Origin of the sequence: Daejeonella rubra (assembly GCF_900103545.1) — a bacterium.
GTDB classification, from domain to species: Bacteria; Bacteroidota; Bacteroidia; order Sphingobacteriales; family Sphingobacteriaceae; genus Daejeonella; species Daejeonella rubra.
Window position 1 is genome coordinate 57,672 of sequence record NZ_FNHH01000014.1, and the last position, 45,078, is coordinate 102,749.

Annotated in this window: 37 protein-coding genes (1 of these 37 cut by a window edge); 28 read left to right on the forward strand and 9 right to left on the reverse strand. The window is 39.5% G+C overall.

Annotation, left to right across the window (positions count from 1 at the left end):
* From BLR27_RS10935 to BLR27_RS10960, 6 genes are all read right to left on the reverse strand, one after another.
* Nucleotides 1-211, reverse strand: the start of a protein-coding gene (locus tag BLR27_RS10935; RefSeq protein WP_176767676.1) for a SusC/RagA family TonB-linked outer membrane protein. It extends 3,074 nt beyond the left edge of the window; the window shows 211 of its 3,285 coding nt (coding positions 1-211); its start codon is at nt 209-211; the stop codon falls past the left edge of the window.
* 208 nt (nt 212-419) lie between these two features.
* Nucleotides 420-1,565, reverse strand: coding sequence for a FecR family protein (locus tag BLR27_RS10940; RefSeq protein WP_176767677.1), 1,146 nt, complete (start codon nt 1,563-1,565; stop codon nt 420-422).
* A 125-nt stretch (nt 1,566-1,690) separates the two neighbouring features.
* A complete protein-coding gene (locus tag BLR27_RS10945; protein ID WP_090704818.1) occupies nt 1,691-2,275 on the reverse strand; it encodes an RNA polymerase sigma factor in 585 nt (194 codons plus the stop codon).
* Between the two features lie 253 nt (nt 2,276-2,528).
* On the reverse strand, nt 2,529-4,196 hold the full coding sequence (pafA, locus tag BLR27_RS10950; protein WP_090704820.1) for an alkaline phosphatase PafA: 1,668 nt from the start codon (nt 4,194-4,196) through the stop codon (nt 2,529-2,531).
* Nucleotides 4,197-4,388: 192 nt separating this feature from the next.
* Entirely contained in the window at nt 4,389-4,751 is a 363-nt protein-coding gene (locus tag BLR27_RS10955) for a bactofilin family protein (protein ID WP_090704822.1), read from the reverse strand.
* A 4-nt stretch (nt 4,752-4,755) separates the two neighbouring features.
* Nucleotides 4,756-5,604 (reverse strand): M23 family metallopeptidase, encoded by an 849-nt coding sequence (locus BLR27_RS10960; protein WP_090704825.1) that lies wholly within the window; start codon nt 5,602-5,604, stop codon nt 4,756-4,758.
* A 279-nt stretch (nt 5,605-5,883) separates the two neighbouring features.
* On the opposite strand from BLR27_RS10960, the gene BLR27_RS10965 reads away from it, so the two are divergent.
* From BLR27_RS10965 to BLR27_RS10980, 4 genes are all read left to right on the forward strand, one after another.
* A complete protein-coding gene (locus BLR27_RS10965) occupies nt 5,884-6,900 on the forward strand; it encodes a ParM/StbA family protein (RefSeq protein WP_090704827.1) in 1,017 nt (338 codons plus the stop codon).
* Nucleotides 6,897-7,541 (forward strand): bactofilin family protein, encoded by a 645-nt coding sequence (locus tag BLR27_RS10970; RefSeq protein ID WP_090704830.1) that lies wholly within the window; start codon nt 6,897-6,899, stop codon nt 7,539-7,541. The genes BLR27_RS10965 and BLR27_RS10970 overlap by 4 nt, the downstream gene beginning before the upstream one ends.
* 79 nt (nt 7,542-7,620) lie before the next feature.
* Nucleotides 7,621-8,694 carry an LLM class flavin-dependent oxidoreductase gene (locus BLR27_RS10975; RefSeq protein WP_245704494.1) on the forward strand — a complete coding sequence of 358 codons (1,074 nt, stop codon included), beginning with the start codon at nt 7,621-7,623 and terminating at the stop codon, nt 8,692-8,694.
* 37 nt (nt 8,695-8,731) lie between these two features.
* Nucleotides 8,732-9,871, forward strand: coding sequence for a putative sensor domain DACNV-containing protein (locus tag BLR27_RS10980; protein ID WP_090704835.1), 1,140 nt, complete (start codon nt 8,732-8,734; stop codon nt 9,869-9,871).
* A gap of 859 nt (nt 9,872-10,730) precedes the next feature.
* Here the strand turns inward: BLR27_RS10980 and BLR27_RS10985 are convergent.
* From BLR27_RS10985 to BLR27_RS10995, 3 genes are all read right to left on the reverse strand, one after another.
* Nucleotides 10,731-11,849, reverse strand: a complete 1,119-nt coding sequence (locus BLR27_RS10985; protein ID WP_221406327.1) for an agmatine deiminase family protein — start codon at nt 11,847-11,849, stop codon at nt 10,731-10,733.
* Complete coding sequence (locus BLR27_RS10990) at nt 11,770-12,657, reverse strand: carbon-nitrogen hydrolase (protein WP_090704839.1); 888 nt, start codon at nt 12,655-12,657, stop codon at nt 11,770-11,772. Before BLR27_RS10990 ends, BLR27_RS10985 begins: the two co-directional genes overlap by 80 nt.
* 107 nt (nt 12,658-12,764) lie before the next feature.
* Nucleotides 12,765-13,307: a porin family protein gene (locus BLR27_RS10995; protein ID WP_090704842.1), complete on the reverse strand. Its 543-nt coding sequence runs from the start codon at nt 13,305-13,307 to the stop codon at nt 12,765-12,767.
* 123 nt (nt 13,308-13,430) lie between these two features.
* On the opposite strand from BLR27_RS10995, the gene BLR27_RS11000 reads away from it, so the two are divergent.
* The 24 genes from BLR27_RS11000 (at nt 13,431) to BLR27_RS11115 (ending at nt 44,861) form a co-directional block, all read left to right on the forward strand.
* Nucleotides 13,431-14,258, forward strand: a complete 828-nt coding sequence (locus BLR27_RS11000; protein ID WP_090704845.1) for an MBL fold metallo-hydrolase — start codon at nt 13,431-13,433, stop codon at nt 14,256-14,258.
* A 401-nt stretch (nt 14,259-14,659) separates the two neighbouring features.
* Nucleotides 14,660-15,175 carry a YciE/YciF ferroxidase family protein gene (locus tag BLR27_RS11005; RefSeq protein WP_090704901.1) on the forward strand — a complete coding sequence of 172 codons (516 nt, stop codon included), beginning with the start codon at nt 14,660-14,662 and terminating at the stop codon, nt 15,173-15,175.
* Between the two features lie 179 nt (nt 15,176-15,354).
* A complete protein-coding gene (locus tag BLR27_RS11010; protein WP_090704848.1) occupies nt 15,355-15,729 on the forward strand; it encodes a transmembrane 220 family protein in 375 nt (124 codons plus the stop codon).
* A 90-nt stretch (nt 15,730-15,819) separates the two neighbouring features.
* Complete coding sequence (locus BLR27_RS11015; RefSeq protein WP_090704850.1) at nt 15,820-16,689, forward strand: EboA domain-containing protein; 870 nt, start codon at nt 15,820-15,822, stop codon at nt 16,687-16,689.
* Between the two features lie 18 nt (nt 16,690-16,707).
* Nucleotides 16,708-17,691, forward strand: a complete 984-nt coding sequence (locus BLR27_RS11020) for a TatD family hydrolase (RefSeq protein ID WP_221406328.1) — start codon at nt 16,708-16,710, stop codon at nt 17,689-17,691.
* 6 nt (nt 17,692-17,697) lie between these two features.
* On the forward strand, nt 17,698-18,579 hold the full coding sequence (eboC, locus tag BLR27_RS11025) for a UbiA-like protein EboC (RefSeq protein WP_245704495.1): 882 nt from the start codon (nt 17,698-17,700) through the stop codon (nt 18,577-18,579).
* A gap of 72 nt (nt 18,580-18,651) precedes the next feature.
* The gene (locus tag BLR27_RS11030) at nt 18,652-19,782 is read left to right on the forward strand and encodes a 3-dehydroquinate synthase (protein WP_090704855.1); all 1,131 of its coding nucleotides are present in this window, start codon (nt 18,652-18,654) and stop codon (nt 19,780-19,782) included.
* Nucleotides 19,779-20,987: a metabolite traffic protein EboE gene (gene eboE / locus BLR27_RS11035; RefSeq protein WP_090704857.1), complete on the forward strand. Its 1,209-nt coding sequence runs from the start codon at nt 19,779-19,781 to the stop codon at nt 20,985-20,987. Before BLR27_RS11030 ends, eboE begins: the two co-directional genes overlap by 4 nt.
* Before the next feature lie 10 nt (nt 20,988-20,997).
* Nucleotides 20,998-22,359 carry an alkaline phosphatase family protein gene (locus BLR27_RS11040; RefSeq protein ID WP_090704860.1) on the forward strand — a complete coding sequence of 454 codons (1,362 nt, stop codon included), beginning with the start codon at nt 20,998-21,000 and terminating at the stop codon, nt 22,357-22,359.
* A gap of 70 nt (nt 22,360-22,429) precedes the next feature.
* A complete protein-coding gene (locus tag BLR27_RS11045) occupies nt 22,430-22,996 on the forward strand; it encodes a sigma-70 family RNA polymerase sigma factor (RefSeq protein ID WP_176767678.1) in 567 nt (188 codons plus the stop codon).
* An 87-nt stretch (nt 22,997-23,083) separates the two neighbouring features.
* Entirely contained in the window at nt 23,084-24,130 is a 1,047-nt protein-coding gene (locus tag BLR27_RS11050) for a FecR family protein (RefSeq protein ID WP_090704864.1), read from the forward strand.
* A 99-nt stretch (nt 24,131-24,229) separates the two neighbouring features.
* Entirely contained in the window at nt 24,230-27,943 is a 3,714-nt protein-coding gene (locus BLR27_RS11055; protein ID WP_090704866.1) for a SusC/RagA family TonB-linked outer membrane protein, read from the forward strand.
* Between the two features lie 41 nt (nt 27,944-27,984).
* Nucleotides 27,985-29,667 (forward strand): SusD/RagB family nutrient-binding outer membrane lipoprotein, encoded by a 1,683-nt coding sequence (locus BLR27_RS11060; RefSeq protein WP_090704868.1) that lies wholly within the window; start codon nt 27,985-27,987, stop codon nt 29,665-29,667.
* 148 nt (nt 29,668-29,815) lie between these two features.
* The gene (locus BLR27_RS11065; protein WP_090704870.1) at nt 29,816-31,108 is read left to right on the forward strand and encodes an aminotransferase class V-fold PLP-dependent enzyme; all 1,293 of its coding nucleotides are present in this window, start codon (nt 29,816-29,818) and stop codon (nt 31,106-31,108) included.
* 250 nt (nt 31,109-31,358) lie between these two features.
* A complete protein-coding gene (locus BLR27_RS11070; RefSeq protein WP_090704873.1) occupies nt 31,359-32,624 on the forward strand; it encodes an MFS transporter in 1,266 nt (421 codons plus the stop codon).
* A 334-nt stretch (nt 32,625-32,958) separates the two neighbouring features.
* Complete coding sequence (locus BLR27_RS11075) at nt 32,959-33,798, forward strand: sugar phosphate isomerase/epimerase family protein (protein ID WP_090704876.1); 840 nt, start codon at nt 32,959-32,961, stop codon at nt 33,796-33,798.
* Nucleotides 33,799-33,932: 134 nt separating this feature from the next.
* Nucleotides 33,933-35,228, forward strand: coding sequence for a Gfo/Idh/MocA family protein (locus BLR27_RS11080; protein WP_090704878.1), 1,296 nt, complete (start codon nt 33,933-33,935; stop codon nt 35,226-35,228).
* Nucleotides 35,229-35,587: 359 nt separating this feature from the next.
* On the forward strand, nt 35,588-35,965 hold the full coding sequence (locus BLR27_RS11085) for a GxxExxY protein (protein WP_090704880.1): 378 nt from the start codon (nt 35,588-35,590) through the stop codon (nt 35,963-35,965).
* Nucleotides 35,966-36,086: 121 nt separating this feature from the next.
* Nucleotides 36,087-36,848 carry a 3-keto-disaccharide hydrolase gene (locus BLR27_RS11090; RefSeq protein WP_090704882.1) on the forward strand — a complete coding sequence of 254 codons (762 nt, stop codon included), beginning with the start codon at nt 36,087-36,089 and terminating at the stop codon, nt 36,846-36,848.
* A gap of 146 nt (nt 36,849-36,994) precedes the next feature.
* On the forward strand, nt 36,995-40,087 hold the full coding sequence (locus BLR27_RS11095; protein ID WP_090704884.1) for a PQQ-dependent sugar dehydrogenase: 3,093 nt from the start codon (nt 36,995-36,997) through the stop codon (nt 40,085-40,087).
* A 202-nt stretch (nt 40,088-40,289) separates the two neighbouring features.
* Nucleotides 40,290-41,564, forward strand: a complete 1,275-nt coding sequence (locus BLR27_RS11100; RefSeq protein WP_090704886.1) for an amidohydrolase/deacetylase family metallohydrolase — start codon at nt 40,290-40,292, stop codon at nt 41,562-41,564.
* Between the two features lie 11 nt (nt 41,565-41,575).
* Nucleotides 41,576-43,177 (forward strand): aminotransferase class V-fold PLP-dependent enzyme, encoded by a 1,602-nt coding sequence (locus BLR27_RS11105; RefSeq protein ID WP_090704888.1) that lies wholly within the window; start codon nt 41,576-41,578, stop codon nt 43,175-43,177.
* Nucleotides 43,178-43,233: 56 nt separating this feature from the next.
* Complete coding sequence (locus tag BLR27_RS11110; RefSeq protein ID WP_090704890.1) at nt 43,234-43,671, forward strand: c-type cytochrome; 438 nt, start codon at nt 43,234-43,236, stop codon at nt 43,669-43,671.
* A gap of 50 nt (nt 43,672-43,721) precedes the next feature.
* Nucleotides 43,722-44,861, forward strand: coding sequence for a lactonase family protein (locus BLR27_RS11115; protein WP_090704892.1), 1,140 nt, complete (start codon nt 43,722-43,724; stop codon nt 44,859-44,861).
* Nucleotides 44,862-45,078: the final 217 nt, after the last annotated feature.

A 45,078-nucleotide genomic window follows, 5' to 3' on the forward strand; every position in this document is an offset into this window, starting at 1 on the left:
CAACCGTTGAGTTTTTGAATTTTACATCCACAGGTTTTGCTTCTTTCAGCATCGCTGCGTCATACACAAATTCATATTTACTTTGGCTGCTTATTGACCAGAATATCTGTTCAAGAGTAGCGTCTTTCTGAGATAAAGTAATCTTTTGGGCATACCCTGCAGCACTGGCCTGGAGTATGGTAAAGATCATTAAAACAATAGAAAGTTTCATAATCAGAAGTAGTTTATAGGCGGTGGAATATTGCACACTGCATATCCTATGAGAAGGAATTTTCATACATTTGTATCGTTTAGGTTTATAAGTTTGTCGATATCACGTTATTTATAAGCGGGTAGGCCTGAAACTGTCCCAAAGACAGATTTGAACCGGTGCGTTCGTAGCGCTCCGGTTTTTTCAATTACCCCTTTTTAAGTATGGATCAGGGCATAACTATTATCCTCCTTTCTCTCCCAAGAGAATCTCCGGGGATAATTTTAAAATGTATTGAACCAGTTGATTCCAGGACTTCAAGTACATCAGATACATTTCTGGAACGGGATATTTTTCCACCAAAAACTTTCTCGGGAATATTGCCTTGATACTCAACTTCCAAATTGTACCATCTGGATATCTGACGCATTATGCTTTGAATTTCTTCATTTTTGAACATGAAAAAACCATCTTTCCAAGCTGTTGCTTCATTTACATCAACAGAAACCACATCTATATTCCCATTCATTACTCTTGTCTGTTGTCCCGGTGAGATGATTTTACTTTTGTTCTCTTTTATAACTCTAACAGAACCTTCAAGTAAGGTAGTATTCGTACTGGTTTCATCGGGATAGGCCATTATATTAAAATGAGTGCCTAAAACTTCTACTGTTTGACTTGCGTTCGTGACCCTAAAGGGCATTCTGTTATTGTGGGCAACCTCAAAATAGGCTTCTCCGCTTATTTCTACCCTTCTTTCATTACCAGAAAATCTAACCGGGTAACGTAATGATGAAGCAGAATTTAACCAGACTTTACTTCCATCCGGCAGGTTTACCTGATATTGTCCGCCAGGAGGTGTTTCAATAATATTGTATGAAAGCGATTGAGAAGAGTTATCTGAGTTGGAAATAGTATATACCAATTGACCATCAGCAGTTTTATGGATCTTTATTCCGGATTGCTCTGCAAGCTGACCATTTTTAGCATCAGTTAAACTGATCTTACGTCCATCAGCTAATGTTAAGGTAGCTATATTTCCGCCAGGGGATATGTCATTTTTGACCTCGGAAATTGCGTGTGTCGTATTAGATTTTTTAATATTATTCAGGTAAAACAATGTGCCGACTGAGATAATAATAATTATAGCTGCTGCAGATATGATTCGAGGCCAAAGAATAACTTCACTTGATTTTCCGGTCAGACTAGTCATTTTCTGCCGTAATTCATTTTGTGCTTTTCTCAAATCTGCATCTGTAAGCTCAGATACCTCGTCTTCGTGCAGGTGATGAAACCATTTTTGAAGCAGGAGTATTTCCTCCGGTGTACAGCTTCCCGTCTTATATTTTTCAAGCAATTCCTTTGCTTTATTCATGAGCATTAAAAGATTTTATTTCTTTATACTCCTAAGACGGCAAAGTCAGTATGTGGTAGGTACAGGGAATGAAAATAAATATTAAAAGTTGTTCATGTATTATCTATAAAAGATATAGAACAATCTTAAAATTTAGTTGAAACTAACATGATCAGGTAAATTATTAGCCCTAAACGTACACGAAGAATACGTAATGCTTTCTTAATTTGAGTTGATACGGTTTGTTCGGATATGTCCATAATACCGGCAATTTCTTTATGGCTAAGCCTGTTTTTTCTGCTTAGCAGAAATACTTCCCTCATTCTGGGGGGAAGTGCCTTTATTTCTTTTTCGATTAAGTTTTTTAAATCATTCTCACGAATCAGAAAGTCTGTATGGATTCCGGCATCTTCTATAAAATTCTGCAATGAAGCGAAATACCTGGCTTCAACTTTTTTATGGGAAAAAAGATCCAGGGCTTTGTTTCGGACAGATGTAAAAAGATATGATGTTAGAGAAATTTGCAATGAAAAATCGAATCGCTTTTTCCAGAGAGTTGTTAAAACCTCCTGGATAATATCTTGTGCTTCTTGTTTGTTATGCAGTTTTTTATGTGCATATATGAATAACAGGCTATGGTAACGCTCGTAAATTTCGGTAAATGCTTTTTCATCTCCTTCATTCAAAAGAGTTGTCAGTTCCCGATCAGATAGTGTTTTATAATAAGACATTATTACTATAGGTAAACGAATATAGCAAAAGTCTAATATAATAATAAAGTAAAAATATAACCCGTACGATTTTAGTTAAATGAAACAATTTTGTACGGACAAGAAACATCCACGCTCTTTAAAATTCTAATTATTCCTATGGAGTTTTGTAAAAATTTCATAGAAATTTTGCAAAAAAACAGGTTCCTGATTTAGGAACCTGTTTTTTTAAAATTGCCTTACGGCATAAGTCTGCCGATAAATTGATAATCTGTTATTTTAATGCCTCATTAACGGCCTTGCCAATATTTCCATTAGGCTCCTGAATACGAAGAAGTCCGGAAATTGTAGGTGCGATATCAGTCATGTTATAAGAGTTATTTGTTTTTCCCTGTTTGATGCCCCAGCCCATGAATACCATTGGAATGTGTGTATCTGCCGGATTCATAGTGCCATGTGTTGCACCGGTAGACCTTTGTGAAGAACCTGAATACCATGCCGGTTCTAAAATGATCTGAATCACACCGCTACGCTCAGGATGGTAGCCATTAATTATTTTTTCTTTGTAGACTGCAGGAATAGTTGCATTCTGGGCATTGGCAATATCCACCACGAAGGCAACTCCCTGTTGTTTCTTCAGAAATTCAATAGTGCTATTCTTAATTGCACTTTCGCTTAATTTGTTTGTCGCAATGGCTGCATTGTTTAAACTTACTGCATAATTACTGAAGCTTTTTGCAATGTCTTTTACCTTGAATTCAGTCTCTAATTCAGCATTTAGTTGTTTTAACACATTTGAACTTTCAAAAACTCCTGTAGCTATCTTGTTATCAGCCAGGAATCCTGAGTTATGTTGTACTGCATGATCTGCAGAAAGAAATACAGTGTAATTTCCTTTACCAACCTTGGTATCAAGGTGACTGAATAATTTTGCCAGATCGCGGTCAAGCCTTAAATAGGTGTCTTCTACTTCAATTGAGTTTGGTCCGAACTGATGTCCGATATAATCCGGTGAGGAAACGCTGATCGCCAGAAAATCTGTGATAGCATCGGCACCAAGTCCTTCATTATCAACAGCCGCTCTTGCAAGATCTAATGTTAGTGAACTGCCGTGTGGTGTGCTGGTTATTATTCCCATTCCGCGGCTAAGCATCTCTGAGGTTTTTACGGGTAAAGTTGAGCTTGACATGCCTGCAAACTTACCTTCATATGGAACATCGTCCTTGGTGCTTTGCAGATAGGTATTTATTGGAAACAAGGTATTCCAGTCCTGCTTTAAATATTTTTCGGGATATTTTTGATCGTTAAAATTGCTTACCCAGGTTGGGAGTGTCTTCATATAATATGTACTTGTTATCCAGTTGCCTGAACTTCCATCATACCAATATGCAGCATTTGCTGTATGTCCTCCGGGTAATATAGCACCTCTGTCTTTGGAAGCAATGGATATCACTTTCGACCTGAAATTTGTAGCCAGCCTTAGTTCATCTGTCATAGATGTAACCAGCATATTTTTTGGCGACATTTTCCCTGCCGATTCAGAGTCGCTGCCAACTGTCGATACAGTGGAGTCGGCTGCACAGTACATTGTTTTTCCGGTAGCTTGAATTATCCAGTCATTACCTGTAATACCATGAATTGCAGGAACTGAACCCGTATATACTGTGGTATGTCCTATTCCGGTAACACTAGGAATATAGTTTATGTAAGCATTTTCGCAGGAAAATCCTTCGTTAAGCATTCTTTTAAACCCACCGTTGCCGTAACGCTCATAAAAGCGATACAAATAATCCCAGCGCATCTGATCAACCATAATTCCTACAACTAATTTTGGACGAGGAACATCTGAACTTTTTGCCGGGCTTGTTGATTTTGCCTGCTGAGCATTTAAAGAAATTCCGGAAAAGAATAATAAGGTGATAAACAGGATTTTAATTTTCATTTGATTGCAATTATAAGATTGTTTCTATAAAAGTTGGACTTAGAAATTGATTGTTAATGGCTTCAACCGTATGGATGAAACTTTGGCAAATATCATATTAAAAAACAAGGTAATTTGTAAAGAAAACAATACTTAATTGTTAATATTTTAATTGCTTATTCAGTAAAATAGGGCTGATTGTGTTTATTGCAATTAAACAGATGCAATTTCTTGATTTGAGTAGTTATTTTTCATGATCACATTACCGATATATATTGCTCCTTTTTCAACCTGTAAACTATTAGTATGTAATTCCCCCAGGATTTTGCCAGAGCTTTTTATATCGATTGATTCTGCTTTCACTGTGCCATTCACTGTTCCATAGATTACGATCTCTCGGGTATGCACATTGCCTTCAATAAGGCCATTTTCTCCTACTATAAGTCCCTCGACAATAAAAACATCTCCTTTGATATTACCATCTATCCTTACAAAAACATCAGATTCTATTCTTCCCTGAACATTGCATCCTTTACTGATCAAAGTTGGTGTTGATGTGGATTTTTGAATTGCCATCAGCTTAGTTTAAATTCAGGAAGTTGCGGGGATTGACCGGCTTTCCATTTTTACGTACTTCATAATGGAGATGATTTCCTGTGGAGTGCCCGGTTGAACCAACCTGCCCAATAACCTGACCAGTGTTCACCATTTGTCCTTCCTTAACATTGATCTTTGATAAATGTCCGTATAAAGTTTCAAGATTATTTTTGTGACGGATTCGAATGCATTTTCCATAGCCCTGAAACCAGCCGGCAAGGATTACTTTTCCATCGGCAGTACTTTTTACTGCATCTCCTCTTCTGCCTTTGAAATCAAGACCAGAGTGGAACTCAACCCTTCCTCTTCTAACCGGATCACTGCGATAGCCAAAGGTTGAATTAATAATATAATTACCAGGGTAGCCTATTGGAGTAAAAGCTACCCCCATAAGTATCTCTTTTAGTCGGTCGTCATATAAAGCATAGGTCTCTTCTAAACTGAGCTCATCAACAGCCTGGTCATTTCCACCTATATTGCTAACTGCAAATCCTTTTATACCTCTTTTTTTGAGGTATTCATTGATCTTTTTAAGTTTATTTTCAATGTTCTGAATGTAGTTTCGTGCTTGCACGGTGTCGGTAGGTGCAGGAATCTGACCTTTTAAGCGTGCGATCTCTCTGCTATAGGCGAGCTTTTCTTTTTTGTTCTTACTTATCTCCAACGAAAGAAAAACGATTGTGCCTGCAAGTAATAATATGGTAATTCCAATTGAAAATGCATAGTGTCTTAATCTGTTGATATGTTTTGTTTTAACACGCAAAGATTTGGTTTCTCCTTTATTAGAACCAACAATTAAAACTGTACTGAAATCTGATTTTGAAAATATCATTGATGTTAATATTTTAAAATTATTCTTTCGGGAAGAGTCTTTGAATTAGAAGGCTATGTTACATTTTTTTATTGTTTTTTTAAAACATTTTATCATTTTAATTGTATGTTTAACTTAAATCGATGATAATAGCCTTTTTTAGAATGAATTTATTATTTTGCCAATTCTCTTGGCAGGTATAAATTTTAATATCCGGTTAATAAATTATTTTTAATTCTGCCTTGAATACAAAAAATAGAAATTTAATTAACGAATATATAAACTCTAATAAAAAATAGAATGTTTGCAATCCAGTCGTTTTCCAGCTTAATTGAAAATAGTAACGCTAACTTAAGCAACACCTCGAAAGACCTTTTAAATGGTTTGAAGATTTTCCATGAAAGCCAGTGGTATATCTGTGGGAATTTAGCTTTAAACGAAGGCCAGCTGCCTCATAAATTCATAAATTCATCACCCTCTGATCTGGATTATCAATTGCTTGTAAAAGCAGCCTTGTTGTTGGTTGCTGATTCTGTTGAGCAGCCTCTGACTGTTACCACAGGATTCCCTTATTCAACCTATAGAATTTACAAGGATATGGCAACAGATTTTCTGAAGAAGACCCATATCATTGAGTACGATGCATCCACTTTTAGCGGGAGCAGTAAGAAATCTGTAATATTAGATGTACAGAATGTTGAGGTAATTCCTGAAATCGTAGGATGTACTATTGCACTTAGAAAAGGTGAGCAGCAGGCAGAAGGAAATTTCTTCGTTCTGAGCTGTGGATTTGGAACTTTTGAATCTGTACTTAGTATGGAATCAGGTATTGTTGAGCAAACAATGGTTAGTACTCATGGTATTAAATATGCTGTGAATATGATGATGAGTGAGCTTGAAAAGAGCCATTATCTTAGTTTTAGAAATGCACATTTGATGGATGAAGCATTCCAGAAGGGACATATAATACTTAACCGTAAGAATGTTGATCTTAGAGATATCAGAAGAAATGTGCTTAGATCTTATTACAATGAAGTGCTTTCTCCAAACCTTAGAAATGTGATCACCGATGCAAATCTGATGAAAACCAATAAGGTTTATTTATGTGGGGGAGGTATGTATTACCAGGATCTGGTTGATTGCTTTAAGAATGAATTCGGTGAAATTGCACAACTGGAGTTTGTAACTGATCCAGCCAGCCTGGCAAGTAAAGGATATGCCTTAAATTCACTTCGGGTTTCAGGAGGTAAAAGACAATCTTCTGTTGGATTGGATATTGGTAATGCAGCAACTGTAGTTAGTACTTTAACAGAATGATCAGTAAGGCAGTAGATTTTATTAGGAATATTTTCGATAAAAAGGGCCGCCAAAAAGAGACTGTAGCAGATTTTCATACTACGATTATTAAGGTCGATGATAATTTTATTTCAGCAAGCTCCATCATGCTTGATGAAAAGCTATTTGGCAATATTTTCTCTTTAAAAGAAGTAAATATCGCAGCCTCTTCAGAGATCTCAGGTAATATTATATCACGATCATGTATTATTAGCGGTAATGTGACCGGTGATATTCGTGCTACTGATTATGCGGAAATAAAAAGTACAGCAAATATTGCTGGCAATATTCTGGCCAGGGCCATTATGATCGAGCCCGGAGCTATAATAAATGGTTCGATCCGTATCGATGGTGCTATTGATGAACGTGAACTGATAGAAAAGGTTGAAAGCAGGCTTAGGTATAATAAGCAAGTGGAGACCTTTACTGTCCCTTACCTTATTGCTGAACAAGCTGTTGTTGAGAAGGAAGCCGAAAATGAGTTGCTGCCAAAATCCGTTCCCCAGGCAGACAGGCCATCAGAGGCTAATAAAAGAACTATTATTCCAACTACTAAAGGTAAATTAAGTAAACCTGCAGATATGGAAGAGAATAGTAAGACTTCAACAAATAGTTGGTATTGATCGGCACAAAGAGATGGATATTGAATTTGACAATCCTATTATATCATCAGGGCTTCTGATAATTTCCTAAAGCTTAATTTTGAAGAATATCTCCGGATCTGATTTTCGGAGATGTTCTCCAAAGATCATGCAAAATTTTAAAAACATACCCTTACAGCTTTCTGTCCTCGACCTTGTACCTGTTCTGTCCGGTAAAACCGCAGCAGATTCATTCAGGAATAGTCTCAATCTTGCTCAGAATGCAGAAAAATTCGGATTTAACAGGTACTGGATGGCCGAACATCATAATATGGATGGTATTGCCAGTTCAGCAACATCTGTTCTGATAGCTCATATTGCAGCAGGAACATCTTCTATTCGGGTAGGTTCGGGTGGCATCATGCTGCCAAATCATGCCCCATTAATTATTGCAGAACAATTCGGAACACTTGAATCCTTATATCCCGGAAGGATAGATCTGGGATTAGGCCGTGCACCAGGAACAGATCAATTAACAGCCATGGCACTTCGCCGGAATCTGGATGGTTCAGGAGAGGATTTTGCAAAAAGTCTGATGGAATTAAGAACCTACCTGTCGGCGGATAACGCAGATTCAGCGGTAAGGGCAATCCCCGGAGAGGGGCTAGCTATTCCGATCTGGTTACTTGGATCAAGTACATACAGTGCGCAATTGGCAGGAATTCTGGGTTTGCCATTTGCATTCGCAAGCCATTTTGCCCCATCTTTATTATTTACTGCTTTACAGGTTTACCGGGATAGCTTCAGGCCTTCTGAATCACTGCAACAACCGTATGTAATGGCAGGAGTGAATGTTATTGCCGCGAATACTGATGATGAGGCTGAATATCTTGCAACTTCTCTTTATTCCACTTTCCTGAACGTAATTAAAGGTACCCGGAAAAAGCTTCAGCCTCCTGTGGAGGATATGAGCTTGATCTGGAATGAATCAGAGCGATATGCTGTTATGCAAATGTTGAATTATACGTTCATTGGTTCCGGGAAAAATGTTCAAAATAAACTTGTTGAATTTGCTGATGCTACTGGTGTAGATGAACTTATGGTAACTTCTCATATATTTGATCATGAAGCGAGAGTTCGTTCCTATGAAATGATCGCTGAACTTTGCCCGCAAAATGTTCCGGCAAACAGCTGATCCTGAAGGTTTTGCTGCACTCATTTAATAAATAACAATGCTAACCGAACCAACCTATAAAGCGGCATCGGCCGTTGCCTCAATTGCAGAGAAGCATTTTTCATCTCACCTGGAAGAAGCTATGCGTAGCGGTGAACATGACCTTGCAGCTTCTCCATCTGCCCGTCAGATTGAAGCCATGCTGGATACTGCATTTTGGGCCAGTTTGAGGCGTGAGGAAGGCAATTCTCCGAAAATATCCATAGCCTTTGTATCTCCTGAACAGGCAGGTTTTCCTCTGGTATTTGAAAACAGACTTCCATTTAACCCCAGAGTACTTACCAAGCTTGGCCCCGGTGTTGAGCGGCCAGGAATTCATCTTGGTGTTTGGTATGATGAGAATGGCTTATTTATTTGGGGAACAACCCACAAAATTCCTAATTATTGTTTCGTATTGGATGTTTCAGAGCCTGGCCTTCTTGTGATCAAGCATAGGCGAATGAATGGATTCGGTAAATTCACTAATATCGTGGTCCTGATAGGTGATCAGATCAAGATTGTGGATGAGAGCAGCAGGAATCTTCCTGATTGTCCGGTTCTGCTTACTTCTCTGCTCGGATTTGCTTCAGCATCTGAAGATAATTCAGTGAATGTACTGATTCAGCTAGCCACTTCTATGCGGGCACATAAACATGGAGGTTCATTACTGGTAGTGCCATCAGGAAGTGAAGCCTGGCGTGCTTCCATTTTGCAACCCGTAAAGTATTCAGTTTCTCCGACTTATAAAGGTCTGACCGATCTGATGCAGGAAGATCAAAGTAAATGGACTTCCAGTCTATGGCTTGGAGAACTTAACCGGGAAATTGAGAGTATTGCCGGACTAACAGCCATCGATGGGGCAACAATTATAAGCGATAAGCATGAAGTTCTTGCTTTTGGTGCCAAGATAGGACATATAGATGGTCAGCCTAGAGTTGAGGAGATCTTATTGACGGAGCCGGTTATCGGTGGGGATGGGCGCATTGTAAACCCGGCAATCAGTGGTGGTACGCGGCATATCTCGGCCGCACAGTTTGTACACGATCAAAAAGATGCCATTGCATTAGTGGCTTCTCAGGATGGTGGGTTTACAATCTTTACCTGGTCGCCTTGCGATAATATCGTTCATGCTCACAGAATAGATAGTTTGCTGCTTTAATTAGTAAATCACTAGTGTCCGGATAAAATTTTATATGATCAATTAAAATTAAAATCATCCCGCTCATGCCGGGAGAGGGCACTTACTTTTCCCTTCAGCTGGAAAAGGAAGCAAAAGAGCCGCGGCTTCCCGGTATTTCTTGTAAAATCACACTTTATCCTATCGGTGTAATCCAAGCCGTGTTAAGGGAAGTGAAATATATGAATGGATCTGCAACACTTCTCTGGATTACTTAAAGGCAGTGATTTATGATCATTAATGCAAGGATAAAACGCGCCTTTACTGCCAAATCCCAGGAGGCCGATATATGCAATAAGCAATACCGGTAATTTATGAACGGTTGTTACCCATTCCACTGTCCCAGCTACCATTCATATCAGATAAACGGAACCGAAGACAATCCCCAGTGCCGAAAAAATCAAAAAACAGATGCAGTTTCTTTCAAATAACACTTCCGAGCATTAGATTTTGGGATCATATCCGGACGGCTTTCATATTTTGATATCCCCCAAAGGCAGCGATCACTTTTTTTGATGTGTGGTGGTCTTGTGACAAAAGGCACCTAGGGATTGAAAAAGGCTTTTGGGCACTTTTGGCCTTCAAAAGTGCCGAGCCCACCCGGCGATAGAGGGTGGCAAGGTTACAGGGGGCTTGCTTTTCGAATTTAAAATAATGCACCATATTTAACAGCGTAAATAAAGATTTTTTAATTTAACCGGACAGCAATAATTAGCAAATTTGAAAATTAGCGAATTAGCAAATGGGATTTGGCTTATTCAGCATTGTTTATTATTAATCAGTAAATAATATTGAGTTCTCAAATTTCTTTTTTACAACCCATATATTTCGCTTTGATTTTTTACTCAGGAATTTGCTGACTTAAACAATGAAGCGTTCCAAAGCCCCAGATCAGGTCTATGGCACTGATTGGAATAATGGTTCTGTCAGGGAAACATTCCGCAATGATATTGAGTGCTTCACGATCTTTCGGGTCGTTGAACACAGGAACGAGTACAGACTTATTTAAGATCAGGAAATTAGCGTAGCTGGCCGGCAATCTCAATCCATCAAAATCAAGTCGCCCCGGCATAGGTAAGCTAACAATGTTTGGTGCCTTCCCGTTTTCTAATTTTGAATCCTGAAGGCGTTTTAAATTTTCCTGCAATGCGTTATAATTACTGTCTTTGGGATCAGATTCTACAACAGTGATGATCGTGTCATCATTAACAAACCTGCACAGATCATCAATATGTCCATGTGTATCATCTCCTGTTATTCCGTCGGCAAGCCAGATTACATTAGTAATGCCAAGAAATTCTTTGAAGATAGCTTCATAATCTGCCTTCGTAAATCCAGGATTTCTAACCTGAATATCTGGATGCATCAGGCATTCTTCAGAAGTTAGCAGAGTGCCTTTGCCATTTACATCGATGGCTCCTCCTTCAAGAATTACCGGCTTCCCTTTATACAGAACCTGAGTTAAAGGGATATTTAAAAAGGATGAAACAGCTGAGGGTACGTTTCTATCAAGTTGAAAGTTCTTGTATTTTGCCCATCCATTGAAGTTGAAATTTAAAGCCTCTCTTTTTGATCCGTTTTTAACGATTATCGGACCAGAGTCGCGCATCCAGCTCCTGTTTGTCTTTTGAATGATAAATGATACCTTATTAAGCTCTACTTGAGCTTTTTTAAGCATTTCATGAACCTTTTCCTTTGTTTTTTGATTGGCTACGACAAGGAAAACTTCCTCATAGGTCGCTATTTTTTTAATGAACTCAACAAAAGCCCATTGAACCGCCGCAAATTTTCCCGGCCAGTCATTCCCGTTATATGGGAAACACAGTAATATCCCCTGCTGTTTCTCCCATTCAGCGGGAAATCGTCTTTCTGTACTCATATTAAAGGATCGCTCTTTTTGTGATGTCGCCAAATGCATCAATCCTTCTGTCTCTGAAGAACGGCCAGTTTTGGCGTACATTCTCCTGGAGTTTAAGATCAACCTCCGCGATCAGGATCTCCTCCTGGTCAAGGGATGCCTGTGCCAGTATCTCGCCCTGAGGACCGGCAATAAAAGAAGAACCCCAGAATTGAATTCCTTCGGTACCAGGTACATATTTTTCTAATCCGATGCGGTTTGCTGCAGCTACATAAACACCATTTGCCACGGCATGCCCCTTCATCACATTCATCCAGGCACCATGTTGTTTTTCTCCATATTCATCTTTCTCTAATGGATGCCATCCAATTGCTGTAGGGTAGAATAATACCTCAGCTCCCTGTAAAGCTGTTAACCTTGCAGCCTCCGGATACCATTGGTCCCAGCAGATAAGTGTACCTATTTTCCCTTTTTTGGTAGGGAAAGTTTTGAATCCGATATCTCCTGGTGTGAAATAGAATTTTTCATAAAAATGAGGATCATCAGGAATATGCATTTTGCGGTATAATCCTGCTTCTGATCCATCTGTATCAATAATATATGCGCTGTTATGATAAATACCTGCCATTCTTCTTTCAAAGAAAGGTACAATGATCACCACTCCAAGTTCCTTCGCAAGAGCGCTGAAGGCAATAAAAGAAGTACTGTAAAGTGGTTCAGCTAATGCAAAATTGTCTGTATCCTCAGTCTGGCAGAAATAATGACTACTGTATAGTTCCGGAAGTGAGATAACTTCTGCTCCTTTTTTGGCGGCCTCACGAACCCAGGCAATGCATTTTTTTAAATTGTTTTCTGCAATATCATTCAGGTTTAGCTGTAGTACAGCTATCTTGTAGGTGCTTTTTGACATGTTGAGATGTTATAGGAGCCGTAAAAATGCAAAATTAGTGATTTTATTTAATAAGGCTGACAGGGTTTGAAACGCATCAAGCCTTAAAATCTTTTCCGCTCAATCAATTACTTAAAGGTCAATCCTATTCCAAGACGAATGCTTCCTAAATCAAAGCTGTTATCCAGCATGAAATTTGCCGGGAAGTCGATTTTCTGATAATTATAACCCGTTTGCAGACCTAAATTTAAGCCCTTATTAACAGAAAAGGAGTATGAAAGTCCTGCACCGGCAGTCAATCCTTTATTCATATTATTGAAAAGTTTTACGGCATATCCACCATAAATATCTGCTTTTAAACCACTAAGGTCCGGGTTCAGATAGTAGGATGCATTTAGCGTGATTGGAAGCGTGTTGTAATTAGCTCCGTTGGCCTTACGGTAATTATCAGTTCCTAATGCGAATCCAATTCCTACATGTTCATCCAGGAGCTTTGTAATTCCTGTCCTGGTTCTGAAACCACTAAATTTTGAATTGTCAGCCAGGGAAGTGCTGCTATGAATCAAAGCACTGACCTCAGTATAATTGATCAGGCGCCTTTGTTGTGATTGTGCAGTCAGGCTCAGCAGGCAAATTGCAGAGATGAAAACTATTTGTATTGTTATTTTCATATGATTCTTTTCTTGTTAATTGATGATAAAAGCGAATATAATCACATTATAGGAAGTCTTTAATGCTTTTTCTATAATTTTGGCTCACAGGAAGGTCGATACGGATCTTTCTTTCCAATAAGGATGGCATTATCGTTTACATCATTAAATTCTGGGAGTAATGGCAATTGTTATTACATTGAAAATCAGAATGATGCAATTCTGGTAGATGCAGGGATCACCTGTCGTGAAACAGAAAAGCGAATGGAGCGTCTTGGATTATCGATGACCAAGGTTAGGGCCATTTTTGTATCCCATGAACATTCTGATCATATCAGGGGAATTCCGGTAATTGCTAAAAAATATAAACTGCCGGTTTTTATCACGGAGGGGACTTTGAAAAAGTCCGGATTCAGTTTAGAAAGTCATCTTTTAAGAACTTTTAAAGCTCATGAGGCAGTTCAAATTGGAGATCTTGAAATCACAGCTTTTCCTAAGTTTCATGATGCCTCTGAGCCACATAGCTTTATTATTAGTTGCAATGGAATAAAGGTTGGGGTGTTTACGGATATTGGCATCCCATGTGAAAACGTTATCCGTTATTTTTCTGCCTGTCATGCGGCTTTCCTTGAAGCAAATTATGATGAGGATATGCTGGAAAACGGGCGATACCCCTATCATTTAAAAGCAAGGATCAGGGGAGGGCATGGTCATCTATCCAATAAGCAGGCGCTCGACCTATTCTGCAATAATGGGACGCATATGAGCCATCTTCTGCTTTCACATCTATCCAGAGATAATAATAATCCTGATCTGGTTCTTGAATTATTTAAGAGTAGATCGCAAGGTACCGAGATCATCGTGGCATCCAGAGAAATGGAGACTAAAGTCTATCATATTATTCATCCGTCCATTGTTCCTATCGAAAAGAAGGCAAAGATTGAATTTGTCCAATATTCTTTATTTAGTTGATCTAAATGAAAGATCCGCAGGATAAATAATTTCTGTATCCTGATTTTTTCCTGTTGATTTCTACTATCCCTTAAATCTTGTTGAAAGATCTTCGCCTGTTTCAGCTGAGTTTTTTGTTTTGGTTTTGTTGAAAAATAATCAGGAAAGACGGAGAACATTTCAAATTTCATCGTGTTATATAAGGATAATTCTAATATTCAAATGCCCTTAGAAAGGCATAGGATTTCCGGCGGACAAGGTCCGGGCCGGGAGAAATAGGAATATCTTAAAATTGTTTATTGGATCTTTCTGTCAATAAAACACCAGCCATAAAGTTGGCAACAAAGAGTAGTATTTTTTATTGGTCAGAGCATTTAGCATGTGAGATAAATTCAAATTTATTAACAATAAAACTAAAAATCATGGCAAATTTAAAGCAATTATCATCTGATATGCCTAACTCTCATCTCCACGAATTGTTTGTAGATGAACTTAGGGATATCCTGGGTGGAGAAAGGCAATTGTTGAAAGGCATTAAAAAAATGGTCTCAAAGACAACTAACAAGAATTTAAAAAGAGCATTTGATGATCATTATACTCAATCGGAGCATCAGATAGAACGTCTGGTTCAAACCTTTCAGAGCATTGGTTTGACAGTTCGTGCCAAAAAATGTAAAGCAATGGAAGGTTTGCTTGAGGAGGCAGATGAGATCATGGAAAACTTTGAGGTAGGACAGGTACTGGATGCTGCTCTGATTGCGGCAGCTCAAAAAATTGAACACTATGAAATTGCGAGCTACGGATGTTTGGTAACCTATGCCAAACTCATGGAGCATGCCCAGGCGGAAGAATTACTGGGTGAAACCCTGGCGGAGGAGAAAAGTGCGGATGTCAGGCTGACCAAGATCGCTATGGCAGAGGTTAATGTGCTTGTTTGATTTTATATTTTCTATGAAATTCCTTTATTCCGCGTGGAATAAAGGAATTTTTGTTTTTGCCTTATCGGTTTAGAAGGACGTTTTATTTGGGGTTCGTTATCCTATAGTGGAAGAATATTATTTCATTGCCCCCTAATAGCTGAATATATTATCTTAGCATAAAAATTTATTCGCTTTACATGTTATTACATATCCTGAACATTATTTTCTGCCTCTCTTTCCTTGTCTTTGCCTGGTTTAACCTGAATGACAGCGATTCCTGGCTTTGGGTACCAATTTATATGGCGGCATCCATTTTATGCGGACTTGCAGGATTTGAATTCTATTACCCGTTCACCTATCTTTTTCTTATCGCATTTTACCTGATCTATGCGCTGATCTTATTCTTCGGAAAAGACGGTGTCCGTGATTGGATAACTAAGTATAATACTCCAAGTATCACAGAAAGTATGAAGGCAACTAAGCCATACATTGAAAAGACCCGTGAATTTTTCGGTTTGCTTATCATTTCAGCAGCTCTTGCCTTAAATTATTTTGTGTCAGGTGGAATTTGATCCTGAATTCCTTTTTTAGGCTTAAGATTCTTGCTAATTTTTGTTAGATTTCGCAATATTTAATTCCTTCTGATATTCAATTTTGTGGGCATGTTTGATTACGATGCAGAAAGATTCAGGGCGCTCATTAATGAGCTGACCCGTTCCAATGTTACTGAGGAAACCTGGCAATGGTTAAGTGAAAAATTCCTGGCTCCTGAAACTTCAGCTGTTAACTCAGCTTTTGCTATGATGCCGAGGAAAACTGGAAAATTGCCTCTGAATATCAGCACGGAACTTCACGATGAACTTAAAAAGATCAAATCAGGTTTTACTTTGGAAGGCTGGACCATTGACAGGCTGGGCAGGCTTTGTTTACTCTTGCAGCTTGATCCCTCCGACAAAGACAAATATGTTAAGACCATTGAGAATTTATTCCTCGCTGCAGAAGTAAATGAGCTCGTGGCACTTTATTCCTCATTACCTTTGTTTGCCTGGGCGGAATCATGGAAATTGAGATGTGCGGAGGGAATCAGGAGCAATATCGGACTCGTACTGGAGGCCATCATGTATAATAATCCATATCCTTTTATTTACCTTGATGAAAAAGCATGGAATCAGCTGATCCTGAAAGCTTTTTTCACTGATAAGGACTTAAACAGGATAGCGGGAATCGACGAACGTGCTAACGCTGAACTTGCCGCAACACTTGTTGATTATGCCCATGAGCGATGGGCGGCACATAGAAAGATAAATCCTCATCTCTGGCGACTAACAAGCAAATTTATTGATGAAAACCTATTAAATGATCTTAAAAGATTATTTGAAGAAGGAAGTTTGAGAGACAGGCAGGCTGCAGCACTTACCGCATATCGGTCAGATTCTGTTTCGGCTAAGAAGCTCTTGAATGCATATCCTGAACTGTTAAAAGCAATAGAAAACAAGGAACTTAACTGGGGCAGTCTTGCTCCCGAAGAATAGATATTTAATTTTAATATTATGTGTTGTAGCCATTCATTTGAAGACAGAAGGCCCCGGGTTGAAGCAGAGGCTATGAACCTGGATATCATCAAGGGTATGAAGTTTTTCGACCCTCATGTTCATATGAGTTCAAGAACTACGGATGATTATCAGGCAATGGCTGATGCAGGTATTGTGGCATTGATCGAGCCTGCATTTTGGTTAGGTCAGCCCCGCACGGGTATTGACAGCTTCCGTGATTATTATAGCAGTCTCGTTGGCTGGGAACGGTTCCGTTCTTCGCAGTTTGGAATTAAACATTATTGTACCATCGGATTAAACTCCCGTGAAGCAAATAATGAAAGACTTGCTGAAGAGGTAATGGAGCTCCTGCCACTTTTTATTTATAAAGAAGGTGTAGTAGGGGTAGGTGAGATAGGTTTTGATGACCAGACCGCTGCTGAAGATAAATATTACAGGATGCAGCTGGAACTTGCCAAAGAAGCAGGCCTCCCAATTCAGATACATACGCCCCACAGGGATAAGAAAAAGGGCACCCAGCGAAGTATGGATATTGCCATTGAACATGGTATAGATCCCAAAATGGTTATTATCGACCATAATAATGAAGAAACTGTGAAGGAAGTTCTCGATCGCGGATTCTGGGCCGCCTTTACCATTTATCCCTTTACAAAAATGGGGAATGAGCGGATGGTAGAGGTCGCGAAGCTGTATGGACCAGAGCGTATTATGATCAACTCTGCAGCAGATTGGGGTATCAGCGATCCATTGGCTGTACCAAAAACTGCTGCCTTAATGAAATTGAAAGGGATTAGCGATGAGGATATCAAAATGATTACCTATTCTAACGCTATCGCAGCATTTGCACAAAGCGGGCAGATCGATGAAAATGATTTTACTAGTCCGCAAACTGTTGATCAGACAGAAAAATTCGAAGGAAACACGGTACTTCGTGGCGGGCAGCAACCCAGAACGGATAAGTCTTCTATCATAATCAGCTAGGCAGATTTGAAAAGGATCGTTAATTTCCTGCGTTTGATGCGACCGGCCAATATCGTAACTTCTGTTGCGGATGTTCTGGCGGGGATTGCCATTTCCGGGTACTTTCTGAATGTTGAAACAGACTATTTCCCCGTACTCTTGCTTTGTGTGTCTACGATCGGGTTATATGGGGGTGGAATTGTTTTCAATGATGTTTTTGATGCTGAGCTGGATAAGATTGAACGTCCTGAACGGGCAATACCCAGTGGAGCAGTAAAGTTAAATGAAGCTATATTTCTGGGCACTTTTCTTTTATTAACAGGAATTGCAGCGGCTTTTTTCCTCTCTGTCCTGTCCGGAATACTTGCAGCTTTGATTGCTTTTTTTGCACTTCTTTATAATAAATATGCAAAACACCATTCATTTCTAGGTCCCCTGAATATGGGACTCTGCCGTGGATTGAATCTTTTACTTGGGATCAGTATTATTGCTTCTTCTCTCAATGAATGGTATTTTCTCGGAATCGTACCTCTGATCTATATTTTTTCTATAACCATGATCAGTCAGGGGGAAGTTCACGGTTCAAACAGAAATAAGCTTTATTATGGGGCTTTTCTGTATCTCATGGTAATCAGTAGTATGCTTTACTTATCCTGGGCCAGAGGGCAGGTATTGATTGCGCTATTTTTCATCATTCCATTTGCCTGGATGATATTCAAGCCCCTTTTTAGAGCAATTAAGGAACCGCTTGGAAAAAATATTGGTAAGGCAGTTAAAGCAGGAGTTATTTCTCTGATCTTAATGGATGCTGCATGGGCTGCTGTTTTCGGATCACCTATTGCAGCCATCTGTATCGCAATCCTGCTTCCAGTTTCTCTATGGCTAGCAAAACGTTTTGCCGTTACTTAATTGAAAACTATCTTTATCATCAGATTAAAATAACAGGTCTGGCCTATTATTCTGCAAGAGCACATTCATACTATGAAATACCTTCAACAATCATTTACTGTAAAATTTGAATACAAAGTATATTTTACTTCCGGACTTTTTAACACATCGAATACGCTGTTCAATGATTTTTTGAAAGGCCCCGGTATCATTCGTAAAATTCTTTTTGTTGTTGATGAGGGTGTAGGTATTGAAACAGTTCAGCAGTTGAAAGAGTATTTCAGTTTTCATCATGCTGTGCAATTAGTTCCTGAAATAGTGATCGTTCCCGGAGGGGAAATTGTGAAGAATGATACCAGATATTTTGATCAGATCCTGGAGGCTGTGAATAAGCATAAGATAGACAGGCATTCGTATATTGCTGCTATTGGCGGTGGTTCTGTACTGGATCTTGTCGGATATGCTGCTGCTGTGTCCCATCGTGGCATTCGGCATATACGAATACCCACAACTGTTCTGTCTCAGAACGATTCCGGCATTGGCGTCAAGAATGGCGTTAATTATTTCGGAAAGAAAAATTTTCTTGGAACTTTCGCTCCGCCCATCGCAGTGTTTAACGATGAACTTTTTATAAATACCCTCTCTGAACGCGATTACAGGTCGGGTATATCTGAAGCAGTGAAGGTTGCACTCATTAAGGATCCTGATTTTTTTGAATGGATTGAAAACAATGCTGATGCTTTGGTTGAGCGCGACCGCGAAGCGATGAATTATCTGATCTGCAGATGTGCCGAACTCCATATGCAGCATATTGCAGGCCTTGATCCATTTGAAACAGGTTCTTCCCGACCACTGGATTTTGGTCACTGGAGTGCTCACAAACTTGAGCAACTTTCAAATTTCGAAGTACTCCATGGAGAAGCCGTAGCCATGGGAATGGCACTTGATACAGTTTATTCCAACTTGTGTGGATATTTGTCTGAAGCAGAAAGCCAAAGAATTATCGATCTTTTAAATAAGCTGGGTTTTGATCTGATACATCAAATGATGGATGTAAGTGATGACAGATCACCGATTTTGCTTGGCCTGGAAGAATTTCGTGAACACCTGGGTGGTGAGCTGACCATCATGCTGCTTGAAAAAATTGGACAGGGAATTGAAGTTCATGAAATAGATCCTGAAATTCTGAAAAAAGCTTCCCATTTACTACGAAATAAGCTATGAAACTCGCATCCGGTCATTTAAGCTATTGCACCAATATACATTCAGGTGAAAGCTGGAAGGATCATTTTGATGCAATAAAGAAAAATTTCCCCGGCATAAAAAAGCAGATTAGCCCTGAACAGATGATGGGTATAGGTTTGCGTTTGTCAAACTCAGCCAGTACCGACTTACTTGATCCGAATGAAGTACAGGTTTTTAAGACCTGGCTGAATGATAATAATGCCTATGTTTTTACGATGAATGGTTTCCCTTACGGGGATTTTCATCATGCAATTGTGAAGGATCAGGTTCATGCTCCCGACTGGACAAGCGAAGCACGATTTGAGTATACGATCAGGCTTTTTAAAATTCTGGCTGAACTCTTGCCTCAGGGTATGGAAGGCGGGATTTCTACTTCTCCGCTTAGTTACAGGCATTGGTTTCCAACAGAAGAGTTGTCTGAACAAGCAAAAAAGACGGCAACTCACAATATTATTCTTGTTGCCGAAGAACTCTATAAGTTCAAAATGGAGAGAGGGATACGGATGCACCTGGATATTGAACCGGAACCCGATGGGATGCTGGAAACCGGTGCTGAATTTATAGCCTGGTTTGAGAATATGCTGATTCCCATGGCAAAGTCAATTTTGTCGGAGCGCTTACAAATTAGTGAGTCAGATGCTGAAGAATGTATCAAAGAGCATATCTGTTTATGTTATGATGTCTGTCATTTTGCGATAGGCTATGAACAACACTCCGAAATTTTGGAACAGCTGGATAAAAAGGGAATCCGAATAGGGAAAATTCAGATCAGTGCGGCGCTAAAAGCGGATATGCCCGAGGATGCAAATTCCAGAGCAAGCATAGCTGAAGCATTTTCAAAATATAATGAACCCACATACCTGCATCAGGTAGTTGCCAGAAATGCTGATAGATCCCTGATTCGGTATAGAGATCTTCCGCAGGCACTCAATGACTCGCAAAATCATACAGTTAATGAATGGCGGGCACATTTCCATGTCCCTGTATTTGCAGAAGACCTTGGCCTGCTGCGATCCACACAGTCGGATATTGTTGATGTATTGGAGATTCAGAAGAACAGACCTTTTACAGATCATTTGGAAGTTGAAACCTATACATGGGAAGTGCTTCCTGAAACATTAAAGATGCCGATCGATCAGAGTATCATCAGGGAGTTGAACTGGGTCAAAGACATATTAGAATAAATACAATGTGATGAAGAAAACAGTTGTAATTGATGTTGTAGGACTTTCAACTTCGGTCATCGGAGAGCATATGCCATTTTTGAGCAATTATGTAAGCCGGAAACATCTCACAAGAATAGAACCTTTACTGCCGGCACTGACCACAGCTGCACAGTCGACCTATCTCACAGGTAAATGGCCATCAGAAACCGGTATTGTAGGTAATGGCTGGTATGACCGGACAGATTGCGAGGTCAAATTCTGGAAGCAGTCCAATAAGCTGGTTAGTGGTGAAAAAATATGGGAAATTGCAAAAAAAGAGGATCCATCTTTCACCTGTTCAAAAATGTTCTGGTGGTACAACATGTACTCTACCGCCGATTATGCTGTCACTCCAAGACCGAATTACCTTGCTGATGGCCGTAAGATGCCTGATTGTTATTCTCATCCGGCAAGTTTACGGGATGTGCTGCAGGAGAAATTGGGTGAGTTTCCTTTATTTCAGTTCTGGGGGCCGGGTGCCAATATTAAATCGACTCAATGGATTGCAGATGCTTCTATGCTTACAGATGATCTGTATGATCCTACTCTTAGCCTGATCTATCTCCCTCATCTCGATTATTGTCTTCAAAAATTCGGACCTGATTTTACTAAGATCCATAAGGAATTAAATGAAATAGATGATGTACTTAAAGGACTCATCACATTTTATGAAAAGAAAGGGGCAGAAATTATCCTCCTTTCTGAATATGGAATTTCCCCTGTTAATAATCCGGTACATCTGAATCGTCTTTTCAGAGAGCATGGTTTACTGGAGATCCGTATAGAACGGGGGCTGGAATTGCTGGATCCTGGGGCTTCAAAAGCATTTGTGGTTGCCGATCATCAGATTGCTCATGTGTACATCAATGACCCCTCTGTCAGGGAAAAGGTAATGGAATTGCTGAAAGGTGTTTCAGGTGTGGAGTTAATTCTTGATAAAAAGGAACAGGCAGCTTACCATATCGACCATGAGCGTTCCGGAGATTTGGTTTTGATGGCTGATGAGGATAGCTGGTTTACGTATTATTTCTGGCTGGATGATGAAAAGGCTCCTGATTATGCACGCTGTGTAGATATTCACAAAAAACCGGGCTATGATCCTGTTGAGATGTTTATGAGTTCAAAACTTAGAGCCGGATATAAACTATTAAGAAAGAAGGCTGGTTTCAGATATGTGATGGATGTGATACCGCTGGATGCAAATCTGATAAAAGGCTCCCATGGAAGAACAGGTGTGAGGCCTGAATATCAGCCAGTGCTGATCACAGATCATAAACCTGACAATGAGAGGGTTTATGCAAATGAAGTCTTTAATGTTATACTGGGCACTCTGAAAAATCAGAACAAATAATAACCTTTAATTTTATTTTTTGCATTAATAAAAATTCTGTTACCTTAGGATTTGACAAAATGTAATCTTGGTGAAACAACAATTTAATAAGCTTCCGGATATTGTTGCGCGCCTTGCCCATTTTGGTTGTGAGCAAACATACAGGGAACTTTTTGATCTTTTATTCTTGCCAGCAAAGAAATTTGCATTTTGTATTCTCCATTCCAATGAAGAAGCAGAAGAGGTAGCTGAAGACGTGATGATAACCTTATGGAAACAGCGCAAGACTTTAGTCGAAATAAATAATGTTCACGTCTATGCACTGGTTATTGCAAAAAACCTCTCACTTAATGTTCTGAAGAAAAATTCCAGGAATAAAACCACCTCACTTGACGATACTGATATAAGTTTTTTCTTTGACAGCTCAAGTCCTGAACAGATCATTATCGATAATGAGTTGAAAATGAGGCTTGAAAATGCAATTCAGTCATTGCCCCCAAAATGTCAGCTTGTATTTAAACTAGCCAAAGAAAATAACCTAAGCTATAAGGAAATTGCCGAAATCCTATCGATTTCAGTCAAAACAGTTGATGCCCACCTGGTAGCAGCCACTCAGAAATTAGCCAAAATCTTTAAGTCTGAGTTTCAAATTAAATAGCTGTTAAATAAATATTAATTCTGACTAGGGAATTTTTAGTTTTTTATTGTCCTTATAGAAAACCATAAAGGAAGAGTCTGAATTATCATGCACGAAAATCGCATAGTTGAATTATTAACCCGAAAAATTGCGGGGGAAGCTACGCCAGATGAACTGGGTGAATTGTCATATCTATTGACAAAATACCCTGATGCAGTATATTACGAGGCTTTATTGGAGCAAGTTTGGGATTTAGGTCATGATAGTGGGCAGGAAGACCTCGAAGAGGCTTTTGAAAAACATAAACTAAACAATCAGGATGATCTTGATTTTGAAACCAAAGGAAAAAGCTTCTACAGTTTTTTCAAAAGTAATGTCCTTCTTCTTACCACTGCCGTACTCATCATTTTTTCTACAAGCCTTTATTTTTCTAAATATTATCATTCAAGCAATAAAGTTGTACGTGTAGATATATATGCCGGAAAGGGTATACGTAAGGAAGTAAAACTTCCTGACGGCACTTTTGTAAGGCTAAATAGTGATAGTAAGCTTTCCTATGATCTGGATATGCAGAGGCATGATCAGCGGGATGTGTCATTGACTGGTGAGGCATTTTTCAAAGTAGCTCATGATAAAAAGCGCCCATTTATTGTAAAGACCAATAAGGTTGCTATCAAAGTTTTGGGTACTGAGTTTAATGTCAGAGATTATCCGGGCGATAAAGTGTCGGAAACTACTTTGATCAAAGGCTCTATCGAGCTGACCATTAATGATCGTTCTGATCAAAAATTTCTTCTTAAGCCATCAGAAAAATTGGCATTAGTTAAAAGCAGTAAAAAAACTTTAGAAAAGGGTATTAGTTCAGTATTGATGATCGATAATATCTCACCTATAAAATTGGGTGATCAGGAATATATTGAAGAAATCTCATGGACAGAAAACAAATTCGTTTTTGAAAACGAATCTTTTGAAGATCTGATACCAAAATTAGAACGCTGGTATAATGTGAAGATCATCCTGAATGATACTACCATTAAATCCTACCGTTTTACTGGTGTTTTTATAAAAGAGAATATTATACAGGCCTTAGAAGCCATGCAACTAATAAAATCCTTTCACTATAAACTAAACGAAAATGAAGTAAAAATTTACTAAACAAAAAAGCAGGAAATGCGCCAACATTCCCTGCCTTTAAACATCCAATCGTAGGTCTAACTACATAATCAGATTATTAACCTTGTAATTCACAAAAGTATGAAAAAAAGAGAACTATACAATAAAGTTCTGTTACCCGGATTCTCAAACAAAAAACTCTTATTAATGCTAAACTGGACAATCACTCTTACTTTCTTTTTTGTCTTGAAAGTATCAGCGAGCAGTTATTCACAGAACTTAAAGGTCGACCTGGATTTCCAAAATGTGAAATTTAAACGGGCCCTTTCTATTATTGAGCAAAAAGGTAATATTCGCTTGTTATACAGCGAACAAAATCTCCCTACAGACAGATCAATAACCTTATCAGTTAAAGACACACCGGTAATGGATGCTTTGGGTATGATCTTAAAGGATACCAAACTTGGATTCCGTGTTCTGGAAAACGGATTGGTGGTTATTTCTCCCCAAAACAGTGACGTTAAAGACATCAAGGTAAGCGGTACTGTTACCGATGCCAAAGGTGAAACACTTCCTGGAGTAAGTATTAAATTAAAAGGCACTAGTATTGGTGTTACCTCTGATTTAAATGGTAAATACTCAATTAATGTTCCTGATAATGTAAGTACCCTTGTATTCACATATATTGGATATGTAACTCAGGAAGTTGCAATTAATGGACGCAGCTTAGTAAATGTACAGTTAGCCGCCGCAAACACTGCATTAAATGAAGTGGTTGTTACGGCTCTGGGTATGTCAAAAGAGAAAAAGAGCTTAGGATTCTCTGTAACTGAAGTTAAAGGAAGCGACCTGGCAGCTACCCAGCAGTTAAATCCGGTCAATTCATTGATGGGAAAGGTTGCAGGAGTGCAAATTGACCAGAGTGCGTCCGGTCCTTTCGGAAATTCAAGAATTGTGATCAGGGGAAATTCAACCTTAAGCCAAAATAACCAGCCAATATTTGTTATTGACGGAGTGATCGTTGACAATGAATCTGTTGCAGGTGGTCGTGATTTTGCTAATGATCTGTCAAATCTGAACAGCGAAAACTTTGAAAGTGTTTCGATATTGAAAGGTTCTTCTGCTGCTGCATTATATGGATCAAGAGCAATAAATGGTGTTGTACTCATCACAACAAAAAAAGGTAGCAAAGCTAATGGAATAGGTGTTGATCTTTCTCAAAACTTCATGGTTTATGATCCATATAAAGGTCCTGAATTTCAGAATGAGTTTGGCGGGGGCAGTGTTGGTGCATTCTTTACGGATGCCCGTGACCCTAACTATCAGTCAAATCAAATGTGGACTACAAAGGTATTCCCTATAAATCCTATTACCAAGGAACCTTATATAGATCCGGCAATTGATCGTGAAAATGAAAACTGGGGTCCCCGGTTTGCTAATCAGCGAGTTCGTAATTATGATGGTACCTGGACAGAGTATAAAGCTGTACCTAATAATTACCTTGATGCTTTTCAAAATGGTACTTTAGGTACTACAAGTTTAGCATTCTCAGGAGCTGGTGATAAAACTACCTACAGATTTTCGGCAACTCATGACGATCAGAAGGGAATCTCTGTTGCGAATAAGATGAAGAGGGATAATTTTAACTTAAGGATCACGCATCAGCTGGCTAGTTGGTTAAGCACGGATGTAAGTGGAGCATATACTACAAGTGATAATACAAATCCTCAGAATCTTGCATGGGCACCATATACAGATACATTTGCTGGAGATAACTGGGGAGTTGCCTATACCTGGATGTTCCCGCGTAATTATGATACCAAATATTGGAATCAACAATCAAGATACACAAGTCAGGTATTAGGTGGGGCGCCAAGAGGGTCAAATCCACTTGAAACCAATAAAGTTATGGCCTCAGAATTTTGGTTTAACATGAATAATACTGTTGCTACTATGGATAGCAGGAACTTCATGGGTCGCTTTGCTTTAAATGCAAAATTGACTAAATGGGCCAATTTTACTGTCGAGGGTAACCTGAATAATAACTATGACAAATATGAGAATAAGGCACTCGGTCAGTTCACTGATTTTAGAGGAGGTTCTTATACCTTAAATCAGTCAAAGAAGGAGAGTAGTTTTGTTAAGGGAATACTTTCATTCAATACGATTAAAATAGCGAAGGATTTAGGGTTTAGTGCTTTTGCCGGTGGTGAAATGTACAACTCTATTAGTTCCTTTACACAAGGAAATACTTCAGGCGGACTGATGGTTCCGGGTAGTTATTTTATTTCTAACTCAGTTAATTCTCCACTTGTTAGCGGAGGTGTAAATTATAATAAAAAGATCAACTCTGTTTATGCTAGTGCTGATTTTGATTATAAAAGTCAAATTTATCTGGCTACAACATGGCGCGGTGACTGGTCTTCATCTTTAACCTATAAAGATGGAAGTGGTAATAATTTTTACAATTATCCTTCAGCAAGTCTTTCATGGATAGCATCTGAAACTTTCAAGCTTCCAAGCATCATAACATTTGCGAAGTTACGTACAAATATTGCTGCCTTAGGTAAAGATACAGATCCATTTGTGATCAATCCAGGGTATCGGTTTGCAGGAAAGGTTATCGGACTTCCGGGTGAGCCTACAAGAGCTGGATTCAGTTCGAGCAGTACGTTATCTCCGAATCTAAAGCCTGAAAGAAAGATTTCTAAGGAAGTTGGAATGGAAATGCGTTTCCTGAAAAGCCGCTTAGGTTTTGATGTTACTTTATATCAGGATAATACCTATGATCAGATTGTTGATATTTCAACACCAATTGAGTCTGGAGTTTCAGGGGTTAAGATCAATGCAGGTAATATACAGAATAGAGGAGTTGAAATCTCTTTGGATGGAACTCCTGTTCAGACAAATAACTTTGTTTGGAATTCCAGGTTAACCTTCTCCAGAAATAAGAATTTGATCGTTTCCCTTGCAGAAGGAAGAACAGATTATTTTCTTGGCGGGACGGCTTTTGACGCAAGTTCATGGGCAGTTGTTGGAAAATCTTATGGTACCATCCGTTCTATAAATCAGTCATTAAAGTATACTAATCCTGCAAATGCAGCTGATCCAAAAACTGGAATGACTGTACTTGCCTGGAGGAATGATGCACGTGCTGCATTCCCACAAAGGAGCAATAAGTTTCAGGACATTGGTGATATCAATGCTAATTTCAGAGGTGGATTCTCCAATGATCTGAATTACAAGCAGTGGTCACTGAATGTGTTGTTTGATGCAAAAGTAGGAGGCGACATGGCCATGTCATCTTTGAGGTCAGGAACACATACAGGGGTGCTTCCTAATACATTGTTCGGTAGAGATGCTGAGCATGGAGGAATTACCTGGACCAGTAAATATGACGGTATTACTTATGATGACGGTATGATCATTGACGGGGTGTTTCCTATAGGTCAAAAGATCACTCAGCCTAACGGAACTGCTGCTGATGTTGGTGGTATGACCTTTAAAGAAGCGTATGCAGCTGGATTGGTTGAGCCAACACATGCACCACAGTTCTATTATCGTTATGCTTCTTCTTCTACTGGTGTTACTGATTTTTGGATACGCGAAAGTACATGGGTTGCACTTCGTCAGATTGCAATCTCATATACCCTTCCAAAAAGCATTGCAACCAAGTTAAAGGTTAATGGAATTTCTGTAAGTGTAATAGGTAGAGATCTTGGGTATTTGTACAACTCTTTACCTTATGATTTCAATCCTGCATCATTAAACTCCAATTTAACTTCAGCAGTAGGTGAGGAAGGGTTTTTACCAATGATTCGGTCAATTGGCGGTTCAGTAAAGGTCCGTTTCTAATAATCTTTATTGGTATTAATACACATTTTAAAAAAATAGAAATGAAAAGGAAATATATATATATCATCATAACAGCATTAACAACCTTGTTTACGAGCTCTTGTACTAAAGATTTTGAGACAGTGAATGTTAATCCCAATGTTGTTACCGATGTAGATGTAAGGTTACTCTTTACCTCATCATTGGTACCAATGCAAACTTCCCGTGGAGGGGAATATTGGAACGAAGGGTTTACACATTTTTTGTCGGCATGTCAATTAGTGACCGGGCAAAGTTATGCTGTAGCAACTACCGGAGTAAATAGTCGTTATAACCTTTTTTATTCCAGTGTTCTCCCGAATTTAGTGGAGATGAGAAGATTAATTGCTCTTAAAGCGGATAAAGAGAAATATGAGCAGATAAACGCTATTACCTATATCCCTCAGGTAATGATGGCTTTAAAGGTAAGCGATATGAATGGCTCAATGCCTTATACCGAAGCTAATAAAGGTAGAGATGAAGCTAAATACAGTCCTAAATATGACAATCAGGAAACTTTATATACCGTATGGTTAAAAGAATTGACTGATGCTATTGCTATACTTCAAAAGAATTCAAGTAATCAGGTTTCATTTAGCAATAATGATGTCTTTTTTAGAGGAGACGTTACAAAATGGATCAAGCTTGCTAATTCTTTGAAATTAAGAATTGCTGCCAGGTATCAGAACCACGATGCTACCAAAGCAACTCAAATTTTCAAGGAGGTAATGGCAGATGCAACAGGTCCTTTCAGTTCGAATGCTGATCAGCTTGTTCATACTAATCCGGCTTATTATCCTTTCGGGGTTGATGGTTACAATATTGATATTTATAGCCGTCACTTTGCGGTTGGAACTGCAGTAGAATTTCTGAAATCATCAAGTGATCCTCGTCTTGGGATATACTACGATAAAAACTCTTTACAAGGAAGTTATAAAGATACTCTTGTGAAATACAGTAAGACCTTACCGTCATGGATAAAAACAAATGATGCAAATATTATGTATCAGGGTGGACCGGCTGACTTCCAGTCAAATCCAGCTGTCAGTACTTATTTCGTAAATCCGTTTAACGGCGGTGGTGCAAACAGATATCAATTGATATCTACTGTTAACCGTAAATTCTTTGCTCCAACTGTGGATAGAGGAAGTGGTACAGTAGTAGATGTTATGTTCTCCTATGCAGAAGTTTGTTTACAGATTGCAGAGTTTATTCAAAAGGGTTATGGTTCTGGTGTTAACACTAAAGGAACTGCAGCTGAATGGTATAATAAAGGTGTTCGTGCCTCAGCAAATTCAATGAATGATATTGCTATTGCAGCCGGTTCAACATCGTATACAAATATTAATGCCCTTGTTGATGCACACCTTGCCAATCCAAAAGTTAAACTGGATGGGACTAACGATCTGGAAAAGATCTATATTCAGGAGCTTTTGAATTTTTACCGTGAACCAAACGAGGCATTTACATTAGCCCGCAGAACAGGTTATCCAAAGACCAGTTCTACTTTGTTAGCACGCGAACCTATTAGTGATGTTCTGCCAAGAAGATGGTGGACACTTGATCCAGGTCAGGTTAACAGAACAAACTGGACTGCTGCCATGACAGAGCAAGGCTTTACTCCAAACGATTTTACTGTTAGTAAACTTAACTCCGAAAGAATTTGGTTTGATAAGAAATCGCCAGATTATGGTAAAGGAAACTAATGTTTAAATTAAATTAATAATGCTAAAAGGTGGTTTGAGAGGTTTTTATTATCCCTTTTAAACCACCTTTCAGTTAAATATTAGAGGTCTTTTAGGTCTCCTCATGTTTATTAATAATACTTATCTTCATATTTCAACATAATACCCAATGTCAGGACGTAAACAATTTATACAACAAATTGGCTTAATGGCAGGAGCTTTTTCCGTCAACAGTTTGTTCAATCAATTACATGCTGCAGAAATTTCCTCTGCGAATAATAAGGTAAAGAACTTATCTCCAATCAATGTAGCTACCGATGAGGATTACTGGAGTGTTATTCAGCAAGCATATACTGTAAGTCCTAATATTATTAATTTAAATAATGGAGGTGTTAGTCCTTCGCCTCGTGTTGTTCAGGAAGCAGTTGAACGATATAATAAATTAACTAATGAGGGTCCCTCTTATTTCATGTGGGAGATCCTGGATCAGGGAAGAGAGCCTTTACGTGAAAAACTGGCTTCTTTGGCCGGGTGTAACAAGGAAGAGATCGTTATTAACCGGAATGCTACCGAAGCATTGAATACAGTGATTCTTGGGCTGGATCTTAAAGCCGGTGATGAAGTTATAGGGTGTAAACTTGATTACCCTAATCATATGAATGCCTGGAAACAACGTGCAATGCGTGATGGAATCGTATACAAACAACTTAATTTTAATTTTCCTGTTGAAAATGATGACGAGATTGTAGCAGCTTTTGAAAATGCTATTACTCCGAAAACAAAGATCATTCATGTTACCCATGTAATTAATTGGGTGGGACAGATCCTTCCGGTGAGAAAGATCAGTGATATGGCACATCGTCATGGGCTGGAGGTTGTTTGCGATGGCGCACACTCATTCGCATTACTCGATTTTAAAATTCCTGATTTGGGATGTGATTATTTTGCTACCTCGCTTCATAAATTCTTAAGTGCCCCCATCGGTAGTGGAATGATGTGGATCAGACAGGATAAGATATCTAAAATCTGGCCGTTATTGGCTAATGGCGATCCCAGAGGCACAAATATCAGAAAATTCGAAACACTTGGTACCAGAAGTTTTCCAATTGAACAAGGTATTGGTGAGGCCATTAATTTTCAGTTAGCTATTGGTAATAAAAGAAAAGAAGAACGCGTAAGGTATCTGAAAAACTATTGGGCAGAGCAAGTCATAAATATTCCAAGAGTGAAGATCAAAACCTCTTTGAAATCAGCATACTCCTGTGCTATTTGTGGGGTAAGTATCGATGGAATCGGTCCGCGTGAGCTGGAAAGGATATTGTTTAACAATTATAAGATCCATACGGTTCCAATTGATTACGAAAACGTTAGTTGCGTTCGTGTTACACCACATGTTTACACACGTTTGCCTGAGCTGGATAAATTCGTAAGAGCTATCGGAGAGATCGCAGCAAAGAAATAATTTTTCATTTTTTTTCCTCTTAACTGTTGAGCATTAAAAGAAATTTTTGCTCCCGGTGAATATTTATGCCTGAAATTCAGAATCAGATCAGATGATCTGATTGCAGGTAAAGAGGATATTTGAACATAAATCCACATTGGCTTATTTAATTATTATGTATAAGTATCTGAAAAACAATATTTTGTGATTTATTCTAATACGCAAATAATTAAAAAAACAGTAATAAATCCAACATAGAATTATCCATCAAATGGAAACAAAAACAACATTAACACCTGGTCATGGTGAGGACTTGAATAAAAATAAAACTAAGTTGCTTAATGCAGCAGTTTTGGTTGCTTCGCTAGGATACTTCGTTGATATTTATGATCTTTTGCTCTTTAGTATTGTACGGGTTCCAAGTTTACAGTCACTGGGCCTATCTGGTCAGGATTTAACAGATAACGGTATTTTTCTGTTAAATGTTCAGATGATAGGATTGCTCGTTGGAGGAATATTCTGGGGAATATTGGGGGATAAAAAGGGCCGTTTATCAGTACTTTTTGGTTCTATTTTTCTTTATTCTGTAGCAAATATCGCCAATGGTTTTGTAGATACAGTTGAAAGTTATGCGGTTTGGCGTTTCATTGCTGGTTTTGGCCTGGCAGGGGAACTGGGGGCTGGAATTACGCTGGTTGCCGAGATCATGCCTAAAGAGAAGCGGGGATATGCAACTACCATTGTTGCAGCGGTCGGTGTAAGTGGCGCAGTGGTTGCTTATTTTATTGCCCAGTATTTTGACTGGCGTACATCTTTTTTTATTGGTGGAGGCTTAGGACTTTCTTTATTGCTGTTGCGCTTTGGAGTTGCCGAATCAGGTATGTTTGGCAAGGTCAGGGATGATCATGCCAAAAGGGGGAATTTCTTTTCACTTTTCACCAATGCTGACAGGTTCTTTAAGTATCTGAGATGTATCATTATTGGTGTACCCCTTTGGTTTGTAGTGGGCATTTTGATTACTCTTTCTCCTGAATTTGGAAAGGTTTTGGGAGTAGCTGGTCCTGTGAACGCAGGTGCAGCGGTTGCCTGTTGTTATGCCGGACTTGTTTTAGGGGATATTGCCAGCGGTATTTTGAGCCAGTATCTCAAGAGCAGGCTTAAAGTGGTTTATACCTATCTTTTCCTTTCGATCATTTCTATTTCATCTTACTTCCTGCTCCACGACCTAAGCTTATTTGCTTTTTATTCTATCTGTTTGTTCCTGGGTTTTTCAGTCGGATATTGGGTGATCTTCATGACCATTGCAACAGAGCAGTTTGGGACGAATATCAGGGCAACCGTAACTACTACAGTTCCCAATTTTGTAAGGGGAGCCGTTGTGCCGCTTTCCCTCCTTTTTCAGTATTTAAAGGGATTGTTTGATGGATCGCTTATTCATGCCGGAATAGCAGTGGCTATTTTAAGTCTGGTTCTTGCATTTTGGGCATTGAGTAAGATGCAGGAAACATTTTCCAAGGATCTCGACTATTTAGAATAGAAATAGTACATTATTCAATGCCTTTTGGCTATTCTTTCTGTGCTGTATTTGTATGTTCTGATGACCCAAAATGCAAATCTTGTCTATGCTCGATTAATTAATGTTCCATAAACTTCAGACCTGATTTTAGTCGCAGACTGGAAATCAGTAAGAATAATATTTTTACTACCTTCACTAAAAGAACACTACCGGAATTTCAGGTACCTAATGTGGCATAATTGGAAATGAAAAAACAGTTATGATTAAGGCCTTCATGGATTCGGTAGTTTCTAGTAATAATTTTTTCTGAATCAATTTTGTCATTTATAAATCTCATTCAACAAATTATTCTCTGATGAAAAGTAAATTAACTTTCTTTTTAGTGCTTAACATATGCCTTTTTGGTGTAGTAAATACCTCAGTCGCACAAGATCCGGAAGCTAAATTGGGCTGGAAATTAGGTGCACAAGCATATACTTTTAACCGGTTTACATTTTTTGAAGCCATTGATAAGATCGATAGCTGCGGTTTAAAATATGTGGAAGCTTTTCCAGGTCAGGCTATTGGTGGAGGTATCGAAGGTAAGATGGATTACCATATGGATGCTGCAAAAAGGAATCAAATTCTGCAAAAATTAAAGGAAAAAGGAATCAAGATGGTTTCCTATGGGGTAGTTAATGCTAAAGGTGATGCTGACTGGTTGCAATTATTTGAGTTTGGAAAAGCGATGGGTTTGGAGAACTTTACTTCTGAACCAGATGTAAAAGATATCCCCTTAATATCAAAATTATGTGATCAGTTCAAAATCAATCTGGCCATTCACAATCATCCCCAGCCATCACCTTACTGGAATCCTGATATTGTTATTGCAGCAATTAAAGGACAAAGCAAACGTGTTGGTTCTTGTGCTGATATTGGCCATTGGGTGCGTTCCGGGCTTGATCCGGTAGAATCTCTGAAAAAATTAGAAGGACATGTTATTCAGTTACATGTAAAAGATTTAAATGAAAAAAATAAGAAAGAGGCACATGATGTTCATTGGGGAACAGGTGTCTCTAATATTGATGGGGTGATCAGGGAGTTGAAAAGACAGCGTTTTAAGGGTGTATTATCAGTAGAATATGAGCATAACTGGTATAATAATGTTCCAGATGTAACTGCAAGTGTGAAATATTTTAGAAATGCTGTAAAATAGGGGCATTTTGTTTTAATACAGATAATTTCTCGCTGGCATGTCTTAGCATTGGCTCTAAATAGCTGATTGAATGAAGAGGAAATTGGATGATATAATTTTACTGCAAAAGAAATATAAAAATCAAAAAGAAAGATATGGCAAAATCTGGTACAACAGACCGCAGATCATTTATTAAATCAACAGGAGCAGTTGTTATTGGTAGTTCGATCGGATTAAGCGCAGCATTTCCAAAGACTACCTTCGCTCAGAGTAAAAGTGTTTTAAAAGTCGCTTTGATAGGTTGCGGTGGCAGAGGTACCGGTGCAGCAAGTCAGGCAATTAAGGCCGATCCTAATGTGATCATTACAGCCATGGCGGATGTGTTTCAGGATCGTCTGGACAGCTCATATGACATTCTTATGAAGGCGCATCCCGACAGGGTAAAGGTGCCAAAGGAGAATAGATTTGTTGGCTTTGATGCCTACAAACGGGTAATGGAGTCAGATGTAGATGTGGTTTTATTGACTACTCCTCCGGGTTTTCGTCCCGATCAGCTTGTTGCAGCCGTAGAAGCAGGTAAACATATCTTTTGTGAAAAACCCGTTGCTGTTGATGCTCCGGGAGTGCGTAAGGTACTGGCAGCTTCAAAAAAGGCTAAAGAAAAGGGCTTGTCACTTGTTTCAGGATTTACATTCCGTTATGATCTTCCAAAAAGGGAGCTTTTCGGGAGAGTACAGAATGGTGAAATTGGCGAAGTTAGAATGGTTAACTCCACACGCAATGGTGGCGGACTCTGGTATTTCCCCCGTAAACCGGAATGGACGGAGATGGAATATCAGATGCGTAACTGGTATTATTATGACTGGTTGTCTGGCGATTTTATCGTAGAAATGGTAGTCCATAATCTGGATATGATGACCTGGGCATTGGGTAGTCAAATGCCAATAAAAGCTTTTGGAACAGGGGGCCGACAGTCGAGGGTAGAGAAGCAATGGGGTAATATTTATGACCATTTCGCTATTGAATTTGAATTTGCAAATGGTGTTAAAGGATACAATTTTTGTCGTCAGCAGGATGGATGTTCGTCCAGAAATTCAGTAGAGATCATTGGTTCGGAAGGCACAGCATTTTATCAGGGACAGACCCATAAGATAAGCGGGAAAAATAATTGGGACTACCAGGGGGAAAAGAAGGATATGTATCAGGTTCAGCATGATGAGCTTTTTGCTTCGATCCGTTCTGGAAAACCAATGAATGATGGGGTAATGATGGCTAACAGTACCATGTTAGGAATTTTGAGCAGAATGGTAGCCTACAGCGGACAAACCATTACCTGGGAACAGGCAATGAATTCCAACCAGGTTATTGGTCCTGATTTTAACCAATATAACTGGGACTTAAAATGGCCCGTTCCTGAACCTGCTATCCCTGGAATTACTAAAGTTTTATAATAATTGTCTCGCAGAGACTCTAAGTGAATGATAATATGCGAAATATCATTAGTAATTAAAATTTTTTGTGTCTTAGCGTCTTGGCGAGAGTTTAATAATTTGTTAGAGTTGTCTCGCAGAGACGCAGAGACGCAAAACGAATGATAGGAGACAAAATATCATTAGTAATTAAAATTTTTTGTGTCTTAGCGTCTTAGCGAGAGTTTAATAATTTTGTTAGAGTTGTCTCGCAGAGACGCAAAACGAATGATAGGAGACAAATTATCATTAGTAATTAAATTTTTTTGCGTCTTAGCGTCTTGGCGAGAGTTTAATAATTTGTTAGAGTTGTCTGGCAGAGACACAAAGACGCGAAGCATATGACAGAAAACGAAATATCAAATATAACAGTAGACACTGCATATCAAATACATTATACACTTGGTCCAGGTTTACTGGAAACAGTTTATGAAGAAATAATGTATTATGAATTGCGTAAACTGGGATTGAATGTTGAAAGACAAAAAGGAATTCCCATAATTTGGAATGAGTTAAAAATGGAAATTGGTTTTAGAGCAGATTTAATCGTTGAAAGTAAAGTGATTGTTGAATTGAAATCTGTTGAAAAAATTGCGCCAGTTCATCCTAAACAATTACTTACATATTTAAAGGTAACTGGAATCAAACTTGGGTTGTTAATTAATTTTAATGAACCATTTATTAAAAACGGAATAACCAGAATTGTAAATAATTTATAAATCTTAGCGACTGTGCAAGATTGTATTTATTGAAAAACATGGTTAAATATTTATAAAGCATATCTGGCAGAAACTAATATAAAGGCAGTAAAGAAAGATTTTTAAATTGAAATAATAAATTATGAACCGATCATTTAATAAAGGACTATTGGTACTGTTTGTTTTGCTGATGAGCAGCAAACTTTCTTTTTCACAGGAAACACTTTTTGAATTTGGTACTTCCAGAAGTATGGAAGCCGTTCTTTCTGGTGCTAAAGTAAAAGATACCCCATTGAAATGGGTTAATGTAAATACAACCAAAGAAACCTGGAAATTGATGAAAGACGGAACACTTTCTAATACAGGACTTCCAATAGGAGTGATACGTTCTGCAAAGCAATATGAGAATTTCATATTACATGTGGAGTGGAAGCATATGGAAGCAGGAGGTAATTCAGGTGTATTTGCCTGGAGTGGTGCTAAGCCTGTAGGAACAAACCCACTTCCTGATGGGGTAGAAATTCAGATGCTTGACCTTGAATGGGTTGACCTCAACTTAAGAAATGGAGTAAGGCCTCCAATTGCTTATGTTCATGGTGAACTTTTTGGTGTTCAGGGTGTATCGACAGTTGCGGATAATCCCCGGGGTGACAGGAGCAAGTCAATTGAAAACCGTGTGAAAGGTAAAGGTGAATGGAATACCTATGATGTTGTTTGTGTTGACGGCGTAATCAAACTATCTGTAAATGGAAAGTTTGTAAACGGTATCAGCAAATCCAGTCAAAAGAAGGGATATCTCTGCCTGGAATCTGAAGGTGCACAAATCTTCTACCGTAATCTTAAAGTTATTGAACTTGCACCAGGTGTTACTTCCGCTGCTGAAACTGCTGCATTATTGCCATAATGCTCTGAAACTAAGTTCTGGAGTATTAAATTTCTGATCAAGCTATTTCCTATATTCGTGTTCTAATCCTTTCAATGCATTTTTTGTCATTGGAAGGATTTAATATTTTATAAAACTACCCCGTACTAAGAAAATTATTCCTTTTAATGAAGCATTACATTCTTCTTCTGTTAGTCCTGATCATTGGTTCCTGCTCTCCAACTAAGAAATCAATAAAGATTCTATATTTTTCTACCGATAGCAACAACCAGAATGCTGGCAAATTAAAAAATGCTGCCATGAAAAATGGCTGGAAGATTATTGTAACTAAAAACAAGCAGTATTTTCATGAAGATTCCCTTTCTAAGATGGATGCTGTTTTTCTGCCTTTTACATCCTTGAATGAGATGGGCTATCAGGAACTTCCAGCCTTGAGGCGTTATCTGGAAGCAGGTCGGGGAGGAATTGTGACGATACAGGATACTGCTTTAGTCCAAACTCAATGGCCCTGGCTGCAATCATGGGAGGAGCGCAAAGATGATACTGAGTGGCTGCAGGATAATGGCTGGATTGCCAGGATGAAGCCTGATTTTAGCGAGGAAGATCTGAGGCAAACAATATCGCGCAAGCTCTCGAACAACAAGATCCCTGATTATGCAGGTATTAAAACCCTGAATGTTCCGGATAGCAGCAGATATACACGCACAGTCTTAGTGCAGGGTCTGGATGAACCAATGGGTATGGCAATTCTTCCAAATAATGACGTTTTGCTTGCTGAGCGGAAAGGCAGCCTTAAGATCTATAACCGATTAACGAAGCAGATAAAAACCATATCGAATTTTAATGTATTCAGTGGCATAGAAGACGGACTTTTAGGTTTGGCAACTGACCCAAAGTTCAGTGAAAACCATTGGATCTATTTTTATTATGCTGTAGCCGGCGATAGATCGGTGAACCGCTTATCAAGATTTGAGCTGTTTGGAGATAGCCTCGTTCAGACATCCGAAAAGGTTTTACTTGAAATACCTACACAGCGAAAATACTGCTGTCATTCAGCCGGGTATATTTCGTTTGATGCGGATGGGCTTCTCTATCTGTCAACAGGCGACAATACCAATGCAGAGGAAACAGAAGGCTATACTCCTGTAGATGAACGACCGGGAAGGGCATTGGCCGACGATCAGGCTACAGCAGCAAACACGAATGACCTAAGAGGTAAGATATTGCGGATCAGGCCTTTGGATAATGGATCCTATGCCATTCCTAAGGGTAATTTGTTTCCGGAAGGTAATCCAAAAGGCCGACCCGAGATCTATGTTATGGGATCCCGGAACCCATATCGCTTTAGTGTGGATAGAAAGAATAACTATTTGTATTGGGGTGATGTGGGGCCTGATACCAAAGTCCCGGGTCAGGATGGTGAGCTGATGAGCTATGATGAAATAAATCAGGCAAGAAAACCAGGCTTTTATGGATGGCCATATTTCCTTGGGAACAATGAGGCTTTTCCGAAGTATGATTATGCAACAAAGACGGAAGGTGCTAAAAAAGATCCTTTAAATCCTGTTAATGATTCCCCGAATAATACCGGGGAAAGGGTATTGCCAGTAGCCCAGCCAGCTATGATCTGGTATGGCAAAAAGACCTCCAAACATTTTCCGGTTTTGGGAAATGGAGGTGCTTCAGCTATGGCGGGACCTGTTTATTATAGTGACCTTTTTCCAAATGCACCTTATAAGCTGCACGACTATTACAATGGCAAATTATTCATTTATGAGTGGATCCGTGGATGGATCATGGCAGTAACTCTGGATGAACATGGCAATTATCTCCGTATGGAGCCATTTTTAAAGCATTATAATTTTAAGGCTCCGGTCGACATGCAGTTTAGTAATGATGGTGCCTTGTATGTTCTTGAATATGGTACGAATTGGTTTTCCAGGAATACGGATGCCAGATTAGTGCGTATTGAATTTGTGGAAGGGAACAGAAATCCTGTGGCAGAGATAGAGATCGATAAGCAATATGGCGCTTCCCCTCTAGCGGTTCAGTTTTCTGGTAAAAAAACACTGGATCACGATCTCACTGATAAATTAACTTACACCTGGACTATTGAAAATAAGCAGCTCCATGGAGTAACCGCAGTTCATACATTTACTAGTCCCGGGGTATACAATGTAACATTGACCGTAACGGATGATAAGGGAGGCCGGGGGCTGGCTACTTCCCAGGTTTTTGTAGGAAATACTCCGCCTGAAGTTCGAATTGAAACAGGTGCGAACCGCAGCTTTTATTGGGATAACTCGATCCTGGATTATAATGTGGTAATAAAAGATAAGGAAGATAAAGCAATCAATCAGGAAAAGATCAATGTTTCATATGGCTATATCGCCCGTGGAAAAGACGTGGCAGTAGTTTTAACGCAGAAGCAGAATTCCGGTAGCTTAAAGTACCTGAAGGGTCAACAACTGGCTGCAACGTTAGATTGTAAATCCTGCCATTCATTGGATAAGGCATCTGTTGGACCTTCATATTTTGCAATTGCAGAGCGTTATACCGGAAAGTATGGTATTGCTGCAAGCCTTTCAGATAAAATTATACAAGGCGGAGGTGGCGTATGGGGAGAACGGGCAATGATTCCGCATCCTGCTCTTTCAAAGGATGATGCTTCAGAAATAGTTAATTATATCCTTTCATTAACGGATAAATCGGCTATTAAGCGTCCATTGGATGATGCTGTAGTACTAAGTGATCATATTGGGAAAGGAACTGAAGGAAGTTATCTGCTTAATGTGAGCTATACCGATCAGGGAGCAAATGGCATAGAACCTTTGCAAAGTCGAAGTCATATTACTTTGAAGAATCCTTATGTTCAGGCAGAAGATTTTGATGATGGAAATGTACGGGTAGCGACTAACACTACCGCTTTTCTTTCTTATGCAAGGGCAATCAATCATTCCACTTATATAAGCTTCAATCAAATTGACCTTACACATATCAAGCAGTTGAAATACCGTGCGGAACCGCAATCCGGAGGAGATATTGAAGTCCGATTAGATAAACCGGACGGCCCACTGATCAGTGCAATCAAAATTCCGCCGGGAATTGCAAAGGATCCGGAAAGCTGGAAAGAATTCCGAAGCGACCTTAATGAAACAAAGGGTGTTCATGATCTGTATTTTGTTTTTAAAGCTCAGGGTGAGAAAAAACAGAACCTGTTTAATCTGGACTGGATCTATTTTTCAAATGAAAGGAAATAGATCAGCAGGTTGCTGTTTGCTTTTTTAGGCCATGATTAATTCCTGCTTCCTGTTTTTTTGTTGATCATTCAGGGATATGCTTCAAATGGCCCATAACCATTGAAATATTACATTAGCGGCCATGAATTTCCAGTATTTTTCCTAATATTTAGCTTTTAATATCGAAAGAAAAAATCTATCCTATCAAATTACACAATTAATAATGCAAAGACTACATCTCATCATTTTCCTGCTGCTTATATCACAGGTTGTCCGGGCTCAATCAGCCGATCCGGAATATGCAGTAATCATTAAAGGCGGCCATGTGATCGATCCTAAAAACAACATCAATGAATTGATGGACGTTGCGATCAATAAGGCCGGTAAAATTGCCGCAGTTTCAAAAAATATTGATCCCAAAACAGCATCGCGGGTAGTAAATGCAAAAGGCCTTTATGTTACTCCGGGAATCATTGACATGCATACTCATAATTTTGCAGGTACTGAGCCTGATAAATATCTAAGAAACAGTTATTATGCGAATCAGCCGGATGGATTTACATTCCGCGTGGGAGTTACAACCGTTGTGGATGCAGGAAGTGCAGGATGGAGAAATTTCGAGAAGTTTAAGGATCAAACCATAGACCGGGCAAGAACCAGGGTTTTGGCTTTCCTGAATATTGTTGGAGAAGGCATGACCGGAGGAGCACCTGAGCAAAACAATGCCGATATGGATGCCCGCTTAACAGCAGATATGGCATTAAAATATAAGGACCTTATTGTGGGTTTCAAAGTCGCGCATTATAATAAGCCAGATTGGGTGCCAATCGACCGGGCTATTGAGGCAGGGAAAATAGCGGGAAATATTCCTGTGATCGTTGATTTTGGAGGAGGTGGTCTTTCATTGGAAGAGCTTACTATGAAAAAGTTCCGTCCCGGCGATATTTACACCCATACTTATGGTGGCGGAGGTAAGGATCGTGAAGCTATTACAGATCCGGCCACGGGTAAATTAAGGCCCTTTGTTTTTGAAGCCAGACAGAGAGGGGTGATCTGGGATGTAGGGCATGGAGCGGCAAGTTTTTCATTTAGTCATGCTATTCCTGCAACTAAAGCAGGGTTTTTCCCTGATGTGATCAGTACCGATCATCATGGGGGAAGTATGAATTCAGCAATGAAAGATATTCTCAATGTGATGAATAAATTTTTAACTCTTGGGATGGAAGTACCGGCGATTATCAACTCAGTGACATGGAAGCCTGCACAAGTAATTCACAGGGAACAATTGGGCAATCTTTCTGTAGGATCTGAGGGTGATGTTACAGTATTGCGTATCCGCAAAGGAAAGTTTGGAGTGTTTGATCAAATGGGTCAGCGGCTTGAAGGTAAGAAACGGTTTGAATGTGAGGTAACGGTCAAAGGCGGGCGGGTTTTTTATGACCTGAATGGTTTAACAAGTCCACTTCCGAGAGTGGCTGGCGGACTTCCAAGCCTGTAATAATATTGAATATGAAAAGAAGAGAATTAATTAAAGGTTTGAGTGTTCTGCCATTGGCAGGAGCAGTTTCAGGATCTAATATACAGTCGGCTTTCGGAGCTGTTCCTTCAATACCGCAAAAAGCCGCAAAAAGCATATATGAAGCCATCGGCGTTCGCCCGCTGATCAATGCAAGAGGTACAGTCACAGTAGTTGGAGCAAGTCAGATCATGCCCGAAGTTCAGCAGGCAATGGATGATGCGGTTCGCGAATACGTACAGATCGATGAGTTAATGGATGCCGTTGGCGAACGTTTAGGAAAATTGACAGGTGCCGAATTTGGCTATGTTAGCTCCGGCGCCTCAGCTGCAATAACTGCGGGTACTGCAGGATGTGTTACAGGTGGCGACCCGGATAAACTTTGGATGATTCCTGATCTTACCGGCATGAAGGATGAAGTGATCATCCCAGCCTATTCCCGCACTGCTTATGATGCTGCGGCGAAGGCTGTTGGTGTTAGGATGGTGGAGGTTTCCACTCTTGAAGACCTGAAGCTGGCTATTGGTCCGCGTACTGCCATGATCCTTGTACTTGCAGGATCCCGTTCCGAAAACGGACCATTATCTTTAAAAGAAATTTCTTCGGTAGCTAAACCACTGGGTGTCCCTATTCTGGTTGATGCTGCTGCTGAAGGTTTGGAAGTTCCAAATCCTCATCTATCCCAGGGTGCAGATCTTGTTGCTTACAGTGGAGGCAAATACCTCCGTGGGCCGCAATGTGCAGGATTACTTATCGGTCGTAAAGATCTGATCATCGCTTCCCGTATCAATGCGGGACCTCATCATGGTTTCGGCCGCGGTTTTAAAGTAGGCCGTGAGGAGATCATGGGGATGTTAGCTGCTGTAGAAATGTGGTTTAAAAGGGATCATGCAGGCGAATGGAAGACATGGGTATCATGGGGTAACCACATCATTAAACGTCTGTCAACTATTCCGGGAGTAAGCACTGACCTGAATGAGCCAAAAGCGCGTTCAAACAGGGCACCTTCTGTGACGGTAAAATGGGATAAATCCGTTATTCCGTTGACAGGAGAGGATATGGAAAAACTTTTATGGGATGGAAACCCGCGGATCGCAGTTAGTGGAGCTGGAAGTTTTCTGCCCTTCCCTCCAAACCTGCAGTCAAATATTAGTGTGGCCACTACATCGCTTCAGGCGGGTGAGGAAAAGATCATAGCTGAGCGCATTTTTGCGATCCTTTCCAAACCCCCAATGATCAAAAGAGCTGCCGGAGCAGCGGCGTTTAACCTTAGCGGACAGTGGGACCTGAAAATGAAGTTCTCTGCAAGTACTGTAGATCAGACATTGATCATTGAGCAGATTGAGAATAGTTTTATTGGAACTCATATCGCAAGTATCGGATCCCGCGATCTGGATGGCACAATACATGGCAGGGATGTTTCGATCAGAAGCTCCTATACGAAAGATGGAGTACGAATTAATTTTTCGTTCACCGGAACAACAGATGGAACTACGATGCAGGGCAAGGTAAGCCTGAGCGAGTATGGTGATGCAGAATGGACAGCAAAACGTCATGATTACCGTCCCGCAGGTTCTCCAAGAGCCAGAGGATAAACATTCAATTTGATGAGCAGTATACAATGGGCGCTTTATTCCGGAAATAAATTAATATGACAGGTTTACGTGTTGTTTTGGTCCTCATTACTGCTGGTTTATGTTTAATCAGTGGAACCAATAAGCTTATTCAGCAGCCCTGGAAAGCTCCGGTTTGGACAGACAGTCTGTATAATCCGTATAATATTGAACCGCTGACTCTTCCACAGGCACAGGAGGTTTACAATTTGTATTGTATTCGATGCCATGGGGGACAAGGACAGGGTTATGCTCAGGAACATACTGCTCAGGAAATGCCTGATTTTAAGCAGGATTGGTTCAGGCAGCAAAGTGATGGTGCTATATACTGGAAAATACGTGAGGGCAGGGGAATAATGCCCGGCTATAAATTAAAATTATCTGATGAGCAGCAATGGCAGCTGGTGGAGTATATCCGGGATCTTTCAAAGCCATTTGACCAGCAAAAAAATCCCTTTAAGTCGTTAAAGGATTGATAATAAATATTTTTTTAACTTTAAGTGACTCAAAATTTAAAAACATAGCTATGAGGAATATTATTTCTTTTTGTATCGCCTTAGTCCTGTTTGTTTCAGGAATTGAATATACACTGGCTCAACCCGACTCGAAAGATATTATCTATGCAGGTACTTCATCCGCCAGAGGAAGTAAGGGAATTTATGTGCTGGAGTTTGATCGTACTCTTGGGAAACTCAAAGAATTGCAAACGGTTACCGAAGGCAGTGGCCCTGGTTTTCTGGCTTTGAGTCCGGGGAAAGATTTTTTGTATTCGATTTACGGCAAAGGCACAGGTACTGATGGAAACGGAGCGGTAATGGCTTTCAAAATAGATCCGTTTACAGGCTTTTTAAAGAAATTAAATGAACAATCAGCTGAAGGAAAGGGGCCTGCACATATTAGTATCGATCCCAAAGGGAGGTTTGCCTATGTTTCAAATTATGGAGAGGGGAGTGTAACTGTTCTTCCCATCAATTCGGATGGATCGCTGGCAAAAGCTACCGACCATGTGAGACATACCGGAAGCAGTATTGATCCCAACAGGCAGACTAAGCCCTATCCTCACTCAACTATTCCTTCCGCTGATGGGAAATTTATTTATGTATGTGATCTGGGAACTGATAAGATTATGATCTATGAGGTATTGGATGGTGGCAAGTTAAAGCCTGCAAAAGTTCCTTTTGTACAGGAGGTGGCCGGATCGGGACCGCGTCATTTTAAGATCCATCCAAATGGTAATTTTGCCTATTCTGTGGATGAGCTATCCAATACCATTGTTGGGTTTAAAGTTGATAAGAAGACTGGAGCCCTGACCATTCTGGAACGTTTAAGTATGCTTCCTGATGGCTATAAAGAAGTGACTTACGCTTCTGATGTGCATTTTTCGCCGGATGGTAAATTTATTTATGCCTCAAACAGAGGGCATGAGAGTTTAGTGATCTACGAGGTGAATGCAAAAAACGGGAAACTAAGTACGATTGGCCATGAACCCACAGGTGGAAAGCATCCGAGGAATTTCATGATCGACAGAAAAGGAGAGTTTGTGCTGGTTGGCAATATGAACACCGACAATGTGGTGATCTTTAACAGAGATGGTAAAACCGGGAAGCTTAAACCTAATGGTGTGCAGTATACTATTCCCGGGATAACCTGTTTGATACAGTTGTAATACCCAAGTAACCTCTGGTCGGTGTGAGCTGGCGCACGCGCAATGTCATTAAGTTAACGTGAGTTCGATATAAGAAATCAGATTTTCAAGAATTATTTTTAGTTTATAACTATTTGATAATCAATAAGTAAGCATATTTTATTATATTTAAGTGTCGAATTTAAAACAAATAATCTATGCTTACTCTTGATAAAATTACAGAAATTTTCTTCCTGGC

What these genes read in the sequence shown, in the direction of transcription:
- BLR27_RS10940 (WP_176767677.1), bottom strand. Translation starts at nt 1,565, where the DNA reads ATGAATAAAGCAAAGGAATTGCTTGAAAAATATAAGACGGGAAGCTGT.
- BLR27_RS10945 (WP_090704818.1), bottom strand. Translation starts at nt 2,275, where the DNA reads ATGTCTTATTATAAAACACTATCTGATCGGGAACTGACAACTCTTTTG.
- pafA (WP_090704820.1), bottom strand. Translation starts at nt 4,196, where the DNA reads ATGAAAATTAAAATCCTGTTTATCACCTTATTATTCTTTTCCGGAATT.
- BLR27_RS10955 (WP_090704822.1), bottom strand. Translation starts at nt 4,751, where the DNA reads ATGGCAATTCAAAAATCCACATCAACACCAACTTTGATCAGTAAAGGA.
- BLR27_RS10960 (WP_090704825.1), bottom strand. Translation starts at nt 5,604, where the DNA reads ATGATATTTTCAAAATCAGATTTCAGTACAGTTTTAATTGTTGGTTCT.
- BLR27_RS10965 (WP_090704827.1), top strand. Translation starts at nt 5,884, where the DNA reads ATGTTTGCAATCCAGTCGTTTTCCAGCTTAATTGAAAATAGTAACGCT.
- BLR27_RS10970 (WP_090704830.1), top strand. Translation starts at nt 6,897, where the DNA reads ATGATCAGTAAGGCAGTAGATTTTATTAGGAATATTTTCGATAAAAAG.
- BLR27_RS10980 (WP_090704835.1), top strand. Translation starts at nt 8,732, where the DNA reads ATGCTAACCGAACCAACCTATAAAGCGGCATCGGCCGTTGCCTCAATT.
- BLR27_RS10985 (WP_221406327.1), bottom strand. Translation starts at nt 11,849, where the DNA reads ATGTACGCCAAAACTGGCCGTTCTTCAGAGACAGAAGGATTGATGCAT.
- BLR27_RS10990 (WP_090704839.1), bottom strand. Translation starts at nt 12,657, where the DNA reads ATGTCAAAAAGCACCTACAAGATAGCTGTACTACAGCTAAACCTGAAT.
- BLR27_RS10995 (WP_090704842.1), bottom strand. Translation starts at nt 13,307, where the DNA reads ATGAAAATAACAATACAAATAGTTTTCATCTCTGCAATTTGCCTGCTG.
- BLR27_RS11000 (WP_090704845.1), top strand. Translation starts at nt 13,431, where the DNA reads ATGGCATTATCGTTTACATCATTAAATTCTGGGAGTAATGGCAATTGT.
- BLR27_RS11005 (WP_090704901.1), top strand. Translation starts at nt 14,660, where the DNA reads ATGGCAAATTTAAAGCAATTATCATCTGATATGCCTAACTCTCATCTC.
- BLR27_RS11010 (WP_090704848.1), top strand. Translation starts at nt 15,355, where the DNA reads ATGTTATTACATATCCTGAACATTATTTTCTGCCTCTCTTTCCTTGTC.
- BLR27_RS11015 (WP_090704850.1), top strand. Translation starts at nt 15,820, where the DNA reads ATGTTTGATTACGATGCAGAAAGATTCAGGGCGCTCATTAATGAGCTG.
- BLR27_RS11020 (WP_221406328.1), top strand. Translation starts at nt 16,708, where the DNA reads ATGTGTTGTAGCCATTCATTTGAAGACAGAAGGCCCCGGGTTGAAGCA.
- BLR27_RS11030 (WP_090704855.1), top strand. Translation starts at nt 18,652, where the DNA reads ATGAAATACCTTCAACAATCATTTACTGTAAAATTTGAATACAAAGTA.
- eboE (WP_090704857.1), top strand. Translation starts at nt 19,779, where the DNA reads ATGAAACTCGCATCCGGTCATTTAAGCTATTGCACCAATATACATTCA.
- BLR27_RS11040 (WP_090704860.1), top strand. Translation starts at nt 20,998, where the DNA reads ATGAAGAAAACAGTTGTAATTGATGTTGTAGGACTTTCAACTTCGGTC.
- BLR27_RS11050 (WP_090704864.1), top strand. Translation starts at nt 23,084, where the DNA reads ATGCACGAAAATCGCATAGTTGAATTATTAACCCGAAAAATTGCGGGG.
- BLR27_RS11055 (WP_090704866.1), top strand. Translation starts at nt 24,230, where the DNA reads ATGAAAAAAAGAGAACTATACAATAAAGTTCTGTTACCCGGATTCTCA.
- BLR27_RS11060 (WP_090704868.1), top strand. Translation starts at nt 27,985, where the DNA reads ATGAAAAGGAAATATATATATATCATCATAACAGCATTAACAACCTTG.
- BLR27_RS11065 (WP_090704870.1), top strand. Translation starts at nt 29,816, where the DNA reads ATGTCAGGACGTAAACAATTTATACAACAAATTGGCTTAATGGCAGGA.
- BLR27_RS11070 (WP_090704873.1), top strand. Translation starts at nt 31,359, where the DNA reads ATGGAAACAAAAACAACATTAACACCTGGTCATGGTGAGGACTTGAAT.
- BLR27_RS11075 (WP_090704876.1), top strand. Translation starts at nt 32,959, where the DNA reads ATGAAAAGTAAATTAACTTTCTTTTTAGTGCTTAACATATGCCTTTTT.
- BLR27_RS11080 (WP_090704878.1), top strand. Translation starts at nt 33,933, where the DNA reads ATGGCAAAATCTGGTACAACAGACCGCAGATCATTTATTAAATCAACA.
- BLR27_RS11085 (WP_090704880.1), top strand. Translation starts at nt 35,588, where the DNA reads ATGACAGAAAACGAAATATCAAATATAACAGTAGACACTGCATATCAA.
- BLR27_RS11090 (WP_090704882.1), top strand. Translation starts at nt 36,087, where the DNA reads ATGAACCGATCATTTAATAAAGGACTATTGGTACTGTTTGTTTTGCTG.
- BLR27_RS11095 (WP_090704884.1), top strand. Translation starts at nt 36,995, where the DNA reads ATGAAGCATTACATTCTTCTTCTGTTAGTCCTGATCATTGGTTCCTGC.
- BLR27_RS11100 (WP_090704886.1), top strand. Translation starts at nt 40,290, where the DNA reads ATGCAAAGACTACATCTCATCATTTTCCTGCTGCTTATATCACAGGTT.
- BLR27_RS11105 (WP_090704888.1), top strand. Translation starts at nt 41,576, where the DNA reads ATGAAAAGAAGAGAATTAATTAAAGGTTTGAGTGTTCTGCCATTGGCA.
- BLR27_RS11110 (WP_090704890.1), top strand. Translation starts at nt 43,234, where the DNA reads ATGACAGGTTTACGTGTTGTTTTGGTCCTCATTACTGCTGGTTTATGT.
- BLR27_RS11115 (WP_090704892.1), top strand. Translation starts at nt 43,722, where the DNA reads ATGAGGAATATTATTTCTTTTTGTATCGCCTTAGTCCTGTTTGTTTCA.